Genomic DNA, 55,228 nt, shown 5'->3' with positions numbered 1-55,228 from the left:
AGCTCCGCGACCAGCTGCTGCACCCCGGACTCGTCGACCCGCCCGTGCAGCACCCCGTCGGCCTCGACGGTGGGACCGAGAGCGCAGTTGCCGAAGCAGAACACCTGGTGCAGCTCGACGTCGGGGCCGACCGCCTGCACCGCCTGCTGCGCGGCGGCATACACCTGCTCCGCCCCGACGGACTGGCAGGCCTCCGCCCTGCAGACGCGGACCGTGTGCGCCGGCGGCGAGGTGCGCCGGAAGTCGTGGTAGAAGCTGACCACCCCATGCACCTCGGCGACCGAGAGGTTGAGCTCGTCGGCCAGCACCCGGACGTCGGCCTCGTCGATCCAGCCGAGGGCGTCCTGCACGTCGTGCAGCACCTCGAGGAGCGGGCCGCGCTCACCCGCCCGTCGCCGGGCCAGATCCCTCGCCGCGTCGGCCCGCGCGCCCTCGGGCACCCGGGCGGGAACGCCGTCCCGGGGCACGTCGCGCCGCCGCCTGCGTCGGCCGTCGGCCTCGTCCACGTCCGCAACCTCCTCGTCGCCGTGTCCTGCCCACTCTAGGTCGCGGGACCGACGTTCTGCGAGGGGTCGACGTCCGCGAGGACACATCCGTGTGTGAGGTGAGCCACTTCGCGGCGTCCGCCCTTGACGGCTCGTCCGGATGCAGGAGTACGTTCGAGAACGAGCACAACCTGTCCTGGCAAGGGAGCCTCATGGAAGGTCGGATCGTTCGTCGGCTCGCGGCGGAGCTCATGGGCACCGCGCTGCTGGTCCTGTTCGGGCCGGGCGCGGTGATCGCCGCCCTGACCATGGGGGACGGCGCACTCACGTTCGCCGACCTGGGCTTCGTCGCGCTGGCCTTCGCCGTGGTGGTCGCGCTGGTCATCTACGCCTTCGGCCCGGTCTCGGGCGCCCACATCAACCCGGCGGTCACGATCGCGCTGGCCGTGGCCAAGCGGTTCCCCTGGGTCGAGGTCGCGCCCTACGTCGCGGCCCAGCTGGTCGGGGCGTTCGTCGGCGGGCTGCTGGTGGTGGCGACCTTCGGGATGAGCGCGGTCGACCTGGGCATGGGAGCCACCGTCCTGGCCGAGGGGGTCCCGGCCTGGCAGGGGATCGTCGCCGAGGCCTTCGGCACCTTCATCCTGCTCCTGGCCATCATGGCTCTGGCCGTGGACCCCCGGGCACCGGCGGGCTGGGCCGGGCTGATGATCGGCCTCGCGGTCGCCCTCGAAATCCTCCTCATCGGCCCGCTCACCGGAGGGTCGGTCAACCCGGCCCGCACCTTCGGCCCCTACCTGACGCTGACGGTGCTCGGCGGGGAGGTGCCATGGGGCCAGTTCTTCGTCTACGTCGTGGGCCCGGTCGCCGGTGCGGTCCTGGCCGTCCTCACCTACGCGTTCGTCTCCCAGGAGCCGGAAGACCGCGTGAGCCGGAGGGGCACGCCCGGTGCCGACGACCTCCCGCAGACCTGACCCCGCCGCACGACGGGCCAGCCCGGCGCCGCCGTGGGGTCGCCCCAGGTTCCACCTAGGAAGGAACACGAAATGACAGGCAACCGAGTCGTGGTCTACAAGAGCCCAGGAGAGGTCGCGGTCGAACCCGTGGACTACCCCCGGCTGGAGCTCCCGGACGACGTCGTCCAGGGACTGGACCTGAAGAAGGAGGCGCCCCACGCGGCGATCCTCAAGCTGGTCACGACCAACATCTGCGGCAGCGACCAGCACATGGTGCGCGGACGCACGACCGCTCCTCCCGGCCAGACGCTCGGCCACGAGATCACGGGCGAGGTCGTCGAGGTCGGCGACGACGTGCTCTTCGTCAAGCCGGGCGACATCTGCTCGGTGCCGTTCAACATCGCCTGCGGGCGCTGCCGGATGTGCAACGAGGGCAAGACGGGCATCTGCCTCAACGTCAACCCCGCCCGCGCCGGCGCCGCCTACGGCTACGTCGACATGGGCGGGTGGATCGGTGGCCAGGCGGAGTACGTCATGGTGCCGTTCGCCGACTTCAACCTGCTGAAGTTCCCGGACCGGGACCAGGCGCTGGAGAAGATCATGGACCTGACCATGCTCTCCGACATCTTCCCGACCGGCTACCACGGCGCCTACACCGCCGGGGTGACGACCGGATCGACGGTGTACGTGGCCGGGGCCGGCCCCGTCGGGCTGGCCGCGGCCTACTCGGCCCAGCTGCTCGGTGCCTCGGTCGTCATCGTCGGGGACATGATCGGCGACCGGCTGCGGCAGGCGGAGAGCTTCGGCTGCGAGACGGTGGACCTCAGCTCCGGCGGCGACCTCGCTGAGATGATCGAGCAGATCACCGGCGAGCCGGAGGTCGACGCCGCGGTCGACGCGGTCGGTTTCGAGGCCCGCGGTCACGGTGAGGGCGCGGAGGAGGCCCCCGCCACGGTGCTCAACGACATGATGACCGTCGCGCGTGCCGGTGCCGGCCTGGGCATCCCGGGCCTCTACGTCACCGGCGACCCCGGCGGCGTCGACGAGAACGCCAAGGTCGGCCAGATCGGGGTCCGCCTCGGGCTGGGCTGGGCCAAGTCGCACTCGTTCACGACGGGCCAGTGCCCGGTCAAGAAGTACAACCGCCAGCTGATGAACCTCATCCTGGCCGACCGGGCGCACATCGCCAAGGCCGTCAACGCGACCCGCATCAGCCTCGACGAGGCGCCCCAGGCGTACCGGGAGTTCGACCAGGGCGCGGCCAAGAAGTACGTCATCGACCCGCACGGCATGGTCCCTGCGTAGTCCACGACACCGGTGCGGCCCGGCCTCCGGGCCGGGCCGCACCCGTGTCCTCGGACCGGCCCTCCTGGCACCCGTCGGGAGGGCCGGTCCACGACGGCACCCCGCCCCCCGCGAGGATCGTCACCTCACTAGAGTGGGAGGACGAACACACAGGAGGATGAGATGTCCGAGCAGAGGTCGACGCCGATCCTGTCCGAGGACGAGTGCTGGGAGCGGCTGCGCCGCACGGAGTTCGGCCGGATGGCCTTCCACCTGGCGGACGAGGTCCACATCACCCCCCTCAACTACGCCGTCGACGGCGACCGGATCGTCTTCCGCACCGCCGAGGGCTCCAAGCTGCTCGGCGTCGCGATGAACGAGGACGTCGCCTTCGAGGTCGACGAGATCCTCGAGGACGAGGAGCGGGCCTGGAGCGTCATCGCCCGCGGCAAGGCCCGCATCCTGGAGGGGGACGACGCCAGGGACGCCGACAACCTGCGGCTGCGTCCCTGGGTCAGTTCGGCCAAGTTCAACGTCGTGGGCATCAGCGTCGAGGAGGTCAGCGGTCGCGACTTCCACCTCGCGCGGCCGTGGCGGCACATGCTGCCGGAGGACTGATCACCGGCACCGGGCCCTGGAGCGAGCGGGTGCTCCCCCGGGTCGTCGACCTCGTCCTGTCCGAGCGGGTCAGCCGGCGGTGGCGCGAGCGCGTGTGCGCCGAGGCCACCGGCACGGTCCTGGAGATCGGCTTCGGCAGCGGGCTGAACCTGCCGCACTACCGCGCCGGCGTCGAGCGCGTCCTGGCGGCGGAGCCCTCCGACCGGGCCTGGGAGATCGCCGGTCCGCGCATCGAGGACTTCGCACGTCCCGTCGAGCGGGTGAGCACCGACGCGGCCAGCATCCCCCTGCCCGACGGCAGCGTCGACACGGTGGTGTCGACCTGGTCGCTGTGCACCGTCCCCGACGTGCGGGCTGCGCTGGCCGAGGCGCGTCGGGTGCTTCGCCCCGGCGGGACGCTGCGGTTCGTCGAGCACTCCCGGGCGCCGGAGAAGGGCGTGCGGCGGGTGCAGGACGCCATCCAGCCGGTCTGGGGGCCTGTGGCCGGGGGCTGCCACGTCACCCGGGACGTGCCGGGCCTGGTGCGCGCCGCGGGCTTCGAGCTGGTCACGGACGAGGCATACCTGACGCGGTTCCCGCCCGCGCGCCCCTGGGCCTGGTTCGTCGTGGGGACCGGCCGCCCGACCGGCTGACGAAGCCGGCCGGGCGAGCTGGCGGGTCAGTCGCCCTTGTTGAGCCCCGCCGAGATGGCGTTCATCACCGAGGAGTCGGCCAGCGTGGTCACGTCGCCGACCTCCCGGTGCTCCGCGACGTCCTTGAGGAGACGGCGCATGATCTTGCCCGAGCGGGTCTTGGGCAGCTCGGGGACGATCATGATCTGTCGCGGCTTGGCGATCGGGCCGATCTCCTTGGCCACGTGGTTGCGCAGCTCGGCCACCAGGTCCGAGCCCTCGCCCTGCTCGTCGGCCTCCTGGACCGCCTCCTCACGGAGGATGACGAAGGCGCAGATCGCCTGGCCGGTCGTCTCGTCGGCCGCACCGACCACGGCCGCCTCGGCGACCTTGGGGTGGGACACCAGCGCCGACTCGATCTCGGCGGTCGACATCCGGTGGCCGGAGACGTTCATCACGTCGTCGACCCGGCCGAGCACCCAGATGTTGCCGTCCTCGTCCAGCTTGGCGCCGTCACCGGCGAAGTAGACGTTCTCGAACCGGCTCCAGTAGGTCTCCTTGTAGCGCTCCGGGTCGCCCCAGATGCCGCGCAGCATCGCGGGCCAGGGCTCGGTGAGGACGAGGTAGCCGCCGCCGCCCTTCTCGACCTCCTGCCCCATGTCGTCGACCACCTTGGCGACGATGCCCGGGATGGCGTGCTGGGCCGAGCCGGGACGGGTGGGGGTGACGCCCGGCAGCGGGCTGATCATGATCGCGCCGGTCTCGGTCTGCCACCAGGTGTCCACGATCGGGCACCGGTCGCCGCCGATGACTTCGCGGTACCACATCCACGCCTCGGGGTTGATCGGCTCACCGACCGACCCCAGCAGCCGCAGCGAGGACAGGTCGAACTTCGCCGGGATCTCCTTGCCCCACTTCATGAAGGTCCGGATCGCGGTGGGCGCGGTGTAGAGGACGCTGACCTTCTTGTCCTGGACGATCTCCCAGAACCGGCCCTGGTGCGGGGTGTCGGGCGTGCCCTCGTACATCACCTGGGTCGCGCCCAGGGTCATCGGCCCGTAGACGATGTAGGAGTGCCCGGTGACCCAGCCGATGTCGGCGGTGCACCAGTAGACGTCGGACTCGGGGTGGATGTCGTGCACCACCGAGCTCGTGTAGGCCGTCTGCACGACATACCCGCCGGTGGCGTGGAAGATCCCCTTGGGCTTCCCGGTGGTCCCCGAGGTGTAGAGGATGAACAGCGGGTGCTCGGCGTCGAAGGCCTGCGCCTCGTGGGTGTCGGCCGCCTGCTCCAGCTGCTCGTGCCACCACAGGTCACGGTCGTCGTTCCACTCCACCTCCTGCTCGGTGCGCCGCACGACGAGGACCTTCTCGACCGGGGACTCCCCGACCGCCAGCGCCGCGTCCACGGCCGGCTTGAGCGCGCCGGGCTTGCCGCGGCGCCACCCGCCGTCGGCGGTGATGACGACCTTGGCGCCGGCGTCGTCGATCCGGCTGTGCAGGGCCTCGGCGGAGAAGCCGCCGAAGACGACCGAGTGCGGCGCCCCCAGGCGCGCGCAGGCCAGCATCGCCACGACCGCCTCGGGGATCATCGGCAGGTAGATCGCGACCGTGTCGCCCTTGCCGATCCCCAGGTCGGCGAGCGCGTTGGCGGCCTTCTGCACCTGCTGGTGCAGGTCGGCGTAGGTGATGTCGCGGGTGTCCCCCGGCTCCCCGACGAAGTGGATGGCCACGCGGTCCCCGTTGCCGGCCTCGACGTGCCGGTCCACCGCGTTGACGCAGGCGTTGAGCGTGCCCCCGACGAACCACTTGGCGAACGGTGCCTGCGACCAGTCGAGCACCTGGTCGAAGTCCTGCTCCCAGGTGACGTACTTCCGCGCCTGCTCGGCCCAGAAGCCCTCCCGGTCGGCGGACGCCTGCTCGTAGAGCTCGCTCCTGCCGTTGGCGGCGGCCGCGAACTCCTCGCTCGGCGGGAAGGTGCGCTCCTCGTGCAACAGGTTGGACAGTCCTTCTTCGGACATAGGTGCCTCCTTGCTCTGGGCTGCGTGCTCCCGAGTATGCCGTTCCTGCGCCGGTGGCGCGGGCCGGGGCCGTCCCGGGGCGACGAGCGGGCGGTGCCGTGCGACGAGCGGCGTCCGGTCGGCGCCGCCGCGTCCCGCGCCGGGGCGTCCCACCAGCCGGGTGGCACCCTGCCCGTCAGCGGCGGCCCGGGCCGCCCGGCATCCCGGTGGGGATCGACTCCGGGGTGTGCAGCCGCACGAGGGTGCGCCGCGCGCCCCGCGGGATCCGGTGCGGGGTGGCCAGGGAGACGCCGACCGCGGTGAGCAGGGCGACCGGCACCGTCCAGGCCGCCGGCTGGGCGAGCAGCGCCCCGCTCCAGCCCGGCCGGTCGCCGACGAGCACGGTGACCCCGATCGCCCCGGTCGCCAGCACCGCCCCCACGACGAGCCCGGCCGCCGCGCCCGGCACCGACAGCCGGGGCCACCACACGCCCAGCGCCAGGAGCGGGAAGAAGGTCGACGCGGCCACGACGAACGCCAGGGTGACGAAGGCCGCCAGCCCCACCTCGGGGAAGAACCGGCTCAGCCCGTAGGGCACGAGGACCGCCACCACCGCCGAGAGCCGGAACCCGGTGACCTCCGAGTGGTCCCCGCCCGTCACCCGGGCCAGCAGCGGTCGCACCAGGTCCTGGTTGAGCACCCCGGTGACCGCCACCGCCAGCCCCGAGCTCGTCGACAGGAAGGCCGCGAACGCCCCGCCCGCCAGGGCCGCCACCAGCACCTCTGCCCCCACGCCCCCGAGCACCTGCGCGGGCAGGCGCAGCACGACGGTGTCCGCGCGCCCCTCCCCCGGCGTGGCCAGGTAGGCCCGGCCCAGCACCCCGTAGACGACCGTCACCACGTAGAACATGCCGAGCAGCCACAGCACCCGCACGGTCGTGCGTCGCGCCTGGGCGCCGTCGGGGTTGGTGTAGTAGCGCACGACCACGTGCGGCAGCCCGGTGGTGCCCAGGGCCAGCGCCACGAGCAGCGAGAAGGTGCGGTAGAGGTGGTGCCGGTCGGGGTCCCCGCCCGTCAGCGGCAGCAGCCAGGAGTCGTCCACCTGCGGCACCGGGCCGCGGGTGGCCCACCAGACCGCGACGATGACCCCGGCGGGGACGGCGAGCGCGGTGAGCTTGACCCAGTACTGCACCGCCTGGACCAGCGTGATCGAGCGCATCCCGCCGGCAGCCACCGACAGCACGACGACGACGAGGACCACCGTCGCCCCCAGCCGCTCGGGAGCCCCCGTGACCAGCCGCAGCGTGAACCCGGCCCCCTGGAACTGCGGCACCAGGTAGAGCCAGCCGATGAAGACGACGAGCAGCGTGCACAGGTGGCGCACCGCCCGCGACTCCAGCCGGGCCTCGGCGAAGTCCGGCAGGGTGTAGGCGCCCGAGCGCCGCAGCGGCGCCGCGACGAGGACCAGCAGCACGACATACCCCGCGGTGTAGCCGATCGGGTACCACAGCGCGTCGACCCCGGTGTCGTAGACCAGCCCCGCGACGCCCAGGAAGCTGGCGGCCGAGAGGTACTCCCCGCCGATGGCGGCCGCGTTGCGCCCGGGCGTGACCGTGCGGCCGGCGACGTAGAAGTCGCTGGTGCGCCGGGACAGCCGCAGCCCGAAGACGCCGAGCACGAGCGTGAGCACGCAGACGGCCAGGACCGCCAGGCCGGGCAGCACCCCGGACACTAGTGGTCCCGTCCGACGACGTCGCTGAACCGGGTCTCCAGCCGCCCCGCCTGCCGGGCGTACCAGGCGGCCAGGGCGACCATCACCGGGTAGACGAGGACCCCGAGCAGCACCCACACGAGCGGCACGCCGCCCAGGCTCACCGCGCCGCTGGCGGGGACGACGGTCACGAGCAGCGGCACGCCCAGCAGCGCGACCGCGAAGACGCCCAGGACGGTCAGCGCCAGCCGCAGCTGGGCCCGCAGCAGGCCCTCGAGGTAGAGCTCGCCCACCCCCGTCTGCTCGACGAGGTCCGCGGCGGGGGTGCGCTGCCGGACAGGCGGGGCGCCGCGGCGGGACGAGGTCACCCGGACCCGCGAGGTATGCCGTCGCGCCGCCGCGACGTCATGCCTCCCGCCCGCCGCGTCCGGGGTAGGGGGCGGCGGCGTGGACATGGTGGGCAGGCTACGCCCCGGCTGCCGGCCGGGCGTTCGCCCCGGCCACCGCGGCGGGACTCTCGCCCGGTCGCCTGGGCCCCCCGAGCGGGACTCGTCGCGCGGTCGTCGCGGTCCGGTCAGCGTGGCCGCGAGCCCCGGGCCAGGATGTGCTCGCGGACCTCACGGGTGTGCCGCCGCGCCACCTGCAGCTCGGTCCCGTCCGGGACGAGCACGAGGGAGACCCTTCCCTGGCTCTGCCGGACCTCCGACACGTGCGCGAGGGAGACCAGCGTCGAGCGGTGGATCCGCACGAACCCCGCGCCGGCCCAGCGCTCCTCCAGCGTGCTCAGCGGGACCCGGAGCAGGTGCGAGCCGGTCGCGGTGAACAGCCGGGCGTAGTCGCCCTGGGCCTGCACGTAGCGGATGCTCGAACGCAGCAGGAAGCGGGTCACGCCGCCCAGCTCGACCGCGATGCGCTCGTCGGCCGGGACGCCGGCCGACGGAGAGCCGCCCTCCTGTCGGGCGGCCGGCCCGACGGCCGGGTCGGTCGGCTCGCCCGCCGTGACACCCTCGGCGGACGCGGAAGCACCTGCGGCGGGCGCGGACGCCATACCCTCCAGGACCCGGTCCACCGCGCGGGCGAGGCGGGACGGGGAGACCGGCTTCATGACGTAGTCCGTGGCCTGCACGGCGAAGGCGTCGACGGCGTGCTCCTCGTGGGCGGTGACGAAGACGACCTGGGGACGACGGGCGAAGCGGGCGACGATGCGGGCCAGCTCCATGCCGTCGAGCCCGGGCATGGAGATGTCGGAGAAGACGACGTCGACGTCGCCGGCGTCCAGGGCCCGGAGCGCGTCGGTGCCCGAGGACGCGGGCACCACGTCGTCGAACCGTCCGTCCTGCTCCAGGAGGTAGGTCAGCTCGGAGAGGGCGGGCGGTTCGTCGTCGACGACGAGGGCGCGCATGACCTCATCGTAGGAGGGGGCGGCGAGGGGGTGGCGACGGGGCGCGGGCGGGGCGCGGGCGGGGCGAGGCCGGGGCGCGGCCGGGGCGCGGCCGGGGCGCGGCCGGGACGGCGGCGGGCCGCGACGCCGGCTCAGCAACCGCGCAGGACCTGCGTCTTGACCCAGGCGGCCGACTGGTAGAGCCCGGCGCGGACCCGGCCCCGCAGGCTGCGGTCGGTCGCGGCGTCGGTCGTCCAGAGAAGCACCTCGGCGTCGGTGCAGCGCTCCATGAGCAGACGGGTGCGCCCGGCGTGCGGCGTGCTGGTCATCACCGCGACCCGCGACCAGCCGTGCCCGGCCGCGCGGTCGCCGAGGATCCGGGCCTCACCGCGCGTGGAGTACGGGTCGGGCAGGACGCACTCGACCCGGTAGGTCGCGGTGCGCAGGCCGCAGTGGTCGGTCGCGTAGGGCTCCCCGGTGCCGGCGTGGACCGAGGTGGTGGCCAGCAGCACGGGGGCGACGCCCCTGTCCATCACCGCCAGCGCCTCCTCGATGCGGGTCTCGACCGGACCGATGACGTAGACCGCGTCGACCGGTCCGACCTCGTCCACGGCCGGGGAGCCCACGACATCGACGGCCACCGAGACCCCGGTGACGAGCGCCGCGACCAGGGTCGCGGCGGAGGCGGTGAGCCAGGGCCTCATCCGGCCGCGTGGACACCGGGGGCGTACTTGGGCACCCGGAAGACGACCTTCGTGCCCAGCCCCGGCGCGGTCTCGACGACGAGGCCGTGGTCGTCGCCGTAGACCTGCCGCAGCCGGGCGTCGACGTTGCCCAGCCCGACGCTGTCGGTGTCCTTGCCGTCCGCGGCGGTGTCCCCGTCGAGCGCTCGCTGCACCAGGTCGGGGTCGGAGCCGACCCCGTCGTCCTCGATGGTGATCTCCGCCAGGTCGCCCAGGTCGGTGGCCGTGATCGTCACCGTCCCCACCCCCTCCTTGTGCGCCAGCCCGTGGCGGACCGCGTTCTCCACGAGCGGCTGGACGGCCAGGAAGGGGACGGCCACGGTCAGCACCTCGGGCGCCACGAGCAGGTGGACCTGCAGCCGCTCGCCGAAGCGCGCCTGCTCCAGCACGAGGTAGCGCTCGATGTTGCGTAGCTCGTCGGCCAGGGTCGTGAACGCGCCGCCGCGCCGCAGCGCGTAGCGGGTGAAGTCGGCGAACTCCAGCAGCAGCTCGCGGGCCCGGTCGGGGTCGGTGCGCACGAAGGAGGCGATGGCGCCGAGGGAGTTGTAGATGAAGTGCGGGCTGATCTGGGCCCGCAGGCTGCGCAGCTCGGCCTCCATGGCCCGGGTGCGCTCGCGGTCGAGCTCGCCGAGCTCGAGCTGTCCGCTGACCCAGGTCGCCAGCTGCTCGGTCGCCCGGGCCAGCCCGGCCGAGGGACGCGCGGCGTAGGCGGCGATGGTGCCGATGACCCGGTCCTCCACGACGAGGGGGGCCACCACCCCCGCCCGGACGTCGCACTCGGGGTCGCGGCAGGGCAGGTCGTCCCGGTCGAGCACGACGACGTCCCCGCTGGTCAGCACCCGACGCGAGTGGTCGGGCGCCTGCGGGGAGTGGTGCTCACCGTGGCCGGACCAGGTGAGCAGCTGCTGCCCGTCGCTGATCGCCAGCGCCGACGCCCCGAGCATGAGCCGCAGGTGGCGGGCCGCGCGTCCCGCGTGCTCGGTCGTCAGGCCCGAGCGCAGGTGCCGACCCGCCTGGGACCCGGTGCGCAGCGTCTCGTAGGTGATCCGGTCCGCCTCGGAGAGGAACCCCCGTGCCTCCCGCCGGCGCCGCAGCCACAGCGCGGCCTGCAGGACCAGGAAGGCTCCGGCCACCACGATCGCGGTGGGGAGGTGGAAGTCCTGCATGCAGCGAGGGTATGCCGTGCCGCCCGTCCGTCCGCCCCCGGCCCGCCCCCCGCCCGGGCGTGCCAGGCTGGGGAGCGCGGCCGTCGATCTTGGCGTCCACCGGCTCCCCGAGATACCCTCGGGGGTATCAGTTCCACCCGTTCAGTCAGGAGTCCCATGTCCCACGGTGCCCACGTCCTCGACAGCCTCAAGGCCCCCTCCCGCGAGCTGCGCTCCCGCATCCCGGACGTCTACGCCGGCTTCGCCGCCACCCACAAGGCCGCCCTCGCCGACGGCGAGCTGAGCACCGCCACCAAGGAGCTGATCGCCCTCGGCATCTCCGTGGCCACCCAGTGCGACGGCTGCATCGCCAGCCACGCCCGTGGCGCCGCCCGCGCCGGCGCCACCGCCGAGCAGGTCGCCGAGACCATCGGCGTCGCGATCCTCATGGCGGGCGGCCCGGCCACCGTCTACGGCCCGCGCGCGATGGACGCCTTCTTGGAGTTCTCCGGCGCCAAGGAGGCCTGAGCCTCCCGGTCGGGCCCAGCAGACAAGGATGTGCACCGCAGGCAAGGTCGACGACCTTGTCCCTGGTGCACAACCTTGTCCGTCCCGGACCAGATCCCGGCCGGGCCGTCCGAGCAGAACCCGGCCGAGGCCTACCCCCGCCCGGACGTGCCAGCCGGCTCCACCGGCCGGCCCAGGTCGACGAGCAGTGCGGTCGACAGCTCGGCGGCCGCCTGCCGCACCTTGTCCAGGTCGACGGCCGCGTGCCGCTCCTCCACGCTCGGCTCGATGCTCGAGAGCACCTCGTCCCGGTTCCGCGCGGCCGCCGCGGCCTGCACGGCCAGCTCCTGGCGCAGCTCCGGGCTGAGCAGCCCGCCCTCCCGGTCCGCCCGACGGGCCAGCTCCACGGCGAAGCGCTCGCCGGCCGCCACCTCCTCGCGGTCGTCGCTGGTGAGCATCCTCGCCGCCCGTTCGAGCAGGCACCGGCCACGCTCCACGTCGCCCTCGCCGACCTCGGCCACGGCCCGGGTCAGCAGCGGCCGGTCCTCCAGGAGCACCTGCCGCGCGAGCATGGCCAGCTGCAGCCCCAGCACCCGTTCACGGGTCCGGGCGCCGACGTCGCCCTCCCGCAGGCTGGGGACGTACCCCCGGGACGGCGCACTCTGGGCCATCGTGTCGAGGTACTCCCGCTGCGCCTCCTCCGGCGTGTCGACGGTCTCGCGCAAGGGGATCGGCCGGATGGCCAGCGTCGCGAAGAAGACGACGACCACGATGGGCAGCCCCAGCACGAAGACGTCGTGCAGCTGGTCGGCCAGGCCGGCGCGCACCGCCGCGAGGACCTCGGGCGGCAGCCCCTGGGTCGCGGCCGGGTCGAGCGCGACGCCCGCGTCGATCTGTCCGAGCTCGGCCGCCCGCGCAGCGACCTCCGCGGGCAGGTAGCCGGCGATCGCGGACGTCATCCCCGCCGTCATCACCGAGCCGAAGACCGCGATCCCCACGGTGTTGCCGACGTTGCGGAAGAACTGCAGCGTCGCGGTCCCCACGCCCAGGTCGGCCCGGGACACCGCGTTCTGGACGACGAGGGTGTACTGCTGCATCGCCATCCCCAGCCCGGTGCCCATGACCGCGATCGCCGCGGTCATCGCCCACTCCGAGGAGTCCACGGTGAGCCGGGTGAGCATCCACAGCCCCACCCCGGTGACGACCGTGCCCAGCAGCATCAGCTCCTTGTAGCGCCCGGTCCTGGTGATGAGCAGACCGGCCAGGATCCCGACGACGATCATCCCCAGCATCATCGGCATCAGGATCAGGCCCGACTCGGTCGCCCCGGCCCCGAGCACCCCCTGGGCGTAGACCGGGACGTAGATGAGCGCCCCGAACATCACCATCGCCAGCCCGAAGGCGGCGATGTTGGCCCAGGTGAAGATGCTGTTGCGGAACAGTCCCAGCGGCAGCAGCGGGTTGTCGGCCCGCAGCTCGACCAGGACGAAGGCCGCCAGCAGCACCGTGCCCGCGGCGAAGAGGCCCAGCACCGGCGCCGAGCCCCACGGGTAGGTGGTGCCGCCCCACGAGGTCGCCAGCAGGATCGCCACCAGCGCCGGGGTCAGCGTGACGATGCCCAGCACGTCGATGCTGCCCCGGGTCGGCTCGTGGTCCAGGTGCAGGAAGCGGGCGATGATGAAGACAGCGACGATCCCCACGGGGAGGATCGCGAAGAACAACCAGCGCCAGCCCAGCGCGTCGGTGATCACTCCGCCGGCGAGCGGCCCGGCCACCGAGGTCACCCCGAAGACGGCGCCCATGAGGCCCTGGTACTTGCCCCGCTGCCGCGCCGGGATGATGTCGCCGATGATCGTCTGCGACAACGGCATCAGCGTGCCCATGCCCAGGCCCTGCACCGCTCGGCCGAGGACGAGCGTCCAGAAGTTGGGCGCCAGCCCCGAGATCACCGAGCCGAGCATGAACACGACCAGCCCGCCGAGGTAGAAGCCGCGCCGGCCGAAGATGTCGGAGAGCTTGCCGACGATCGGCACGACGATGGCCGAGACCAGCATGGCCGCGGTCGCCACCCAGCTGTAGTGCTCCATACCCCCGAGCTCGGCGACGATCCGCGGGATGGCGGGGCCGACGATCGTCTGACTGATCGAGGCGACGAACATGCCGAGCATCAGCCCGACGAAGACCCGCCGGTGGGCCGGGGTCATCCGGTAGGCGACGGGCTCGGGCGTGGGGTCGGGGGCGTCGGCGGGCGCGGCTGCGGGCGTGGTCACGCGGACCGCCCGGGTATGCGGTGGTGCCGGCGGGTGCGCTCGTCGCGGCGGGTCTCGAGGCTGTCGGTGAGCTGGGACAGCAGGCGGGCGAGGTCGGCCCGGTCCGCGTCGTCCCATCCCTCGAGGGCGTCCGTGACGAGCGCGACCCGCCGGGCCCGCTCCTGACGGACGGCCTCCCGGCCGTACTCCGTCAGCCGCAGCAGGTGGGCCCTGCCGTCCGCCGGGTCGGGCTCGCGCGCCACCAGCCCCCGCTCGGCCAGCGAGGCCAGCCGGCGGCTCATGGTGGAGGGGTCGAGCCCCTCGGAACGGGCGAGGTCGCGGGAGCGGACCGCCTCCCCGACGTCGTCCTGGTGGGTGAGGTGGACGAGGACGGAGAAGTCGGGACGCGACAGCTCCCCCTGGAACTCGATGAGGAGGCGACCCATCGAGGCGAAGGCACGCGCCAGCTGCTCAGATACATGCATGATGCAACCATCATACGCCGTGCGGAGTGCCGATGCGTCCGTCGTACGCGCCGGACCCCGACCCGCCGAGCGGCCACCGGTGGACGAGATGGCAGCGGCCAGACTCCCACCAGGCCAGGTCGAGGGTCTCCGCCCGGGCTTCGAGGGGCAGCAGGCCCTCGAGCCGTGCGCGCGTGGACTCCTCGGTGACATCGCCGTGGACGAGGTCGAGGGTCAGGTGCGGGTCGGGCGCGAACTGCCCGCCGTAGGGCCGATGGTCGGGGAACTCCCCGACGAGCAGGGCCGTGAGCCGGGCGAACGGCTCGGCGGGTTCGGGCACGAGATGCACGATCCCGTTGGGGAAGGTGGCCACCCGGGCGAGACGGTAGCTGAACGGCTCCACCTGGGCCGCGACGTCGGCGACCCGGCCGGCCACCGCCTCGTCCAGGACGTCGACGAACGGACCCAGCGCCGTGACGTGGGCGTGCCCGAAGCGCGGGTCGTTCGAGACAAAGGCGGGATCGTGCTCCGCGGTCCGGGCGCGCACCCACCCCTCCAGGGCCGGCACCGACACCTGGAGCACGCTGTGGCCTATCCACCGCTCGTCCTGCGTCTCGGCCGGGTCCACCGGGGCACCGTAGCCCGGGCGGCCCGACCAGCTCGTGGAGCGGGAAGAACACCCCACCGATGAGTTCGGTCACCGGGACTGGTCGGACCCAGCAGCGGCACCGGACGGCGCCGCCGCGGCGACCGTCGCAGACCAGGGACGACCGTCGCCGACCAGGACGACCCAGGAGGAACGACATGCCACAGCACCAGGCGATCTTCGTCAACCTGCCCGTGGAGGACCTCGACCGGAGCCGGGCCTTCTTCTCCGGGCTCGGCTACACCTTCGACGAGAACTTCTGCGACGACAACGCGCTCTGCCTCGAGCTCGGCCCCGCCCTCTACGCGATGCTGCTGCGGCGGGACTTCTTCGACGGCTTCCACGACCGCCGGACCGCCGACACCGGCACCGTGGAGACGCTCCTGGCACTGTCGGTGGAGTCCCGCGCGGAGGTGGACGGTCTCGCCGACCGGGCCGCGGAGCTGGGTGGCACCGCGGTCCGCAGCGAGGACATGGGCCTGATGTACGGCCGCTCCTGGAGCGACCCGGACGGCCACGTGTGGGAGGTCATGTGGATGGACCCGGCCTTCACCGGGGATGGACCGGAGGTGCCCGACGGTGGGACGGTGGAGATCGACGGCGCGCCGGTCGCTGCCGGCCGTCGCGCATGACCGGGCCGGTCCAGGAGGGGTTGGTCCGTGAGGGGCCGGTCCGCGAGGGGCTGGTCCGCGACGGGCTGGTCCGCGACGGGCTGGTCCGCGACGGGCCGGCTCAGGACAGGCGGGTCCAGGACGGGTGGGCGAGGAGCGAGGCATGACGACGACCACGGGGACGCAGACGTTCGAGGAGCTGACCGCTCCGCTGCGCGGCGAGCTGCTCGCGCACTGCTACCGCATGCTCGGTTCGGCCGGTGAGGCCGAGGACCTGGTGCAGGAGACCTACCTGCGCGCGTGGCGGGCGTTCCACTCCTTCGAGGGACGTTCCTCGGTCCGGACCTGGATGTACCGGATCGCCACCAACACCTGCCTGACGGCCCTGAAGCAGCAGGGCCGCCGGCCCCTGCCCAGCGGCCTCGGGCAACCTCCCGGCGACCCGCACGTGCCGGTGGTCGAGGACCGCTCCCGCGACTGGCTGGAGCCTCTTCCGGACCGGATGGTCTGGGGCGAGGCCCGGCCGGACCCGGCCGACGCCGCGGTGGCGCACGAGGGTGTCCAGCTGGCGGTGGTCGCCGCCCTCCAGGACCTGCCGCCGCGGCAGCGTGCCGCTCTCGTGCTGCGCGACGTGCTGCAGATGTCGGCCGCCGAGACGGCCGAGGCGCTGGGGTGCTCGGTGGCCGCCGCCAACTCCGCCCTCCAGCGCGCCCGGGCCACCGTCGGGGACGGCATGCGGCAGGCCGGGCGCCGGGTGCACGAGCTCACCGCCGAGGAGCGCGAGATCTTCACCCGCTTCTGCGAGGCGTTCGAACGCTACGACGTGCCCGCCGTGGTGGAGGTCATGACCGAGCAGGCCACCTGGCAGATGCCTCCGTTCGACCGCTACTACGTCGGCCAGGAGGCCATCGCCGCCCTCATCGGGACTCAGTGCCCCGCCTCCGGGCCGCTCGACCTGCGCATGGTGCCGACGGTCTCCAACGGCCAGCCCGCCGCCGGGATGTACCTGCGCGGCGAGGACGGCGTCCACCGTCCCTTCCAGCTCGTGGTCGTCGACGTCGTCGACGGGGCGGTCACCGCCGTCGTGGGTTTCTTCGACGAGGCCGCCTTCGCGCGGGCCGGTCTTCCGGCCAAGCTGGCCGACTGACCGACTGGGCTGTCCCCGGCCGCCCGGTGACCCCGCCGGACGCCTCACCGGTCACCCCGCCGGACGCCTCCCCGGTCGCCCCGCCCGGTCGACCGGTCGCCCCGCGGATCGGCCGCCCGGTGGCCCCGCCGGAAGGCTGACCCGCCGCTCTGGGGGCCGTCGTACGCAGGACGGTGCGCCACTCATGGACGAACCACGCGCCTCCGAGAACCAGGATGATCAGCCCGTGCCACCAGGCGATGACGCCGGCGACGGCGGGCGCGACACCGGCGGCGATGACGACGGCCGGCGCCGCCAGGGCCCACCAGGCCGAGCGTCGGCTCATGGCCCGATCATCCACACGCCCGACTGTTCCGCAGGGCACCGGTCGCCCGCAAGACGAAGCTCCCCGTGCCGACGGCGGGCGATCCGGCCCCGGCCGAGACGGTCCGCGACAAGCAGGGCAGCCAACCGACCACCCCGCTGCGGCGTGTCGCGTGCTGCACCATCCGTGTTCTGGCACATGACACGCAACAACGGCCGGGCACAGTGCGCGACACGCCGGGGGGCCGGCCCCTGACTCACCGCCTGCCGTGCCGCGGCTCAGACGTCGCGCTCCCAGCGGCGCATCGCCCCGCAGGCGGTGAAGAAGTCCTCCGGCGTCGTCGTCGACAGGTCCAGGCAGGCCTGGTCCAGGCGCTCGGCGATCGCGCCGGCCTCCAGCAGCGGGCGGGCGCCGGGCACGTAGCCGATGAACTTGTAGTGCGAGAACGCGTCGGCCACGAAGTCCCGGGTGGCCGGGTGGCCGGCCAGCTCCTCCGCACCGGCGCCCTCACCGAGGAGGGCGACCGCGTCGAAGAGGACCGAGGGGCCACCGTCGATCTTGTGGTCGACCGGGCGGCGCTCGCCGCCGGCCAGGGTGACTCCTCCGATCTTGAGGGCGATCGTCTCCACCATCGCGCCGCCGTCCTCGAAGGCCTTCGTCAGCGCGTCCAGCACGGCTGCGTCGGTCCCGTCGGTGACGACGATGCCCAGCTTGCGCCCGGCGAAGCTCTCCGGCGCCCTCGCCTCCATGCTCAGCGCCGGCGACTCAGGCAGGTCGTGGTTCGGCTGCACGTGCGGGGTCGTGGCCTCGGGCAGGTCCATCCCGAGCCCGTCGGCCACCCCGGCCGCCAGCTCCTCGTCGACGTTGCGCAGGTTGGCCACGATCCGCTCCCGGACCACCGGGATCTCGCACTTGGACAGCTCGAAGACGAACGCCATCCGGATGTGGTCCTGCTCGACCGGGCTCTGGCTGCGCCAGAACTGTCCGGCCTGGGAGTAGTGGTCGGCGAAGCTCTCGGCGCGCACGCGCCGCGTGTCGCCGCTCTCCGGGCGCTCCACCGTGCGGAAGCCCGCCTCCCGGTCGGCCCGTGGGCCGGCGGCGGCCCCGGTGAAGGAGTTGGGCTCGTAGGTGGCCCGACCGGCCTGGCGGCCCATCTGCATGTGGCCGTCCCGCTGGAAGTGCATGACGGGGCAGCGTGGGGCGTTGACCGGCAGCTGGCTGAAGTTGGTCGAACCGAGGCGCTTGAGCTGGGTGTCCAGATACGAGAAGTTGCGACCCTGCAGCAGCGGGTCGTTGGTGAAGTCGATGCCGGGCACGACGTTCTGGGTCATGAACGCCACCTGCTCGGTCTCGCTGAACACGTTGTCGACCACCCGGTCCAGCCGCATCGTGCCGATCACCCGCAGCGGCACCTGCTCCTCGGGGATGATCTTGGAGGAGTCGAGCACGTCGAACTCGAAGGAGTCGGCGAACTCGTCGTCGAAGGCCTGGACGCACAGGTCCCACTCGGGGAAGTCGCCGTTGTTGATCGCCATCCACAGGTCACGACGGTGGAAGTCGGGGTCGGCGCCGTTGATCTTGACGGCCTCGTTCCACACCACCGACTGCAGCCCCTGCTTCGGCACCCAGTGGAACTTCACGAACGTGCTCTTCCCCTCGGCGTCGACGAACCGGAAGGTGTGCACACCGAAGCCCTGCATGAAGCGGAACGACCTCGGGATCGTGCGGTCCGACATCTGCCACAGCAGGGTGTGGGTCGACTCGGGCATCAGGCCGACGAAGTCCCAGAAGGTGTCGTGCGCCGACTGCGCCTGCGGCCAGCCCCGGTCCTGCTCCTCCTTGACCGAGTGCACGAGGTCGGGGAACTTGATCGCGTCCTGGATGAAGAACACCGGGACGTTGTTGCCGACCAGGTCCCAGTTCCCCTCGTCGGTGTAGAACTTCGTCGCGAACCCACGGATGTCGCGGGCCAGGTCGAAGGACCCCATGTTGCCCGCGACCGTGGAGAACCGGACGAACACCGGCGTCTCCTTGCCGGCCTGCGCGAACAGCGAGGCCCGGGTCAGGTCGGACAGGTCCTCGGCGGCGGTGAAGGTGCCGTGCGCGCCATACCCCCGCGCGTGCACCACCCGCTCAGGGATCCGCTCGTGGTCGAAGTGGAAGATCTTGTCGCGGAGGGCGAAGTCCTCCAGCAGGGTGGGCCCGCGGTCACCGACCTTCAGGGAGTTCTGGTCGTCCGAGAGGACCTGCCCCTGCGAGGTCGTCATCGCAGGTATGCCGTCGCCCGGCAGCTGGTGCAGCTCGCCACCGGTCCCGGGCTCGGTCGCGTCGGTGTAGAGCGGGTTGTCCGCAGCGGCACCCGCGTGGCGGGGCGTCGGCGGCTGCGGAGGGACCGGGTCCTGGGGGTAGTCCGGGAGCCGGGGGCCGCCGTCCTCCACCGCCGGCACGGACGGGTCGCTCGGCCGACCGCCCTTGCGGCCGTCCCCTCCCCGGGACGTCGGAGCGGTCTTGGCTGACTTCTTCGTGGCCATCTGGGGTCCTCCCGCGTCGTTCGCTCGCCGTCGGTGGCGACGCCTCCCACGCTAGGACGGTCGTGCCGCCCCGTCCTGCCGAAGCCGGACGGGGCCGGTCAGGGAGCTCGAGGGGCGGCCGGCCGGTCGCGGGCCTAGCGTGGGCACGGTGATCTCCTCCGCGCTCCGCCGCTACCGCGCCACCGGTGCCGACCTGCCGGGGGGCGACCCGCGCCGGGCCCACCCGGGCGTGGCGATGGAGGGCTACTTCTGGCGTCTGACGGACGTGGCCACCGGCCGGGTGCTCATCGCGCTCGTGGGAGTCAACCAGGGACCCGACGGCCCGTGGGCGACCGTCGGGCTGGCCTCCTCGGACGGCTTCCTGCGCACGGCCGCGGTGGCCGGCGCCACGGCCGACCCCTCCGGGCTGGGGGCCACGGCGGGCGCAGCGGCGGCGGGCCGGGACGGGTCACCGAGCTTCAGCGGGAGCGCGACCCACCTGCACGTGCAGCTGGACGACGCGATGGTCGACGTCTGCCTCGAGCCGCTGGCCCCCTGGCCCCGGCGGGCCCTGGGCGGGTCCAGCATCTTCCAGGCGGTGCCCCGGCTGAACCAGTACTGGCACCCCTGGCTGCTCGGCGGACGCGCCACGGGCACGGTCCGCCTCGGCGACGCCCGCTGGGAGCTGGACGGTGCGCAGGTCTACGGGGAGAAGAACTGGGGCGCCGAGGGGTTCCCCGACTCCTGGTGGTGGGGTCAGGCCCACGGCTTCGCCGAGCCGGGGGCAGCCGTCGCCTTCGCCGGGGGCCAGGTCCATGCCCGACCCCTGGGGCTGCCGCTGCGCACCGAGGTGACCGGGCTGGTCGTCCGCCTCCCGCAGGGGCGGGTGCTGCGGCTGGGCGACCCCGGGCTCAGCCCCGTCCGCGCCACCGTCCACGACGACCGGTGGCTCCTGGCGGGGACCCACCGGGCCGGAGGCTGGCGGGTCGAGGTGGAGGCCTCGGCCCCGGTGGGCGACGCCCACGTCCTCCCCGTCCCGCTGCCGTCCCAGGGTCGCAACACCCCGGGGGCGCTGGAGCACCTCACCGGCACCATGGAGGTGCGGGTGACCCGCGGCGGGCGGCCCGTGTGGAGCGGCGTCTCCTCCCTCGCCGGCCTCGAGCACGGCGGTCTGCGGCGGGCGGAGGCCGAGCTCGCCCGCCGGGGCGGTGACCCGACGCCGACGACGGCTCGCTGAGGCCCGGCGTCAGGACCCCGGCGAGAGGCGCTCGGCCGCGTCAGGACCGCTTCGGCTGGGCCCAGCGCCACCCGCGGGGCAGCTTCTCGCCGGCCGCGACCGACCGGACGCGCACGTCGCCGAAGACCGACCAGCCGGTGACCACGAGCCGGCCGCCGGAGGGCGGGGTCGTCCCGGTCGCCGCCGCACCCACCTCGGCCCGGGCGTCACCCAGCAGCGTCATCCCCTGGATCTGCACGTCCGTGCCCTCGGGCACGAGGATCTTCGCGCTGCCGAACAGGCTGTAGAGCTCGACCTCCAACGTCTCGCCGGGGCGCAGCACCTGGCGCAGGTCCAGCTTGCTGTCGCCGAACACCTGGTAGGCCACCGTCTTCCTCGCGGCGTCCCACGACCCGGTCCGCACGAGGTCGCCAAACGCCGACACCATCGGCTGGTCACGGTCCCGGCGGGCGGGCAGGTTCCCCGGACCGGAGGGGTATGCCGCACCGCCTCCCTGCCAGGAGCCCGGCGCCCCGGGGACGACCTCGGGCATCCCGGCGCCCGGCGTCTGCGGGCCGGGCAGCGGCGGGGGCCGCAGCGCGGGGTCGATCCCCGGCCCCGGCAGGGCAGGGTCTGCACCGGGCGGCGCCGCCAGCTCCTCGCCCTCCCGAGGACCCTGCCCACGCTGCTCGTCCTGCCACCCCGACCCGTACGTCATACCCCCACCGTAGCCGCGGCCACCGACGGTGGAGGACGCCCGCCGCAGACGTCGACCCCGCGGGGACGTCGACACCCGCCGGGTCCACCTCGACCCCTCGGGGGGTGGACACCCACGGCGCGGAGCACGCCTCTCCGTCCGTAGGCTGGGGGGATGGAATTCAGGTACCTCGGCAACAGCGGGCTCAAGATCAGCGAGATCACCTACGGCAACTGGTTGACCCACGGGTCCCAGGTGGAGAACGAGGTGGCCCACCAGTGCGTGCGCGCCGCGCTCGACGAGGGCATCACCACCTTCGACACCGCCGACGTCTACGCCAACACCAAGGCGGAGAGCGTCCTCGGCGAGGCCCTCAAGGGCGAGCGCCGGGAGAGCCTGGAGATCTTCACCAAGGTCTACTGGCCCACCGGCCCGGGCGGCCCGAACGACACCGGCCTGTCCCGCAAGCACGTGATGGAGTCGATCGACGGCTCGCTGAAGCGCCTGCAGACCGACTACGTCGACCTCTACCAGGCGCACCGGTTCGACACCGAGACGCCGCTGGAGGAGACGATGCAGGCCTTCGCCGACATCGTCCGCCAGGGCAAGGCGCTCTACATCGGCGTCAGCGAGTGGACCGCCGACCAGATCCGCGAGGGCCACCGGCTGAGCAAGGAGCTGGGCTTCTCGCTCATCTCCTCCCAGCCGCAGTACTCCATGCTCTGGCGGGTCATCGAGCCCGAGGTCGTCCCGGCCTGCGAGGAGCTGGGCATCTCCCAGATCGTCTGGAGCCCGATGGCCCAGGGCGTGCTGAGCGGCAAGTACCTCCCCGGCGAGCAGCCCACCGAGGGTCGGGCGGCCGACGAGAAGATGGGCAAGGGGATGAAGGGCTTCATGTCGGACGAGACCCTCACGGCGGTGCAGAACCTGAAGCCGTTGGCGCAGGAGGCCGGCCTGACGATGCCGCAGCTCGCGGTCGCCTGGGTGCTGCAGAACCCGAACGTGGCCGCCGCCCTCGTCGGCGCCTCCCGCCCCGAGCAGGTCAAGGACAACGTCAAAGCGGCCGGCGTGAGGCTCGAGGCCGACCTCATGGGCAGGATCGACGACGTGCTCGACGGGGTCGTCGAGCGCGACCCGGGCAAGACGGCCGAGAACGCGCCGCAGACCCGGGTGGCCTGAGGGGACTGCGCGACGCCGGCCGCCGGCCGGAGGGGTGGCAGCCTTTCCGGCCGGTGCGCTGGTGCGCCGTTCACTCCCGGATCGTGGTCACGACCTCGGTCAGCGTCGGCCGTCGCGGTGTCGAGGAGAACCCGAACCGGGCCGGCGGGTCGACCGCGGTCAGCGTGCCCAGGTCGACGCCGTCGAGCCGGGCGGTCACGGCGGTGACGGCCCGCAGGTCGGTCGCGCCGTAGTACTCGCGTCGCCCCTGTCCCGCGCTGCCGCGGGTGCGCACCCCCCGCAGGACGACCCGGGCCACCGGGTCGGTCACCGTCGACAGGAGCGGGCTGGCCGCGACCCTGCGGGGTATGCCGCGCAGCAGCCACCCGAGCGCCGTGCGCCGGCCGAGGTGGGCGGCGAGGGCCAGGGAGGGCATGCTGACGCGGACCGTTGCGCCCGGTCCGCCTCCCCCCTCCACCGGTGCGGCACGGGAGACGTCGACGAGGTCGACCTCGACCGGTTCGATCCGGGTCTCGTCAAAGGTGTAGGTGCCGGTCACGAAGTCGGCCACCTCCTGGGTCGGGGCCAGCAGGAGCCGGTGGCCGTCGGCCCGCTCGACCATGACGTCGGCGAAGGAACCCAGCGGCGAGTCGTCCCAGACCCCGACGACGAGCCGCACCCCGCTGGTGGTGCCGACCCCGAGGATCCGGCCGGTGAAGGTCCAGGTGCGCGACGCCATACCCCCATCCTGTCGCTCCTGGTTGGGCCTGGCAGGCTGGGGTGATGGGAGCACCGTTCGACCTGACCCTGGAGGAGATGCGGGAGCACCGCAGCGCGAAGTGGAGCCGGGTGGCCCCAGACGTGTTGCCTGCCTGGACCGCGGAGATGGACGTGCGCACGGCACCGGCGGTCGCGCAGGCGCTGCACGCCGCGGTCGACCTGTCCGACTTCGGCTACGCCGGGCACCCGCGACCCGTGGTGGAGGCCTTCGCCGGGTTCGCGCGGGACGCCTGGGGGTGGGACCCGGTGGCCGACGGCGGGAGCGTGCGGGTGATGGCCGACGTCGGGGTGGGGGTCCAGGAGGTCCTGCGCGCGGTCACCTCGCCGGGCGACCGGGTCGTGCTGAACCCGCCGGTCTACCTCAGCTTCTACCCGTGGCTGGCGGGGCTGGGCCTGGTCGCCGAGGACGTGCCGATGCTCGACCAGGACCGCGGGGGACGGCTGGACCTGGAGGGGATCGAGCGGTCGTTGGCCGGGGGGACGAGAGTCGTCCTGCTGTGCTCGCCGCACAACCCGCTCGGCATGGTGACCCCCCGGGAGGACCTGGCCGCGCTGGCCGGGCTGGCGAAGGCCCACGGGGCGCTGGTGGTCTCCGACGAGATCCACGCCCCGCTCGTGCATCCGGGCAGCGAGCGACCGTTCGTGCCCTTCCTCACCGTCTCCGACGCCGCGCGCGAGGTCGGCGTCGCGCTCCACTCCCCCTCGAAGGCGTGGAACCTCGCCGGGCTCAAGCTCGCCGTGGGGGTGGTGGCCGACCGCGCGCGCTGGCCGGAGTCGATGCCCGGCGGGCTGGACTGGGGCGCGGGGATCCTCGGGCAGTACGCCGCGGTGGCGGCCTGGACGGACGGGCGCGACTGGCTGGAGGTCGTGCGTCGGGAGATCGAGGAGCGCGTGGGCGAGCTGGAGCCGTTGCTGGCCGAGCACCTGCCCGGGGTGCGCTACCACCGGCCGTCGGCGAGCTACCTCGCGTGGCTGGACTGCCGCGGGCTCGGCCTCGGTGACGACCCGGCGGCGGCGTTCCTGGAGCGGGGACGGGTGCTGCTGTCCTCGGGACCGGCGTTCGGGCCCGGCGGGGCGGGCTTCGCCCGGCTCAACATCGGGACCTCGCCGGAGCTGATGGCCGAGGCGGTCCGACGGATGGCGCTGGCGGTCTGAACCTGGGCGCGTCGCCGTGAGGTCGACCGTCGTGGCGTCGGCCGCCCGGCCGCGTGGCGCATGGCGGCAGGCCGTCCGGTGGGTCAGCCCTCCACCAGGCGCTTGAGCCGGTCCAGGTCGTCCTCGACCATGCGGACGTCCCGCTCGAACTCCTCGTCGCTCAGGTCGAGCTGCCGCAGGGTGAAGAGCACCTCGGCCCCCTCCGGGTGCGGCAGGACCCTCATCGGGTTGTGGACGGTGGCCCCGGACGGGAGCGTCACGTCGTGGTCGAGCACCCCGAGCTCGTTGCGGGCGGCGAACCGGACCCTGACCCGACCCATCGGGGAGTGCACCACCAGGGCGTCCCCCTCGCGCTCGGCCTGCCCCCCGGCCAGACCGGCGGCCCACCGGGGCAGGGTGTCAGGGTCAGCGGCGACGTCGTAGACGTCCTGCGGGGCCCGGTGCACGATCCGGCTCAGGTGACGGCTGCGCATGGGGCCAGCATGGCCGGGTCCCCTCGCTCCCGGCAAGAGGGGGCCGGATCAGGGGCAGGGGATGGCGCCCAGGCGGGCCAGCCCGGCCAGGTCCCCCGGGCCGAGGTCGGTCTGGCCGGTGTTGACCGCGTTCATCAGCTCCCCGGGGGCCTCGACGTGGCCCAGGCCGAGCACGTGGGCCAGCTCGTGGTCGAGCACCGCCGCGTGGGCCTCCGGTGTGGGGAGGTCGTCGGCGTCGAGGACCACCTGTCCGGAGGCGTTCCACGACAGGCCGTCCGGGAAGGTGACGACGGTGGGGCCGCCGAAGCCGGCGCTGGTGCCCGCGAGCGCCGGGACCTCGTCGGACGTGGCCCAGGCGACCAGGACCGGCTCCCCACGGCCGCGGACGTCGTCGGACCAGGTGCGGTCGGTCTCCCCGACCAGCTCCAGCTGCAGGCCGCTCGCGTCCGTGAGCCGCTCCAGGGAGGCGCGGACCAACGCGTCGTAGCCCTCCGGCGCACCCGAGGGGTTGACCGCCACCTCGACCGGCCCGCACGGGGAGAACCCGACCGGGTCGTCGGTCCCGGGCTGGGTCGTGAGGAACGCGTGGTCCCCGCCGGGTCCCGGCTGCACCGCCGGCAGCAGACGCTCGCCTCGCGGTGGTTCCCAGCCTCCGGCGAAGCGACCAGCACGCCACACGACGTCGGGCGGGAGGTCGTCCCGCCCGCCCGGAGCAGGGACCGGCGGAGCGTCCCCCTGCCCGTCGGGGTCCGGCATGCCGAGGACCTCACGCCCCGTCCCCTCCGCCCAGGTCCACACCGTCGAGGCCCGGTCCGGGTAGGCGTAGGCGAGAGCCACGCCGCCCAGACCGAGGACCAGCAGAAGCTTCGGCCAGGACCGTCGTCGGCGGCGCACCGGGCGGCGCGTCGGCACCGGGTCGAGCACCGAGACCGGAGGGGCGCCGTCGGGTGAGTGGTAGCGCCACGCGGTGGTGTCACGGGCGAGGGAGTGGCCCGGCGGGGTCCCGCCCAGGCCGAACCTCCGGTCCCACTCGTCGAGCTCGGCGAGCCGCCGCCGCAGCTCCGCCGCCCTCCGACGACGGGCGGCGGCCTCGAACATCCCCATGGCAGGACATGGTGCCCCATGCTCCTGAACCCCCGCCGGTCGGCGGCCCCGCCGACCCCGGCCGACCGACACCGGAGCGCAAGTTGGGGACCGCCGGTCCCACTCCATACCCTTGCCTCCATGACCCGTCCCCACCTGTGGATCCGCGCCGAGTCCCGCCCGACCGAGCAGCGCGTCCCCATCGTCCCCGCCGACGCCGCCCGGCTCATCGCCGACGGCTTCACCGTCACGGTCGAGGAGTCGCCGACCCGGATCGTGCCGATCGAGGAGTACGTCGAGGTGGGCTGCTCCGTCGCGCCCTTCGGGTCCTGGGTGGACGCCCCGGAGGGGGCCGTGGTGGTGGGGATCAAGGAACTGCCGGAGGACCCCTCCGACCTGCAGCACACGCACGTGTTCTTCGCGCACGCCTACAAGGGGCAGGAGGGTGCCGAGGAGGTGCTCGACCGCTTCCGCCGCGGCGGCGGTGAGCTGCTCGACGTCGAGTACCTCACCGTCGACGGCAAGCGGGTCGTGGCATTCGGCTTCTGGGCCGGCTACGTCGGGGCCGCGCTGGCCGTGCTGCGCCACCGCGGGCTGCTCCAGGGTGGCGTCGGCCCGATGACCCGCGCGGACCTGGACGAGCGGCTTCGCAGCAGCACCCCCGAGGAGCCGGAGCGCGCGATGGTCATTGGCTCCCGCGGACGGTCCGGCACCGGGGCCGTCGAGGCGCTGGCCGTGGCCGGCTGCGCCTTGACCCGGTGGGACCGGGCCGACACCCTGGTCCTGAACAAGCCGGCGCTGCTCGACCAGGACATTCTCGTCAACTGCGTGGTCAGCGTCGGCAAGGGGGACGCCTTCGTCACCGCCGAGGACGTGACCACCCCGGAGCGTCGCCTGCGGGTCGTCGGGGACGTGACCTGCGACGTCACGTCCGAGGCGAACAAGCTCCCGGTCAACACCGAGATCACCACCTGGGACGAGCCGGTGCGCCGGTTCGGCGGCGACGACCACCCGCTCGACGTCATCGCGATCGACAACCTGCCCTCGCTGCTGCCCCGGGAGTCCTCGGAGACCTTCAGCGCCGAGCTGACCCCGCTGCTGCCGGACCTGGCCGACCGGTCCGGCCCGTGGGCGGCCAGCCTGGACTGGTTCCGCAGGCACGTGCACGACGCGTCCTGAGCTCCCCCCGCCTACCCGGTCAGGGCGGCGTGACGGTCTGAGGACGGTCCCAGTCGGGCCTTCCGTCAGAGCAGTCGGACGCGGACGCCCACGGCCTCGTACGCGGGCAGGGCACGACGGTCGAGCGTGAGGAGCGTGCGGTCGTGCTCCCTGGCGGTCATGCCCACGAGACCGTCGTAGACCGCACCCCCCGTGATCCCCGCTGCGGCCAGGGCGACCACGGTCTCGAGGTGCCCGTCGCCGGGGAGCGTCAACGTCGATCCCGTGACCCGCTGCAGGGCTGCCAGCACCGCGGCCGGCGCCATCCGGTGCGGAGCCGGCAGGCGGGTGAGGACGCTGTAGGTCTCCAGCAGCACGTGGGCGGGGAGGTCGAGCTCGGCACCGCCCAGACCTCGCAGAGCCTGCCGATGCCGCTCGTGGAACGGCAGGAACGCGGGCACCAGGACGCTGGTGTCGCACGACGGCCTCACCGGCGGGTGGCCTCGAGCACGTCGCGCACCGTCTCGGTGGTCAGCGGGGGGAGCTCGTGGTCGGGCACCAGCACCGGAAACCCGTCCTCCTCCTGCAGCGTGACGGGGGTGGAGGCCACCTCGATCTCGAGCCGTCCGTCCGTGAGGACAATGTCCACGTGCTGACCGGGCCTCAGGTGCATGGCGTCCCGCAGCGCCTTCGGCACCACGATGCGGCCAGCGGCGTCGATGGTCGTCCTCATGGCAGAAAAATACCATCAGGCCTGCCACGGCAGGTCTACGTGAAGGCGCTCAGCCCCGTCACCGCCCGGCCGACCAGCAACGACTGCACCGTCCGGCTGCCCTCGTAGGTGTAGACGGCCTCCAGGTCGGCGAAGTGCCGTCCGACGTGGTGGTCGAGCAGGATCCCGTTGCCGCCCAGCAGGTCCCGGGCGGTGGCGACGACCTCCCGGGCCGCCGTGGTGGTGTGCAGCTTGGCCATCGCCGCCTGTTCGAGGGTGCACCGGCCCTGCTCCTCCAGCTGCAACATCCGGGTGCACATCAGCTGCATCGAGGTGATGAGCGTGACCATCCGCGCCAGGGCATCCTGGACCAGCTGGTTGGCAGCCAGCGGGCGACCGAACTGCTCGCGGCGCAGCGCATAGGTCAGGGCTCCCTCGTACGCCCCCACCGCGTGGCCCAGCGCCTCCCAGGCCACCGTCTGCCGCGACCGCGCCAGCACCCGGTTGGTGTCCTCGAACGTCCGCGCCTGCGCCAACCGGTTCTCCACCGGCACGCGCACGCCGTCGAGGCGGATGTGCGCCTGCCAGACCCCCCGGTTGCTGATCTTGCCCTCGATGACCCGGGCGTCCCAGCCGTCGGCCTGCTGGGGCGCCTCGACGACGAACCCTCCGACGTTCCCGTCGTCATCCCTCGCCCACACCACCGCGAGGTCGCACACCGACCCGTTGCCGATCCACCGCTTGGCCCCGTCGAGCACCCAGTCGTTCCCGTCCCGCCGGGCGGTCGTCTCCAGGCTGACCACGTCCGACCCGTGGGTGGGCTCCGTGAGGGCGACGGCACCGAGCAGCTCGACCCGGGCCATCGCCGGCAGCCAGCGCTCCCTCTGCTCCTGCGACCCCAGCAGGTGCACCGACGTCATCGCCAGGCCGGAGTGCACCGCGTTGAGCGTGGCGACCGACCCGTCCCCGCGGGCCAGCTCTGCGCACATCATCCCCTCGGCCAGCGGGGAGACCCCCGCGCACCCGTACCCCTCGATCGAGGACCCCGCCACGTGCGTGGCGGCATACCCCGGGAGCAGCTCGCGCGGGAAGCGCGCCGCCTCCCAGAACTCCGCGGCCCGCGGAACGACCTCCTCGTCGCACCAGCGGCGCACCCCGTCGCGCAGCTCCCGCTCCCGGTGGGTCAGCAGCTCGTCCAGGCCGTAGAAGTCGGTACCCAGGGCCCGGCCGAGGTCGCTCCCGTCGGGCAGCTCGCGCGCGGACTCCGGCATCGGGGCGGGGGGCTCGTCCATCCTGCGAGGGTATGCAGCCGCGCCGGCCCCCGCGACCGGGCGTCGGGGGGCGGGGTGGGGGGGCGGCGACGAGGCGGTGGGCTCGAACCGCGGCTCAGCCGTCGAGCAGCGGGTGCCCGTCGACGACGCCGGCGGGGCGGCCCTCCTCGATGTACCACTCGTCGCCGAAGACCATCGCGAACTGCTCCTCCGGCATGCCCAGCATCCAGCCGACGTCCTCCTGGGAGGCGTGCGCGGCGAGGGCGGTGCGCTTGGCCGCCATCACCGGCCGCACGTCGACGTGCCAGTGCAGGTCCGACTCCGGCGAACCGATGGGGTTGCCGTCGTCGGCCGGCAGGTCCGGGTCCCAGTCCTGCCCCTCCTCCCCGGCCAGCCCCGCCTCCTTCGCCGCGAGGTAGAGACGCCGCATCGCGTCGCGGTTCATGGTGGCCTGCAGGAGGCGGGGGCGACGGGCGGCGAGGTCGGCCGCCCGGTGCACCACGTGGTGGACCTTGACGTGGTCCGGATGGCCGTAGCCACCGTGCCAGTCGTAGCCGACGACCACGTCGGCGTCCTCCTCGTCGAGGATGGCGGCCAGCCGACCGGCGGCCTCGTCGGTGTCCGCCGCGTGGAAGGCGCGCTCCCCGACGTTCTGCTCCCAGCCGGTCATGCCCGAGTCGGCGTAGCCCAGCCAGGCGACCCGGGCGGTGCCCAGCACCTCGGCGGACGCGGCGGCCTCGGCCCGGCGCCGGTCGACGACGGTCTCGCCCTCGACCAGGTCGGCGGGCACCGTCCCGTGGTCTCCGTCGGTGGCGTAGACGCACACGACCCGGTGGCCGGCGTCGGCCGCCAGCCGCATCGTGCCCGCGGTCTGCGAGGCCTCGTCGTCGGGATGGGCGTGGAGGAGGACGATGGTGGTCACGAGCGACCATTGTGCCCGGCGCCGGGCCGGCGGGCCGCCCGGTGACGGACAGACGGCTCGCCGGTGACGGGCAGAGGGCCGGCCCGGCGCCGGGCAGGCGCCTCGCCCGGGCGCGCGCCGGGGCCGGCGCGCGCCGGCGGGCGGCCTCTGCGGTTCAGCCCCTCAGCTCGGGGAAGTCGCTGTCGCGGAACTCGTGCTCGAGGCCCACGTGGCCGGTCGGCCCGACCGCCGAGGCGCCGGCGGCCAGCTCGTTCTCCCGCGCCCGCAGCTCGACCCGCCGGATCTTGCCGGAGATCGTCTTGGGCAGCTCGTAGAACTCGATCCGTCGCACCCGCTGCCACGGGGCCAGGTGCTCGCGGGCGTGCCGCAGGATCGACAGGGCGGTCTCCCGCGTCGGCTCGTGGCCGTCGACGAGCGCGACGTAGGCCTTGGGCACCGCCAGGCGCACCTCGTCCGGCGCCGGCACGACCGCCGCCTCGGCCACCGCCGGGTGCTCGATGAGGACCGACTCCAGCTCGAAGGGGCTGATCTTGTAGTCGCTGGCCTTGAACACGTCGTCGGTGCGGCCGACGTAGGTGACCATGCCGTTCGCGTCCCGCTCGGCGACGTCGCCGGTGTGGTAGAAACCGCCGGCCATCGCCTCGGCGTTGCGGGCGTCGTCGCCCTGGTAGCCGGTCATCAGCGCGACCGGCGCGGCCGCCAGGTCGAGGCAGATCTCCCCCTCGCCCGGCCCCTGCACCACCTCGCCCGTGTCCGGGGAGACGAGCACGGAGGGGACGCCCGGGAGCGGCATACCCATCGATCCGGGCTTGACCCGCTCCCCGGGGCAGTTGCCGATCTGGGCGGTGGTCTCGGTCTGCCCGTAGCCGTCGCGCAGGGTCAGCCCCCACTGCCGCTGCACCTGGGCGATGACCTCGGGGTTGAGCGGCTCCCCCGCGCCGATGACCTCCCGCAGCGCACCCGGACCGCCGGAGAGGTCGGCGTTGATGAGCATCCGCCACACGGTCGGCGGCGCGCAGAACGTCGTGACCCGGTGCGCCCGGAGGACCTTCAGCAGCGCCGCGGCGTCGAACCGCGCGTAGTTGAAGACCAGGATGGTCGCCTCGGCGATCCACGGGGCGAAGAAGCAGCTCCAGGCGTGCTTGGCCCAGCCGGGGCTGGAGATGTTCAGGTGCACGTCGCCGGGGCGCACGCCGAGCCAGTACATCGTCGACAGGTGGCCCACGGGGTAGCTGACCTGCGTGTGCTCCACGAGCTTGGGCCGGTTGGTCGTGCCGGAGGTGAAGTAGAGCAGCAGGCGGTCGTCCGCCCGGGTGCCCGGGTGCTCGGCCGGCGGGACCGAGGTCCGGTATGCCGTGCGCAGGTCGGTCCACCCGTCCACCTCCCCGATGCTGAGGCGCACGTAGTCGCCCGGGACCTCCTCGAACTTGGGGGTGTCGGCGGGGTTGGCGACGACCGCCCGTGCCTGGCCGCGCTCGACCCGGTCGCGCAGGTCGGCCGGTCCGACCGCGGTGGTGGTCGGCATGACGACGGCGCCGAGCTTCATCACCCCGAGCATCGTGTCCCACAGCTCGACCTGGTTGCCGAGCATGACCATGACGCTGTCTCCCCTCGAGACGCCCTGCGCCGCAAGAAGGGCGGCGACCTGGTCGGAGCGGGTGGCGACCTCGTCGAAGGTCAGCGTCAGCTCGGACAGGTCCTCCTCGACGATCGTCAGGGCCGGCCGGTCGTTGCCGCGGGCGACCGCGTCGAACCAGTCGACCGCCCAGCTGAAGGTCTGTCCCACGTCCGGGTAGCGGAACTGCGCCCGGGCCCGCTCCGGCTGGCCGTGCAGGGAGAGCAGGAGGTCGCGGGCCTCGCGGTAGCGGTCGGTGCTGGTGGGGGACGTCGTCGTCATGCCTCCATGCCTACCACCCGGGACCGCCCCGGCGCGGAGGTCAGGCCCAGCGGGAGAAGACGCGCTGCAGCTCGCCGGCGTGGCGGGCCGGCACGTAGGCCACCGTCATCGAGCGTCCGTGGCGCACGTAGGCGGGGCGATGGCCGGCCCCGGCCACGGCCGCGAACAGCTCGGGCATCACGACCGGGTCGGCCCGGTCGTGGTCCCGCCGCGGGTGGATCTCCCGCGTGACCTCGTCGAAGGTGAAGCGGACCACCCAACGGCCCCGCTCCTCGTCGACACCGCCCTCCACCTCGTCGAGCAGGTGGGTCGTGCCGGCCGCGTCCGCGAGCTTGCGCACGAGGTCGGGGTAGGACTCCGGGCCCACGAGGTGGTCCAGGTCGATCGTCGTCACGTGCGGGTGCCTGGTCAGCGACCCGTCCTGGTCGCGGGCCATCACCTGCAGGACGGCCACGTAGGGGTGCAGCTTGATCCACCCCACCGCGTCCGGGTCGTCGGCGATGTCCTGGGTGCTGACGCCGTCCTGCGCCTCCAGCCCCAGCCGGGCCAGCGTCCCGAGCTGCTCACCTACCGAGGGCCGGACCGGCGGCGGCACGGGCGTGGGGGGCTCCTCGCTGCTGTCGTTGCCACGGGTGAACATCTCGAAGGCGCCCATACCCTCAGCCTGCCACGGGTCGGGGTCGGCGGCAACGGATCCGCGCGGCCTGTGACGTGCACGACAGCGCAGGTCACCGCACGTCCAGGGGTTCGCCGTGCCCCATGGACCGGGGTATGCCGTGTCCCCGTCACGGAGCGGCGCCGTGCAGTCGTCCGTGGCCCTGATGGGGGCCACGGACGACTGCACGAGACGGCAGGTCAGGAGCAGGCGGCCTCGCGCAGGGCCGCCAGCCCGGCGAGATCGCCCTCCCCCAGCTCGACCTGCCCCTCGTTGCGTGCGGCCATCAGCTGGGTCGGGTCCTCGCTGTGCCCCAGCCCCAGCACGTGCACCAGCTCGTGGACCAGGACCGCCTCGGGCTCGGTGCGGGAGAACCACCCACCGTTCTCCTCGGTGTCGACGACCACCATCCCGCCGACGGCCCGGCCGCCACCGCCCGGCCCGGCGAGGTAGCTGGACCCGCCGATCCCCGCCACCGGGCCGGCGAGCGCCGACACCTCCTCCTCGTCGGCCCAGCCCACGAGCACCGGGCCGTAGCCACGGTCCTCGAAGTTTCTGTCGTCGGTCTCGCCGACCACCTCGAGCGTGAACCCGCTGGCGGTCGAGAGCCGGTCGACCGCGGAGGCGACGAGGTCGGCATACCCCTCCGGGGCCCCCTCGGGGTTGACGACGATCTCGACGGGCTCGTCGCAGGGCCACGTCAGGGGGGCTCCGCTGCCGGTCGTCTGCAGGAAGGTGTACCCCTCCCCGCCGGAGCCCGGCTCGCCGTGGAGCGGGTCGACGGCGGCGTCGCGCAGGTCGCTCAGCTGCAGGGCGGGGGAAGCCACGACGGTCCCGACGATCACCGCGCCCACGACGACGAGGGTGCCCAGCACCCCGCCGCAGGAGCTCCCGCGGCCCCGTTCCGTCCTCGAGGTCACGGACCCAGTGTGCGGGACGGGTCTGTCAGCGACCTGGGACACGAGCCCGTGGGGACCGCGACCCGTCGTCGCGGGCGGTCAGATGCTGGCGTCGCGTTCGAGGCAGCGAAAACCTGTGCGATCGGGGGTTATTTCCCTCGATCGCACGGCTTTGCGCTGCATCGTCGGGTGCCGGGGGCCGGGCCGTAGACCGGGCCGTCCAACGGACCGGACCGTGCCAGTGGCCGAGCCGCGCGTGAGGGCCGGGCCGTCCCAGGGGCCCGGGCCGGCCGGGTCGCCGCCGCGCCCTCTCCCCTCGCCTACTGCCCCAGGCCGCCGAGGATCGTCTCGAAGTCGGTCACGTCCTGGTCGACGGTGGTGCCGGAGCGTCGGCGGCGGGGCGCGGCCAGGTCGTCCTCCCGGGGGACGAAGCCGGCCACCGACCCGCTCTCGGCGACGACCAGCGCGGCCAGCTCCGAGGCCGCACGGGCGATCCGCCGGCCCAGCTCGTCGCCCTCGCCACCGCCGAAGTCCTCGGTGGCGGCGAACACACCGGTGGGGACGACGACCGCCCGCAGGTAGGTGAACAGCGGCCGCAGCGCGTGGTCCAGGACGAGCTGGTGGCGCGAGGTGCCCGCGGTGGCGGCGACGATCACGGGGACGCCGTTGAGGGCGTCGGTGCCGAGGACGTCGACGAACATCTTGAACAGCCCGGAGTAGCTGGCGGTGAACACCGGCGTCACGGCGACGACCCCGTCCGCGGCGGCCACGAGGTCACGGGCCTGGGAGACCCGGCCCACCGGCATGCCCCCGGTGGTCATGGTGGTGGCCAGGTCCTGGGCGAGCTCGCGCAGCTCGACGACGTCCACGTGCGCGCTCTCACCCCGGGCGGTGATCTGCGTGGTGACCGCGTCGGCGATGCGGTCGGCGAGCAGCCGGGTGGAGGAGGGGGTGGACAGTCCGGCGGTGACGACGACGATGCGACGGGTCATGGCACTCCTCGGGGGTATGGCGTGGGGCAGGTCCCGGGACCGCCGGCGGTCGGCGGTCCCGGCGGGTCAGCTGGCCCGGGCGGCGGCGCGGTCCGCGGCGGACCGGGCCGGGGCGACCAGGTGGTGCGGCGCCTGCGGCCCGTCGGCGACGAGCGAGGCGTGCGTGGGCGGGTCGCTGGGGACGTGCGCCGGGCGACGGGCCTCGAACTCGCGCCGCAGGACCGGGACGACCTCACGGCCCAGGATCTCGACCTGCTCGAGGACGACCTCGAGCGGCAGGCCGGCGTGGTCCATGAGGAAGAGCTGGCGCTGGTAGTCCCCGACGGCGTCGGCGAAGCCGAGGGTGCGCTCGACCACCATCTCCGGCGTGCCGACCGTCAGCGGCGTGGCCCGGGTGAACTCCTCCAGGCTCGGGCCGTGGCCGTAGACGGGCGCGTTGTCGAAGTAGGGCCGGAAGGCGCGCTTGGCCTCCGCCTCGGTCCCGGCCATGAACGCCTGGCCGCCGAGACCCACGACCGCCTGGTCGGCCGAGCCGTGGCCGTAGTGCTCGAACCGACGACGGTAGAGGCCCACCATCTGGGCGGTGTGCTCGATGTTCCAGAAGATGTTGTTGTGGAAGAACCCGTCGCCGTAGTAGGCGGCCTGCTCGGCGATCTCGGTCGAGCGGATCGACCCGTGCCACACGAACGGCGGGGTGCCGTCGAGCGGGCGCGGGGTGGAGGTGAAGCCCTGCAGCGGCGTGCGGAACTTGCCCTGCCAGTCCACGACCTCCTCGCGCCACAGCCGACGCAGCAGGTGGTAGTTCTCCACGGCCAGCGCCAGGCCCTGGCGGATTTCCTTGCCGAACCACGGGTAGACCGGGCCGGTGTTGCCGCGGCCCATCATCAGGTCGACCCGGCCGCCCGAGAGGTGCTGCAGGAAGGCGTAGTCCTCGGCGATGCGCACCGGGTCGGTGGTGGTGATCAGGGTGGTCGCGGTGGAGAGCAGGAGCCGATCGGTCTGCGCGGCGATGTAGGCCAGGTGCGTGGTGGGCGCGGACGGCACGAACGGCGGGTTGTGGTGCTGCCCGGTCGCGAAGACGTCGAGACCGACCTCCTCGGCCTTGAGCGCGATCGCGGTCATCGCCTGGATGCGCTCGTGCTCGCTCGGCGTGCGGCCGGTGGTGGGGTCGGGCGTGACGTCCCCGACGCTGAACAGACCGAACTGCATGGCTCACCTCTCGTTGCTTGATGTGTCAATCATTCTAACGCGAGGCGCGCCGCGCTCATTCCCCCTGGCCGCGCTCACCTCATACCCCTGGCCGGCGCGACGGCATACCCCCGCCTCCTGCCCTGGCACGATGGGGAGGTGACCTCCCGCGCCCCCGCCCGACCCGGCTCGCCCACCTGGGGACGGCGGCTGCTGCCCGTGCTCCTCCTCGTGGCGCTCATGTGGACCGTCGAGGTCGTGGACCTGGTGCTCCCGCTGCCGCTGGACCAGTTCGGGATCCGTCCGCGCGACACCGGGCACGTGGCGGGGATCGTGCTCAGCCCGTTCCTGCACCTGGGCTTCGGGCACCTGATGACCAACACGGTCTCGCTGCTCCTGCTCGGCGGCCTGCTTGCCCTGACCACCCGGCACCTGTGGCTGGTGACCGCCGGCGTCGTGCTGGTCGGCGGCCTGGGGGTGTGGCTGCTGGGCGGTCCGGGCACGGTGCACATCGGGGCGAGCGGGGTGGTCTACGGGTATGCCGCGTTCCTGGCGGTCTACGGGTTCGTCTCCCGCCACCTGTGGCGGGGGCTCGTCGGCGTGCTCGTGGTCGTGCTCTACGGGTCGATGCTGTGGGGCGTGCTGCCGCTGCGCGAGGGGGTCTCCTGGCAGGCGCACCTCTTCGGCGCGCTGGCGGGGGTGGCGCTGGCGGTGTGGCTGGGCCGGCAGGACCGGGCGGCCCTCCGGCGGCGCTGAGCGGACGGGGCTGCGCGACCGGCGGCTCGCAGGACCGGAGCACGCGCGTGCGGACGAGGTCCTCGCCCTACGCCTCCGGCCAGGAGTCGGGCGTGTGCTCGCCCCCGGGCACGACGCGCTCCTCCTCGCCGGCCACCGCGTGCCAGCTGTCCTGCGGGCGGTAGCCCAGCTCCAGCATCGCGTCGGTGAGGTCCCACCGACGGTTGTGGTTGTCGGAGACGGCGTAGTAGATCCCGAACCGGGTCGGCGCCTCGACCGCACGCTGCAGCGCCTGGGCCGCGTCCCCGGGGCTGAGCCACATGGCCCGCACGATGTCCTGGTCGGCCGCCCCGTAGTCGCCGCTGACCCAGCCGATCCGCAGCGCGATCACGTCCAGCCCGTGCTCCTCGTGGTAGAACCGCCCGAGCACCTCGCCGACGACCTTGGACACGCCGTAGAGCGAGTCCGGCCGTGGCGGCTGAGAGTTGTAGACGGGCCACTGCTCGTCCCGGTCGTACATCCCCATCGCGTGGTTGGACGAGGCGAGCACGACCCGGCGCACCCCGGCCAGGCGGGCCGCCTCCAGGACCGTCCTCGTGCCGACGACGTTGAGGTCCAGGACGATCTCCCACGGTGAGTCCGGGGCGGCCGCACCGGCCAGGTGGACGACCGTATCCACCCCGTCGAAGGCCCGCCCGCACGCCTCGAGGTCGCGGACGTCCAGCTCCTGCACGGGCGGGGCGGCGTCGGGGTCCGCGTCGGCGTCGGTGAGCACGAGCTCCCACTCGCCGCGGGTGCGCTCGAGCAGGATCGGCAGGGAGTCGCCGGCGAGGGTGCCGCCGGCGCCGGTGACGAGGACACGGCGAGGGCTCGGAGTCATGGGACCACGGTAGGGGGGTGGCATGCGCTCGTCCGGGACGGGCGGGCGCGGCCCGCCGTGGGACGCCGCTGTCGTGTCACATCGGTCACCGGGACGACCGATGTGACACGACAGCCGGGTACATCTGTGCGGAGCGGCCTCTCCTACCTCAGGTGGCTGGCCCCGTTGAAGTCCAGCACCGCCCCGGAGGCCCAGCGGGACCACGGGTCGGCGAGCGCGACGACCGCGTCGGCGACCTCCTCGGGGGTGGCGACCCGGTCGAACGGGCTCTGGGCCCTGATCGCCGCGCCCTGCTCCCCGGCAAGGGCGTACCCGGCCATCTCGGTCGCGATGAACCCGGGCGCGATCCCGAGCACGGCGATCCCGTGCGGTGCCAGCCGGACCGCCATCGACTGCCCCAGGCTGTGCAGCCCGGCCTTGCTGGCGCCGTAGGCGGGGATGTCCGGCTCGCCCCGGTACGCGCCCCGGCTGCCCACGTCCACGATCCGCCCGGTCGGCAGCCCCTCGCCCGGCGGCACGTCGATCATGTGCCGCGCCACCTGCCAGATCAGGTGGGCCGGCCCGAGCAGGTTCGTCGCCAGGGTGCGCTCCCAGACCGCGACCCAGTCGGGGTATGACGTCTCCTCGAGCGGGTGCGTCCCGCGCCGTCCGCGTCCCTCCTCGGGAGCGACGATCATCGCCGCGTTGTTGACGAGGACGTCGATCCGTCCGAGCAGGCCGACGGCCTCGGTGGCCAGCCGCTCGACGGCGGCCGGGTCGCCCAGGTCGGCCCGCACCAGGCCGTGACCCTCGCCGGGCAGCGAGGCCAGCACCTCCCGGGCCAGGTCCTCGCTGCCGTGGTAGTGGACGACGACCCGGTCGCCGCGGGCGGCGAAGGCCCGGGCGGTGGCCGCGCCCACGCCGCGGGAGGACCCGGTGACCAGCACGCCCCGCGGCGGCGGCCTGTCTCTCTCCACGGAACGGTCCCGGGGAGGCGCGCTCACGGCATACCTCCGCGGTCCAGGAGGTCGGAGCGGCCGAACAGCTTCGCGGTCTCGCTGGCGGTCGGCGTCCCCGTGTCCGGGTCGGCCCCCGCGGCCAGGAGCACGCCGACGACCTCGTCCTCCCCCTTGAACACCGCTCCGGCCAGGGGAGACTGCCCGCGGTCGTTGAGCCGGCCGACGTCGGCCCCCCGCTCGGCCAGCTGCCGCACGAGGTCCGGGTGGCCGTGGTAGGCGGCGAGCATGAGCAGCGTGTTGCCGTCCGGGTCGGTGAGGTCGACCGGGGCGCCGGCGTCGACGTACGCGGTCAGCTGCTCGGTGCGCCCGTTCCGGGCCAGGTCGAACAGGGCGTGCGCGAGGTCGACGGCCTCCGGGGAGGGACCCGAGGACGCGCCTTCCCCCGCCGCTTCCTCCCCCGGCGGACCGTCCCCCGGCGGACCGTCCGGGCCTGGGGGCTGCGCGCTGGGGTCCGTGGGCATGGCTCGCTCCTCGTCGCGGGTCGCCGCAGCCCGTCGGGCAGCGGCCGGCACACCCCAGCGTATCCACCGCCGGGTAGCCTGCCGCGGGTGGACGACCGGACCCAGGACCTGCGGGAGGCGCTGCGCGCGGCGCTGCACGAGGACCCGAGCGTGCGGCAGGAGGCCGCGATCCGGCTGGGCACCCTCGCCGGTCCCGCGACCGCCGGGGAGCTCGTCGCCCTGCTGGTCTCCGAGCCGGACTTCTTCGTGCGGGAGAGCCTGACCTGGGCGGTGGTGCGCCAGTCCGAGGCCGCCCTGCCGCACCTGCTCCGCGCCCTGGAGGGCGGGGCACCCTCCCGGGTCCAGGTGCTGCACGCGCTCAGCAAGATCCAGGACCCCTCGGCGGTCGAGCGGATCCTGCCTCTGGCCGACGACCCGGACCCGGCCGTGGCCGCCAAGGCCTGGTGGGCCCTGGGCCGCACGGGGACGTCCGAGGCCGTGCCCGCTCTCATGGCCCACCTCGGTGACCCGGACGAGGCCCGCCGGCACGAGCTGACCCGGGCCCTGGAGCAGCTGGGCGCGCCGGCCGTGCCCGAGCTGGCGGCCCGCCTGCGCGCCGGCGACCCCGTCCAACGGCGGCACGCGGCCGAGGTGCTCATGGTGGTCGGCGACCCCGACGCCCGGCCCGCGGTGGACGCCCTCGTCCACGCCGTCGAGCACGACGACAAGGAGGTCGCCCTGGTGGCCGTGGAGGCGCTGGCCCGGCTCGAGGTGCCCGAGGTCGACGAGGCCCTCCGGCGGCTGCGCGGCTCCGCGGACCGCTGGCTGGCGATCATCGCCGACTGGTTGCTCTCCGACCGGGCCGAGAGGCGGCAGGGCGGGCCGGGCTGAGGAACGCCGGCCCGACCCACTCACCACCTGATCGACCCGTACCGTTCATCCCGACGTCACCCCGGGGCCGCCCACCCTTCCTAGCGTCCTCGACATGACCACTTCCACCCGCACCCGCGCCCTGCCCGCCACCGTCCGCTCGGCGGTCGTCCTCTCCCTCGCCGGCGGCCTCGCTGCCGCCCCGGCCGTCGCCGGGGTGGTGCCCGAGCCCGTCCGCCACTCGGCACCGGACTCCGCCTTCACCCTCGATCCGGTCGGCAGCTTCGAGACCGGCGTCTTCGACGGGTCCGCCGCCGAGATCGTCGCCTGGTACGCCGCCGGCCAGCGCACCCTGGTCGTCAACGCACAGACCGGCACCGTCGACGTCCTCGACGCCGCCGACCCCACCAGCCCCGTCAAGGTCGCCGAGATCTCCGCCGTCGGTGTCGTCGCCGCCGACGAATCGAGCATCCCGGGGGGCACCGTCGCCAACTCCGTCGCGGTGCGCCCCGACGGGCTCGCGGTCGTGGCCCTGGAGGCACCGCAGAAGACCGACGACGGCTGGCTGCTCGTCGTGGACGTGCGGCGGGAGGAGCCGGTGGTCCTCGGTGCCTACCGCGTGGGTGCGCTGCCCGACATGGTCGCGCTGACCCCCCGCGGGGACCGGGCGCTCGTCGCGAACGAGGGCGAGCCGACGGGCGACTACAGCCTCGACCCCGAGGGCTCGGTGTCGGTGGTCAGGCTGCCGAAGCAGCTGACCGACCGCGGCCGCTCCGCCCAGCACGGGACGGCCGCGATCACGCAGGGTGACGTGGCCACCGCCGACTTCCACGCCTTCGAGGGCGACGCGCTTCCCGCAGGTGTCCGTGTCTTCGGTGGCCGGGAGGACGCCGGCACCGGCACCCCGGCGTCCCCCGTCTCGGAGAACCTGGAGCCGGAGTACGTCACCGTCTCCGACGACGGCCGCACCGCGTGGGTGTCCCTGCAGGAGGCCAACGCCCTGGCCGTCCTCGACGTCCGCGCCGCCACGGTCACCGACCTGCTGCCGCTGGGGACGGTGGACCGGCGGGAGGTCGCCTTCGACCCTTCCGACCGCGACGGCGGGACCAACCTCGACACCTGGCCGGTGCAGGGCCTCCGCCTGCCGGATGCGATCGACTCCTACCGGGTGCGCGGCACCGACTACGTCGTCACCGCGAACGAGGGGGACGCCCGCGACTACGACGCCTACTCCGAGGAGGCGCGCGTCAAGGACCTGGGCCGGGACGGCATACCCCCCGTCTGCGACGCCGTCGCCGAGGAGGCGGGCATGACGGTGGCGGAGCTGCAGGCCGACGAGAACCTCGGTCGCCTCAACATCACCCTCGCCCAGGGCCTCGACGTCGAGGCCGGTTGCTACGCCGAGCTGTTCACCTACGGCACGCGCAGCTTCTCGATCTTCGACGGCGCCGGAACCCTGGTCTTCGACTCCGGCTCCCAGCTCGAGGAGATCGTCGCCGAGGCGGTCCCGGACTTCTTCAACTCCAACCACTCCGAGACCAACCTCGAGGGCCGCTCCGACGACAAGGGACCCGAGCCCGAGGGCGTCGTCCTCGGCGAGGTCGCCGGACGGACCTACGCGTTCATCGGCCTGGAGAGGACCGGCGGCGTCATGGTCTACGACGTCACCGAACCCGCAGAGGCGTCCTTCGTCACCTACGTGAACAACCGGGACTTCTCGGTGTCCGTCGAGGACGCCGACAACGTCGACGTGGCACTGGCCGCCGCCGGTGACCTCGGGGCCGAGGGCCTGGCCTTCGTCCCGGCCTCGGAGTCCCCCACCGGCGCACCTCTGGTCGTCGTGGGCAACGAGGTGTCCGGCACGACCACCTTCTTCGAGGTCACCGACCTGCGCTGAGGTCGGGACCGGGTCGAGCCCGGCGAACGACTGCACGGGTCGTTCGACCCGAGCGCCCGGTCCGGCCGCATGACCCGTCCACTCGTTCGTCCGCCTGTCGGACCCGGCTCGTAGCGTGGGGTCCGTGTACAGCACCGTGGCGATCGGCGGCTACCGCTCCCTGCGCGACGTCCGCCTGCCGTTGGGCCGGCTGACCGTCGTCACGGGGGCCAACGGCTCGGGCAAGTCCAGCGTCTACCGGGCGCTGCGCCTGCTGGCCGACTGCGGCGGCGGGCAGGTCGTCGGGTCGCTGGCCCGCGAGGGCGGGCTCGGCTCGGCCCTGTGGGCCGGTCCGGAGACCCTCGGCGGCGCCCGACGGGGGTATGCCGTGGAGGGCACCGTGCGCAAGGGCCGGATCTCCCTCCTGCTGGGGGTCGGTGGCGACGAGCTGTCCTACCTCGTGGACCTCGGCATCCCGGTGCAGGGCGGGTCGGCCTTCGACCGCGATCCGGAGGTCAAGCGGGAGGCGGTGTGGACCGGGCCGGTGATGCGACCCTCCACCCTGCTGGCCCGCCGCAGGCACCACCGGGTCGAGGTCCGCGACGACGCTGGCAGCTGGGTCCAGGCCCCGGTGAGCGTGCAGGCCTGGTCGAGCATGCTCACCGAGGTCGTCGACCCGGTGGCCGCACCCGAGCTGTGGGCGGTGCGCGAGCAGCTGCGCTCCTGGCGCTTCTACGACGGGTTCCGGGTCGACCTGGGCAGCCCCGCCCGCCAGCCCCAGGTCGGCACCCGCACCTGGGCCCTGGCCGACGACGGCGCCGACCTGGCCGCGGCGCTGCAGACGATCGCCGAGGACGGAAGGTCGGGCCTGGACGAGGCGGTCGCGGACGCCTTCGACGGAGCCCGGCTCGAGGTCGCCGTCCAGGACGGGCTGTTCGACGTCCGGCTGCACCAGCCGGGGATGCTGCGCCCGTTGCGCACGGCCGAGCTGTCGGACGGAACCCTGCGCTACCTGCTGTGGCTCGCGGCCCTGCTCACCCCGGTCCCGCCCCGCCTGATGGCGCTCAACGAGCCGGAGACCAGCCTGCACCCCTCCCTGCTGCCCGCCCTGGCCCGGCTCGTCGCCACCGCGTCCGGGCGCACCCAGGTGGTCGTGGTCACCCACTCCGAGGTCCTCGTCGAGGAGCTGGCCCGGGCCCTGACCGTGGACGGGCAGGACCCGCGCGACCTGGAGCCGGAGCCCGGCGAGGTGCCGCCCCTGCGGCTCGTCGAGCTGGCCAAGGACCTCGGCGAGACGCGGGTGGAGGGACAGGGGGTGCTCACCACGCCACCCTGGGAGTGGGGCAGCCGGTAGGGGAGCCGAGGCTGCCAGGGGAGCCCGGTCTCACCAGGGGCCCCCTCCGCGACCAGGCCCCGGTCGCTACCGGGCAGGCCCGTCGGCCAGGTCCACCGGCCGCAGCTCCGGACGTTTGCCCGTGCGGCCGTCGCCGGAGCTGCGACCGCGCAGCCGACGCCCGACCCAGGGGCCCAGGTGCCCGGAGGCCCACTCCCGGTGCTCCCGGATGGTCTCGACCCGTCCGCGCGGCGGGAGCGGGACGGGCGGGTCGGTCCACCCCTCCTCCTCGACGGGCAGCCCCAGCGTCCAGAGCACCTGGGCCGCGACCCGCTCGTGACCCTGCGAGCTGAGGTGGATGCGGTCCTGCGCGTACATCGCAGGGTCTCGCAGCGCCCGAAGCGTGTAGATGTCCACGACGAACGCCCCGGTCCGCTGACCGATGGCCCACAGCTCGGCGTTGTGCTCGACCAGCCGGGGCGTGATCCGGCTGACGACCGGTATCCAGGACACGTTGGCCGAGGTGAAGAGCAGCACGTCGGCCCCGGTGGACCGCAGCTCCTGCACCGCCCCCTCGAGCCTGGCCATGACCGACGGGATCGAGACCCGCGGGCGCAGCACGTCGTTGCCGCCCGCCGACAGGCTCACCAGGTCCGGCCGCAGCTCCAGCGCCGCCGGCAGCTGCTCGGCCAGCACGGCGTCGATGCGTCGCCCCCGGACCGCCAGGTTGGCGTACCGCAGGTCGACCCCCTCGCGCGCGTTGCGGGCCGCCAGCGTCACGGCCACCCGGTCGGCCCAGCCCACGTGCTCCCCCGGCCGGGTCGGGTCCTCGTCGGCCAGCCCCTCGGTGAAGGAGTCGCCCACGGCGACGAACCTGCGCCAGAAGCGCGGCTGGGGCGGATCGGGACGGACGGGCACGGCGCCAGGGTATGCCGCGCCTCCCCCGCGGAGCGCGACAGCACCCCACCGCGCGCCGCCCGGCCCCCGGTCCCCGGTGACCGCGCGTCTCGGCATACCCCTCGGCGCGCGACCGCACACCCCCTGGGCGCGCGACGGCACACCTCCTCGGCGCGCGACGGCACACCGCTTCGGCTGGGGCCCCGGATCCGCCGATCCTGCGCGGAAGCGCCCCGGGATGCCAGAGTGGGCGGATGAGGATCGCCGTGCCGACAGAGGTCAAGAACAACGAGTACCGCGTGGCCATCACCCCGGTGGGGGTGCACGAGCTGGTGCGCCGGGGTCACGAGGTGCTGGTGCAACGGGGGGCCGGGGAGGGGTCCTCGATCCCCGACGAGGACTACGTCGCCCAGGGGGCCAAGCTGGTCGACGGCGCCGAGGACACCTGGGCCGCCGGGGAGATGGTGCTCAAGGTCAAGGAGCCGGTCGAGCAGGAGTACGACTTCCTGCGCGAGGACCTGACCCTGTTCACCTACCTGCACCTGGCGGCCGACGAGCCGCTGACCCGGCGTCTCCTGGAGGCCCGGACGACCGCGGTCGCCTACGAGACCGTCCAGCTGCCGGACCGCTCGCTGCCGCTGCTCTACCCGATGTCCGAGGTCGCCGGATGCCTGGCACCCCAGGTCGGCGCGCACACCATGATGAAGGTCAACGGCGGGCGCGGGGTGCTCATGGGGGGCATCGGCGGCGTGGCCAACGCCAAGGTCCTGGTGCTCGGCGGTGGCGTCGCCGGGCAGAACGCGGCCAACATCGCGCTCGGCATGGGCGCCGACGTCACCATCCTCGACACCGACCTGGCCAAGCTGCGCACCCTGTTCTGGCGGTTCGACAACCAGGTGCGCCAGCTGGCGTCCAACACGCTGACCATCTCCGAGCTGGTGCCGGACGCCGACATGATCATCGGCACCGTCCTCGTGCCCGGTGCCCGCGCCCCCAAGCTGGTCACCGACGAGATGGTCGCCTCGATGAAGCCCGGCTCGGTCCTGGTCGACGTCGCGATCGACCAGGGCGGCTGCTTCGAGGGGTCCCGGGCCACGACGCACGCGGACCCGACCTTCCCAGTGCACGAGTCGATCTACTACTGCGTGGCCAACATGCCCGGTTCGGTGCCGCACACCTCGACGTGGGCGCTGACGAACGCCACCCTCCCGTATGCCGTGCAGCTGGCCGAGAAGGGGTGGGAGCAGGCGATGCGGGACGACGACGCGCTCGCGCACGGTCTGAACACCCACGCCGGGCAGCTCACGTACCCGGCCGTCGGGGAGGCTTTCGGGATCGACGCGGCGACCACGGCGGAGGTGCTGGCCGGCTGAGCAGGTGGTGGGCCGGCCTGGCAGGCCGTCGGCGGGGCGGGCTCAGCGGTCGGGAGCGTGCCGGCTGCGCGAGCGATCGCCGGTCGAGCCGTCGGCGTCCGGTCCAGCCGTCGGTGTGGCCGGTCGAGCCGGTGGGGCGGGCCGGCTGGGCGAGCGATCGCGGGTCGAGCCGGTGGAGGCGGCCGGTCGAGCGGTCTGGCGGGCCCGCCCGTCGAACTGTCGGCCGGTTCTTGTCGGCGGGCGTTCCCGCGACCTGCGGTTTTACCCATGTCGCGGTTGAGAACCGGCTGATAGTCGGCCCGGGCACGGTTGGCCGCCGTGCGGCGGCAGAGGTCTCGTCCAGTTTGCACGGACCCACGCGACCGCGACCTGCGGAAACGTGGATGCGGTCTGGGCAAACCCGATGACACCCTTGTCGCCCGATGCCGCCGGCGGGCGGACGCACCACCACACCTGCCTGCGATCACGCGGTGGCCTCGAGGTAGCGGCGTGCCACGAGTGCGGCCAGGGCGTCGTGGGTGCCCAGCGGTGCGGTGGCCACGGTGCCGGCGGTGGCCGCCACCCGGTGGGCCCGGTCCAGGAAGTGGCCGGGTGAGAGCAGGTGGGCGGCGACGACGACGTGTCCCGGCTCCGAGCCGTCGTCGGCCAGCCGGGACAGCTCTTCGTCCGGCCGGGGTCCGGGGCCGCTGAGGAAGGCCGTGCCCGTGGCGACGCCGAGCCGTGCGCCCAGAAGACCTGAGACCTGGGCGACCTCCGCCCGGGCCGCGTCGACGCTGGAGCCGGCGCCGACGACGAGGACGGCCCGCAGCCTCGTGGCCGCCGCCCCGGCGCTCTCCCCCGCCCGGGGACTGGCCTCCAGCACGCGGTCCGCCAGGGCCTGGAGCACCTCCTCGGCAGCGCCGAGCGCCGGAGTGACCGACGCCCCGGGCATCGTCACGACGGCCGCGGGGACGTCGTGGCGCACGTGGTAGCCGGACGCCAGGAAGAACGGCACGACGACCGGGTCGGTCAACCCGGTGAGGACCTCCTGCAGGGTCGGCCCGCAGACGTCGACGAACCCGACGGGGGGCGGGGAGGGGAGCCCCAGGAGCGCGCCGGCCCGGGCGGCGCAGTCGCGGACCACGCGTTGGCCCTCCTCGCTGGCCGTGCCGTGCGCCGCCACCACCAGGGGGCGGCGGCCCTCCCCACCGGTGGCGTGCGCGGTTCCCACCAGGGTGCGGCGGCCCTCCCCGCCCGTGGCGTGGCGGGCCGGGACCACGGGTTGCCGGCCCGTCATGGTGCCGCTCCGACGCTGACGCGCTCCTCGCCCGTCGGCGCAGGCCGGGGCGTGCGGGCACGACGGACACCCAGGGTGGCGCGCACGAGCAGCGACACCCACACCGCGGCGACGACGGCCACGACCGCGGGGACGCTGAGCCCCGCCCGCGCCACCCCCAGCCCGGACAGCACCGGGGCGAGGTTGAGCAGCACGATGAGCCCTCCGACCGCCACGCCGAGGACGGCCTGCGGCAGCCTCCCGGCGAGCAGGGCCGCGAAGGGCGCGGCGACCACGCCCCCGACCATAAGGGCGCCCACCGTCCACCAGTCCAGGTCCCGCAGACCCAGACCGACCAGGAACCCCGCGCTGGCCGCGACCGTGACGACGAACTCCGAGGTCGCCACCGACCCGATGACCCGGCGCGGCTCGACGTCCGCGGTGGCCAGCAGGGTGGAGGTGACCACGGGCCCCCAGCCACCGCCCCCGGTCGCGTTGACGAAACCTCCCCCGGCGCCGAGCGGCCCGAGGAACCGGCGCCGCGCCGTCCACCGGGAGAACCGTCCCCGCCGTGGCGACGGCCGCAGCACGAAACGCACGGTGACGACGACCCCGAGCAAGAGCAGCAGCCAGGCCATCACGGGTCTCGCCACGGCGGTGTCCAGACCGGAGAGCACGGTCGCCCCGGCGAACCCGCCGACGGCGCCGGGACCGGCCAGCCGGCGCACGATCCGCCAGTCGACGTTGCCGACCCGCCAGTGGCTGATCCCCGACGAGAGCGTCGTCCCCAGCTGGGCGACGTTCACCGACGCGCTGGCCAGGGCCGGCGCGATGCCGGTCGAGAGCAGCAGCGACGCGGACGTCACGCCGTATCCCATGCCGAGCGACCCGTCCACGAGCTGGGCCGCGACCCCGACGAGCAGGACCAGGACCAGGGTGGTCACGCCACCGCACCGACGGGCAGGGGGCGAGGCACGCCGAGGGCCACCTCGCCCCCCACGTCGACCACGCCGGCCGGCGTGGTCCCGGCAGCCGCCCACGCGTGGGCCAGACGGACCACGTCCCCGACGACCACGACGGCCGGCGACGCGACGCCCACCGCCTCGGCCCGGTCCGCGACGTCGGCGAGGGTGCCCAGGGTCACCCGCTGCTGCGGGGTGCAGCCGCTCTCGACGACCGCGACCGGCATGGCCGGAGAACGGCCGTGCTCCACGAGCAGGGCCGCCGTGCGCCGCAGCGTGGCCACGCCCATGAGGACGACGAGGGTGTGGTCGCCACCGGTGGGCAGCGCAGGCAGCTCGTCGTGGCCGGTGACCACCGTGTAGCCGCGGGCCAGGCCCCGGTGGGTGACCGGGATGCCCGCGGCGGCAGGCACGGCGACCGCCGAGCTGATCCCGGGGACGACCTCGACCTCGACGCCGGCCGCCTCGCAGGCCAGCCGCTCCTCCCCGCCCCGGCCCAGCACGTAGGGGTCCCCACCCTTGAGCCGGACGACCGCTCGACCGGCCCGGGCCTCCCGCACGAGGATCCGGTTGATCTCCTGCTGCGGGACGGGGTGGCTGCCGCTGGTCTTGCCCACGTCGACCACGCGCACGCCCCCGGGGAGGCGCTCGAGCAGACGGCGCGGGACCAGCCGGTCGGTGACCACGACGTCCGCCTGGGCCAGCAGGGCCGCGGCGCGGGTCGTGACGAGCTGCTCGTCACCGGGACCGGCCCCGACGAGGGCCACCCAGCCGGTGCGGCGCGGCCGGCGGGCGCGCAGGTCGACCGACCCGGAGCCCAGGTGCGCCAGGACCGCGTCCCGGGCGGTGACCGAGCGGCGCGGGTCGCCGCCGGCGTGCACGGCGACCTGCAGCGGTCCGTCCTTCGTCGCGACCGTGCCGCGTGCGGGCACCCGGGCGGTGCCCCGCTCCGGGGCCCCGGCGCGGATGCAGAAGATGCGTGCGCCCTCCGCGTCGTGCGCCACCCGGTCGTCGACCCGATCCTGGCCGGTGGCCGTGTGCACCAACCAGGCCCCGGCCAGGTCGCCGGGACCGGCGTAGGGACGGGGCACCCAGCCGACCTGCCGCCGGGCCACCGCCGCGGCCAGGTCGGGGCAGAGCTCGGGCGCGACGACCGTGACCTGGGCCCCGTCCTCGGCCAGGTCGAGCGCCCGGCGCGCCGAGACCGGCCCGCCCCCGACGGCGACGACCCGTCGACCCCTCAGGTCCAGCCCGAGCAGGGTCAGACCGGCGCTCACGGGAGCGACCCCGTGCCGACGATCCCGGCGGCGAGGGTGGTCCCGTCGTGCTCGTCGACGACGAGGAAGGATCCACCCTCGCGGGACACGTCGTAGGGCTCCAGCGGCAGGGCCTCGGCGAGCCGCAGCTCGACCCGCACGAGGTCGTTGAGGCCGGCCCGTTCCACGGGGCCGTGGTCCAGGGTGGCCACGTCGAGGCGGGAGACCAGCCGGGCGACCCGGGCCCGCACGGTGCGGGTGCCGTGCTTGACCAGCACCCGCGCACCGGGCACGAGGGGCGTCTCCGCGAGCCAGCACAGCACGGCGTCCGCGTCCTGCGTCGTTCCCGGGGCCGCGTCGGCGGCGCTGAGGAGGTCGCCGCGCGCGACGTCCAGGGCGTCGGCGAGCCGGAGCGTCACCGACAGGGGTGCTGCCGCCTCGGGCACGCCGCGTCCGCCGACGTCGATCCCCACGACCGTGGTCCGCCGGCCGGACGCGGACACCACGACCTCGTCCCCGACCCGCACCGTGCCCGAGCCCACGTGCCCGGCATACCCCCGGTAGTCCACGAGGGCGGGGTCCACCGCGCCGTGCTGGGGTCGCAGGACCAGCTGCACGGGCATCCGGAACGGCTCCTGCGCCAGGTCCAGAGGCGGCAGGGTCTCCAGGAGCTCGAGGAGGGTGGGGCCGGTGTACCAGCCCGTGCGGGGGGAGCGTTCGACGACGTTGTCCCCCAGCAGCGCCGAGACCGGCACGACGAGCGCGTCGGCGAGGCCGAGCCGGGCGGACAGCTCGGCCACCTCGGCGCAGACCCTGCGGTGCACCGCCTCAGCGTCGTCGACGAGGTCGATCTTGTTCAGCGCCACGACGACGTGCGGGACGCGCAGCAGCCCGACGACCGCCAGGTGGCGGCGGGTCTGCTCGACCACGCCGTGCCGGGCGTCGACGAGCACGACCACCACGTCGGCGGTGCTGGCGCCGGTGACCGTGTTGCGGGTGTACTGCACGTGCCCGGGGCAGTCGGCCAGGATGAACGACCGGGTCGCCGTGGCGAAGTAGCGGTAGGCCACGTCGATGGTGATCCCCTGCTCACGCTCCGCGCGCAGGCCGTCGGTGAGCAGCGCCAGGTCGGCCAGCTCGCCCGTCCACCCGCGGCGCCGGCTGACGGCCTCGACCGCGGCGAGCTGGTCGGCGAGGACGGACCGGGTGTCGTGCAGCAGGCGCCCTACGAGCGTGGACTTGCCGTCGTCCACCGAGCCGGCGGTGGCCAGCCGCAGCAGGGTCGGGGTGGCCGACCGCGCGGCACCGTCCTGGTTCCACGCCGGGTCCGGGACGGGGCCGGAGCCCCGGGTGGAGCCTAGGTTCCGGGTGAGGGTCGACGGCGCGGGCGCGGTCGAGGTCGAGGTCGAGATCCAGGTGCTCATCAGAAGTACCCCTCCTTCTTGCGGTCCTCCATGGCGGCCTCGGAGAGCCGGTCGTCGGCCCGGGTGGCGCCGCGCTCGGTGACGGTGCTGGCGGCCACCTCGGCGAGCACCTCCTGCACGTCCACGGCCTCGGAGAGGACCGCTCCGGTGCACGACATGTCGCCGACGGTGCGGTAGCGCACCCGGCGGCCGGTCGTGACCTCCCCCGGCCGGGGCCGGCTCCACGGCCCGGGCGTGAGCAGCATCCCGTCCCGCTCGAAGACCTCGCGCTCGTGGGCGTAGTAGAGGCTGGGCAGCTCGATCCCCTCCCGCGCCACGTAGCGCCAGACGTCCAGCTCGGTCCAGTTGCTGAGGGGGAAGACGCGCACGTGCTCACCGGGGCGGTGCCGGGTGTTGTAGAGCCGCCACAGCTCGGGGCGCTGGTTGCGCGGGTCCCACTGGCCGAAGTCGTCGCGCAGGCTGACGATCCGCTCCTTGGCGCGGGCCTTGTCCTCGTCGCGACGGCCGCCCCCGAAGACGCCGTCGAAGCGGTGGGCCGCGATCGCCTCCAGCAGCGGGACCGTCTGCAGGGGGTTGCGGGTGCCGTCGGCCCGCTCCCGCAGCCGGCCGTCGTCGAGGTAGTCCTGGACCCGGGCGACCACCAGCTCGACGCCGTACCGCTCCACCGCCCGGTCCCGGAACGCCAGCACCTCGGGGAAGTTGTGTCCGGTGTCCACGTGCAGCACCGGGAAGGGCACCCGGGCCGGCCACAGGGCCTTGGCCGCCAGGTGGAGCATCACCACGGAGTCCTTGCCGCCCGAGAAGAGCAGCACGGGCCGCTCCAGCTCGGCGACCGTCTCCCGGATGATGTGGACCGCCTCGCTCTCCAGGGCGTCCAGCAGGGCGTGCTCGCCCCCGCGCGCCGGCAGCTGGGCCACCGGCGGCAGGGACGCGGGTCGCAGGTCGGGGGTCAGGGTGGTCATGGCGCCTCCCGGGGGGTCGGGGTGGTCGGAGCAGGGGGTATGGCGTGCGCGCCGGCGGGCGCGGTGCCGCGGTCACCGGCGGGAGCGCCGGGATGAAGGCCGCACTCGGTCTTGGCGAAGCCGGCCCAGCGACCGGCCCGAGGATCCTCGCCGGGAGCGACCGGGCGGGTGCACGGCGCGCAGCCGATCGAGGGGTAGCCCTGGGCGAGCAGGGGGTTGGCCGGCAGCAGCTCCCGCTCGGCGTGGTCGAGCACCTGCTCGAGGGTCCACGTCGCCAGGGGGTTGATCTTGACCAGGCCGAAGGCCTCGTCCCAGGTGACGAGGGGGGTGTCCGCCCGCGTGGGGCCCTCCTCCCGGCGCACGCCGGTGATCCAGGCGTCGTAACCCGCCAGGGTGCGCCGCAGCGGACCCACCTTGCGCAGGGCGCAGCACCGGGCGGGGTCGCGGTCGTGCAGGCGCGGACCGAGGTCGGCGTCCTGCTCGGCCACGGTCCGCCCGGGGAGCACGTCGACGACGGTGACGTCGAGCTGGGCGGCGACCCGGTCGCGGGTGGCCAGGGTCTGGGGGAAGTGGTAGCCGGTGTCGAGGAAGAGGACGTCGACCCCGGGCCGGTGCTCGGCGACCAGGTGCGGGAGCACGGCGTCGGCCATCGAGCACGCCACGGCGAGCCGGTCGAACTCCTCGGCCGCCCACTCCAGGACCAGGTCGGCCAGGGCTCGCGGACCCAGGTCGGCCTCCACGGCGGCGAACCGCCGGCCGGCCTCCTCGGCGGTCGCACGCAGGTGCTCGGCCCTGGCGGGGTCGGACTGCGTCGGGTCCGGCGCACCCGGCCGCGCCGCTCCCGTGACCGCTCGCGGCGCGGGCGCGAGGCCCAGGTCGGTGCGGTTCACCGCAGCTCCTCGTCGTCCACGCGGTGCGCCCAGCGGGCGAAGGTCTCCCCCGGGGTGCGCGTCGCGGCATACCTGCGCACGACCCGTTCCACGTAGTCCGGCAGCTCCTCGGCCGAGACCTTCAGCCCGCGGACGGTCCGGCCCAGGCCCGGCTCCTCGAGGTCGACGGAGGCCAGTCCCCCGCCGAGGTGGACCTGGAAGCCCGGCGTCTGCACCCCGGCGCCGGTGGTGATGATCTGGCCCTTCAGCCCGATGTCGGCCGTCTGGATGCGGGCGCAGGAGTTGGGGCAGCCGTTGACGTGCAGGCTGATCGGGCTGTCCAGGAGCGGTTCGACGTCGGCCAGGCGCCGTTCGAGCTCGGCGACGGCGGTGGCGGCCGTCGCCTTGGTCTCCACGATGGCCAGCTTGCAGAACTCGATGCCGGTGCAGGCGATCGTGGAGCGGCGGAACACCGAGGGGGTGGCGGTCAGACCGAGGCGGGCCGCGCCCTCGAGGAGCTCGTCGACCCGGTCGGGGGGGACGTCCAGCACGATGAGCTTCTGGTGCGGGGTCAGCCGGACGCGCCCGGACCCCACGGCCTCGACCAGGTCGGCCAGCCGCTGCAGGGCGCTGCCCGGGAGGCGGCCGACGGTGGGGGCGAGCCCGACGTAGCGCAGCCCGTCCTTCTGGGGGTGCACCCCGACGTGGTCGCCGGGTCCGCTCGGCGCGGCGGGCGCCGGACCGTCGGGCAGCGGGTGGCCGAGGTAGTCCGTCTCCAGGACCTGCCGGAACTTCTCCGGACCCCACTCGGCGAGCAGGAACTTCAGGCGCGCCTTGGTGCGCAGGCGCCGGTAGCCGTGGTCGCGGAAGATCCGGACCACGCCGTGCCAGACCTCGGCGGCCTGGTCGGCCGGGACGAAGGCCCCGAGCCGCTCGGCCAGCCGCGGCGCCGTGGACAGCGCGCCACCGACCCACAGGTCGTAGCCGGGACCGAGCTCGGGGTGGACGACGCCGACGAGGGAGATGTCGTTGATCTCGTGGACGACGTCAAGGCTCGGGTGACCGGTGATGGCGGACTTGAACTTGCGGGGGAGGTTGGCCAGCTCGGGGTCTCCGACGAAACGGGTGACGATCTCGTCGATGACCGGGGTGGGGTCGATGATCTCGTCGGCGGCCACCCCGGCGACCGGGGAGCCGAGGATCACCCGGGGGGTGTCGCCGCACGCCTCGGTCGTGGACAGCCCGACCGCCTCCAGCCGCGCCCAGATCTGCGGCACGTCCTCGACCCGCACCCAGTGCAGCTGGATGTTCTGCCGGTCGGTGATGTCGGCGGTGTCCCGGGCCAGCTCGGTGGACAGCTCGCCGATCACCCGCAGCTGGGCGGTGCTCAGCGCTCCGCCGTCGATGCGGACGCGGAGCATGAAGTAGCGGTCCTCCAGCTCGTGCGGCTCCAGCTGGGCGGTGCGCCCGCCGTCGATGCCGGGGCGCCGCTGGGTGTACAGCCCCCACCAGCGGAACCGGCCGTGCAGGTCGTCGGTCGGGATCGAGTCGAAGCCCTCGTGGGCGTAGATCGTCTCGATGCGCTCGTGGACGTTGAGCCCGTTGTCGGCGGCCTTGAAGACCTCGTTGGCGTTCAGCGGCTCGCGCCCGTCCACCGCCCACTGACCCTGAGGCTGACCCGGGCGCGAGGGACGGACCCGGGCGCCGGTCGGAGGTGAGCCGGCACGGGCGGCGGCGGAAGGAGGTACGACGGGAGGGACGGTGGGGGTGGAGGTGGTCATGGGGCAGCCTTTGCGGTGCGGTCGGGCAGGGGGCGGTCTCGGCCGGAGGAACGGAGGGATCTGGGTCGGAACGGGCCGGAGCGGCGCGGGTCCGACGAGGGCGGAGGACGGGAGCGTCGGGGGGCAGCAGCCAGCAGCCAGCAGCCGGTACCCGGGCGACCCGGGTGAGGTGCAGGCGGCGTCGGTGCGTGCGGCGTCGGTGCGTGCGGCGCGGGACGGCCTTGCCTGACCGAGGAGGTCGGGCGGCCGGCGGGTCAGACGCGCGTCGGCGGGGCGGGGGTCAGCGACACGTGCACATCAGCATGCTGCTGACGCGCAGAAGGTCCAGCTCGGCGCACCGGGTCAGGTGCCAGCCCGTCGACGTCATGCGGACCATCATGCATGGTTATCGATCTGGTGACAAGTGGTTAGGGCAGGCGTGTCACGATGCGGGCATGGACCACGACGCGACAGGCGGTCGCCCCCGGCCGGTACCTCCCGACACCAAGGACTGGACCGTCGTTCTCACCGACGGGTGCGCGGAGTGCGGCTTCGACCCCGACGTCGACGTCCGCACGGTCGGGGAACGCCTGCGTGCGAGCGTGCCGACCTGGCGGTCGCGGCTCGCCGAGGACGACGTGCGCGAGCGCCCCGCCCCCACGGTGTGGTCCCCGCTGGAGTATGCCGCGCACGTGCGCGACGTCCTCGTCGTCATGCGGGAGCGACTGGCCCTGATGCTGGCCGAGGACGGGGCGCAGTTCGCGGGCTGGGACCAGGACCTGGCGGCGGTCGAGGGTCGCTACGCCGAGGAGGATCCGGACGAGGTCGCCCGGCAGCTGGCGGCCGAGGCCGGCTCCACCGCCGAGGCCTTCGACGCCGTTCCGGACGACGCCTGGGGGCGGCGGGGCTACCGGGCGGGGACGGCGTTCACGGTGGCGACGCTGGCGGTGTACCTCCTGCACGACGTGGAGCACCACGTCCACGACGTGGAGAGCTCCGGGCGCGGCGTCACCGGGTGAGGCACGGCCGCTGCGAGGCGGAGCTGCTGAGGGGGCGGCGGGGCCACTGCGGCTGCGAGGCGGAGCTGCTGAGGGCGGCGCGGCTGCTCCGGCGGGAAACGCGCGACGCCCGGCCCCTCGTGGGGACCGGGCGTCGCGACGCGTCTGGGACGGATCAGTCGTTGACGCGGTCCTTCAGCTTCGAGCCCTGCTTGAAGCCGACGGACTTGCTCGCGGCGATCTGGATCTCCGCGCCCGTCTGGGGGTTGCGGCCGGTGCGGGCCGCGCGCTCGCGGACCTCGAAGGTGCCGAAGCCGGGGAACGCGACCTTCTCGCCCTTGGCGAGCTCGGCCGAGACGGCCTCGAGGACGGAGCTGACGACCTTGTCGGCAGCGGCCTGGGTCATGCCCGCCTCACGGGCGACGGCCTCGACGATGACCTTCTTGCTCATGGGTACAGCCTTTCATCGCATGGATGGGTCGCCTCACGGTAGGCAGATCGCGGCCCGGATTGCCAAGCAACACGCCCAGATCCGCGTCGTGGAACGGAAAACGGCCTCTCCGGGACCCTTTCCGGGCCGTCCGGGGCGCCGGCCGGCGCTCGTCGGCCGGGTTCCCGGCGCGGCCCCTGCGCACCCGGGGGTACAGTGACGACGTCGTGCAGACGAAGTCCGGTGAGAACCCGGCACTGTCCCGCAACGGTGGAGCCCCCGACC

Annotated in this window: 54 protein-coding genes (1 of these 54 only partly in view); 18 read left to right on the top strand and 36 right to left on the bottom strand. The window is 74.0% G+C overall.

Going from position 1 to position 55,228, the window contains the following annotated elements:
- Nucleotides 1-506, bottom strand: the 5' portion of a protein-coding gene (locus ACWHYA_RS05670) for an NAD(P)H-dependent oxidoreductase subunit E (RefSeq protein WP_425942463.1). 64 nt of this gene lie to the left of the window's left edge; only the first 506 of its 570 coding nucleotides appear in the window; the start codon lies at nt 504-506; its stop codon lies off the left edge, out of view.
- A gap of 191 nt (nt 507-697) precedes the next feature.
- On the opposite strand from ACWHYA_RS05670, the gene ACWHYA_RS05665 reads away from it, so the two are divergent.
- The 4 genes from ACWHYA_RS05665 (at nt 698) to ACWHYA_RS05650 (ending at nt 3,972) form a co-directional block, all read left to right on the top strand.
- On the top strand, nt 698-1,456 hold the full coding sequence (locus tag ACWHYA_RS05665; RefSeq protein ID WP_425942465.1) for an MIP/aquaporin family protein: 759 nt from the start codon (nt 698-700) through the stop codon (nt 1,454-1,456).
- A gap of 72 nt (nt 1,457-1,528) precedes the next feature.
- The gene (gene fdhA, locus ACWHYA_RS05660; protein WP_425942467.1) at nt 1,529-2,743 is read left to right on the top strand and encodes a formaldehyde dehydrogenase, glutathione-independent; all 1,215 of its coding nucleotides are present in this window, start codon (nt 1,529-1,531) and stop codon (nt 2,741-2,743) included.
- 162 nt (nt 2,744-2,905) lie between these two features.
- A complete protein-coding gene (locus ACWHYA_RS05655) occupies nt 2,906-3,340 on the top strand; it encodes a pyridoxamine 5'-phosphate oxidase family protein (RefSeq protein ID WP_425942469.1) in 435 nt (144 codons plus the stop codon).
- The gene (locus ACWHYA_RS05650; RefSeq protein WP_425942471.1) at nt 3,313-3,972 is read left to right on the top strand and encodes a class I SAM-dependent methyltransferase; all 660 of its coding nucleotides are present in this window, start codon (nt 3,313-3,315) and stop codon (nt 3,970-3,972) included. The genes ACWHYA_RS05655 and ACWHYA_RS05650 overlap by 28 nt, the downstream gene beginning before the upstream one ends.
- A 26-nt stretch (nt 3,973-3,998) precedes the next feature.
- On the opposite strand, the gene acs is transcribed toward ACWHYA_RS05650, so the two are convergent.
- From acs to ACWHYA_RS05620, 6 genes are all read right to left on the bottom strand, one after another.
- Nucleotides 3,999-5,972 carry an acetate--CoA ligase gene (gene acs, locus ACWHYA_RS05645; protein WP_425942473.1) on the bottom strand — a complete coding sequence of 658 codons (1,974 nt, stop codon included), beginning with the start codon at nt 5,970-5,972 and terminating at the stop codon, nt 3,999-4,001.
- 175 nt (nt 5,973-6,147) lie between these two features.
- The gene (locus ACWHYA_RS05640; protein ID WP_425942475.1) at nt 6,148-7,674 is read right to left on the bottom strand and encodes a sodium/solute symporter; all 1,527 of its coding nucleotides are present in this window, start codon (nt 7,672-7,674) and stop codon (nt 6,148-6,150) included.
- An 8-nt stretch (nt 7,675-7,682) separates the two neighbouring features.
- Nucleotides 7,683-8,117, bottom strand: a complete 435-nt coding sequence (locus ACWHYA_RS05635) for a hypothetical protein (protein WP_425942477.1) — start codon at nt 8,115-8,117, stop codon at nt 7,683-7,685.
- Between the two features lie 119 nt (nt 8,118-8,236).
- Nucleotides 8,237-9,064 carry a LytR/AlgR family response regulator transcription factor gene (locus tag ACWHYA_RS05630; RefSeq protein ID WP_425942479.1) on the bottom strand — a complete coding sequence of 276 codons (828 nt, stop codon included), beginning with the start codon at nt 9,062-9,064 and terminating at the stop codon, nt 8,237-8,239.
- A gap of 131 nt (nt 9,065-9,195) precedes the next feature.
- A complete protein-coding gene (locus ACWHYA_RS05625) occupies nt 9,196-9,747 on the bottom strand; it encodes a hypothetical protein (protein ID WP_425942481.1) in 552 nt (183 codons plus the stop codon).
- The gene (locus ACWHYA_RS05620) at nt 9,744-10,952 is read right to left on the bottom strand and encodes a GAF domain-containing sensor histidine kinase (RefSeq protein WP_425942483.1); all 1,209 of its coding nucleotides are present in this window, start codon (nt 10,950-10,952) and stop codon (nt 9,744-9,746) included. The genes ACWHYA_RS05625 and ACWHYA_RS05620 overlap by 4 nt, the downstream gene beginning before the upstream one ends.
- A gap of 156 nt (nt 10,953-11,108) precedes the next feature.
- On the opposite strand from ACWHYA_RS05620, the gene ACWHYA_RS05615 reads away from it, so the two are divergent.
- Complete coding sequence (locus ACWHYA_RS05615; protein WP_425942485.1) at nt 11,109-11,459, top strand: carboxymuconolactone decarboxylase family protein; 351 nt, start codon at nt 11,109-11,111, stop codon at nt 11,457-11,459.
- A 131-nt stretch (nt 11,460-11,590) separates the two neighbouring features.
- Here the strand turns inward: ACWHYA_RS05615 and ACWHYA_RS05610 are convergent, their stop codons facing one another.
- From ACWHYA_RS05610 to ACWHYA_RS05600, 3 genes are all read right to left on the bottom strand, one after another.
- A complete protein-coding gene (locus tag ACWHYA_RS05610; protein WP_448095640.1) occupies nt 11,591-13,642 on the bottom strand; it encodes an MDR family MFS transporter in 2,052 nt (683 codons plus the stop codon).
- Nucleotides 13,643-13,704: 62 nt separating this feature from the next.
- Nucleotides 13,705-14,172, bottom strand: a complete 468-nt coding sequence (locus ACWHYA_RS05605) for a MarR family winged helix-turn-helix transcriptional regulator (protein WP_425942488.1) — start codon at nt 14,170-14,172, stop codon at nt 13,705-13,707.
- Between the two features lie 10 nt (nt 14,173-14,182).
- Entirely contained in the window at nt 14,183-14,779 is a 597-nt protein-coding gene (locus tag ACWHYA_RS05600) for a 2'-5' RNA ligase family protein (RefSeq protein WP_425942489.1), read from the bottom strand.
- Between the two features lie 176 nt (nt 14,780-14,955).
- Between ACWHYA_RS05600 and ACWHYA_RS05595 the strand changes: the two genes are divergently transcribed.
- The 3 genes from ACWHYA_RS05595 to ACWHYA_RS05585 are packed head-to-tail and all read left to right on the top strand — an operon-like array spanning nt 14,956 to nt 16,555.
- Nucleotides 14,956-15,429: a VOC family protein gene (locus ACWHYA_RS05595; protein ID WP_425942490.1), complete on the top strand. Its 474-nt coding sequence runs from the start codon at nt 14,956-14,958 to the stop codon at nt 15,427-15,429.
- Entirely contained in the window at nt 15,426-15,575 is a 150-nt protein-coding gene (locus tag ACWHYA_RS05590; RefSeq protein ID WP_425942491.1) for a hypothetical protein, read from the top strand. Before ACWHYA_RS05595 ends, ACWHYA_RS05590 begins: the two co-directional genes overlap by 4 nt.
- Nucleotides 15,572-16,555 (top strand): sigma-70 family RNA polymerase sigma factor, encoded by a 984-nt coding sequence (locus tag ACWHYA_RS05585; protein ID WP_425942492.1) that lies wholly within the window; start codon nt 15,572-15,574, stop codon nt 16,553-16,555. The genes ACWHYA_RS05590 and ACWHYA_RS05585 overlap by 4 nt, the downstream gene beginning before the upstream one ends.
- A 582-nt stretch (nt 16,556-17,137) precedes the next feature.
- Here the strand turns inward: ACWHYA_RS05585 and ACWHYA_RS05580 are convergent.
- Entirely contained in the window at nt 17,138-19,390 is a 2,253-nt protein-coding gene (locus ACWHYA_RS05580) for a catalase (RefSeq protein ID WP_425942493.1), read from the bottom strand.
- 148 nt (nt 19,391-19,538) lie between these two features.
- Between ACWHYA_RS05580 and ACWHYA_RS05575 the strand changes: the two genes are divergently transcribed.
- Entirely contained in the window at nt 19,539-20,606 is a 1,068-nt protein-coding gene (locus ACWHYA_RS05575) for a tocopherol cyclase family protein (RefSeq protein WP_425942494.1), read from the top strand.
- 40 nt (nt 20,607-20,646) lie between these two features.
- Here the strand turns inward: ACWHYA_RS05575 and ACWHYA_RS05570 are convergent, their stop codons facing one another.
- Nucleotides 20,647-21,303: a LiaF domain-containing protein gene (locus ACWHYA_RS05570; RefSeq protein ID WP_425942495.1), complete on the bottom strand. Its 657-nt coding sequence runs from the start codon at nt 21,301-21,303 to the stop codon at nt 20,647-20,649.
- Between the two features lie 153 nt (nt 21,304-21,456).
- Between ACWHYA_RS05570 and ACWHYA_RS05565 the strand changes: the two genes are divergently transcribed.
- Nucleotides 21,457-22,461: an aldo/keto reductase family protein gene (locus tag ACWHYA_RS05565; RefSeq protein ID WP_425942496.1), complete on the top strand. Its 1,005-nt coding sequence runs from the start codon at nt 21,457-21,459 to the stop codon at nt 22,459-22,461.
- Nucleotides 22,462-22,531: 70 nt separating this feature from the next.
- Here ACWHYA_RS05565 and ACWHYA_RS05560 read toward each other — a convergent pair whose 3' ends face one another.
- Nucleotides 22,532-23,179 (bottom strand): hypothetical protein, encoded by a 648-nt coding sequence (locus tag ACWHYA_RS05560; RefSeq protein WP_425942497.1) that lies wholly within the window; start codon nt 23,177-23,179, stop codon nt 22,532-22,534.
- Between the two features lie 44 nt (nt 23,180-23,223).
- Between ACWHYA_RS05560 and ACWHYA_RS05555 the strand changes: the two genes are divergently transcribed.
- The gene (locus ACWHYA_RS05555; protein WP_425942498.1) at nt 23,224-24,375 is read left to right on the top strand and encodes a MalY/PatB family protein; all 1,152 of its coding nucleotides are present in this window, start codon (nt 23,224-23,226) and stop codon (nt 24,373-24,375) included.
- Between the two features lie 83 nt (nt 24,376-24,458).
- Here the strand turns inward: ACWHYA_RS05555 and ACWHYA_RS05550 are convergent, their stop codons facing one another.
- Nucleotides 24,459-24,848, bottom strand: a complete 390-nt coding sequence (locus tag ACWHYA_RS05550; RefSeq protein ID WP_425942499.1) for an SRPBCC family protein — start codon at nt 24,846-24,848, stop codon at nt 24,459-24,461.
- 48 nt (nt 24,849-24,896) lie between these two features.
- Entirely contained in the window at nt 24,897-25,952 is a 1,056-nt protein-coding gene (locus tag ACWHYA_RS05545; RefSeq protein ID WP_425942500.1) for a hypothetical protein, read from the bottom strand.
- Between the two features lie 120 nt (nt 25,953-26,072).
- Here ACWHYA_RS05545 and ACWHYA_RS05540 point away from each other — a divergent pair, with 120 nt between their 5' ends.
- Nucleotides 26,073-27,110, top strand: a complete 1,038-nt coding sequence (locus tag ACWHYA_RS05540; protein WP_425942501.1) for a saccharopine dehydrogenase — start codon at nt 26,073-26,075, stop codon at nt 27,108-27,110.
- Between the two features lie 65 nt (nt 27,111-27,175).
- Here the strand turns inward: ACWHYA_RS05540 and ACWHYA_RS05535 are convergent, their stop codons facing one another.
- The 9 genes from ACWHYA_RS05535 to ACWHYA_RS05495 all read right to left on the bottom strand — a co-directional run bounded on the left by ACWHYA_RS05535 (nt 27,176) and on the right by ACWHYA_RS05495 (nt 35,646).
- Entirely contained in the window at nt 27,176-27,580 is a 405-nt protein-coding gene (locus ACWHYA_RS05535; protein WP_425942502.1) for a type II toxin-antitoxin system VapC family toxin, read from the bottom strand.
- The gene (locus ACWHYA_RS05530) at nt 27,577-27,822 is read right to left on the bottom strand and encodes an AbrB/MazE/SpoVT family DNA-binding domain-containing protein (RefSeq protein ID WP_425942503.1); all 246 of its coding nucleotides are present in this window, start codon (nt 27,820-27,822) and stop codon (nt 27,577-27,579) included. The genes ACWHYA_RS05535 and ACWHYA_RS05530 overlap by 4 nt, the downstream gene beginning before the upstream one ends.
- Nucleotides 27,823-27,857: 35 nt before the next feature.
- A complete protein-coding gene (locus ACWHYA_RS05525; RefSeq protein WP_425942504.1) occupies nt 27,858-29,093 on the bottom strand; it encodes an acyl-CoA dehydrogenase family protein in 1,236 nt (411 codons plus the stop codon).
- Between the two features lie 94 nt (nt 29,094-29,187).
- Nucleotides 29,188-29,994: a PIG-L family deacetylase gene (locus ACWHYA_RS05520; protein ID WP_425942505.1), complete on the bottom strand. Its 807-nt coding sequence runs from the start codon at nt 29,992-29,994 to the stop codon at nt 29,188-29,190.
- 154 nt (nt 29,995-30,148) lie between these two features.
- Nucleotides 30,149-31,891 carry an AMP-binding protein gene (locus tag ACWHYA_RS05515; protein ID WP_425942506.1) on the bottom strand — a complete coding sequence of 581 codons (1,743 nt, stop codon included), beginning with the start codon at nt 31,889-31,891 and terminating at the stop codon, nt 30,149-30,151.
- Nucleotides 31,892-31,931: 40 nt separating this feature from the next.
- A complete protein-coding gene (locus tag ACWHYA_RS05510) occupies nt 31,932-32,546 on the bottom strand; it encodes a hypothetical protein (protein WP_425942507.1) in 615 nt (204 codons plus the stop codon).
- A 200-nt stretch (nt 32,547-32,746) separates the two neighbouring features.
- Entirely contained in the window at nt 32,747-33,466 is a 720-nt protein-coding gene (locus ACWHYA_RS05505; RefSeq protein WP_425943310.1) for a matrixin family metalloprotease, read from the bottom strand.
- A 299-nt stretch (nt 33,467-33,765) separates the two neighbouring features.
- Complete coding sequence (locus ACWHYA_RS05500) at nt 33,766-34,437, bottom strand: FMN reductase (RefSeq protein ID WP_425943311.1); 672 nt, start codon at nt 34,435-34,437, stop codon at nt 33,766-33,768.
- A 66-nt stretch (nt 34,438-34,503) separates the two neighbouring features.
- On the bottom strand, nt 34,504-35,646 hold the full coding sequence (locus ACWHYA_RS05495; protein ID WP_425943312.1) for an LLM class flavin-dependent oxidoreductase: 1,143 nt from the start codon (nt 35,644-35,646) through the stop codon (nt 34,504-34,506).
- A gap of 138 nt (nt 35,647-35,784) precedes the next feature.
- On the opposite strand from ACWHYA_RS05495, the gene ACWHYA_RS05490 reads away from it, so the two are divergent.
- A complete protein-coding gene (locus ACWHYA_RS05490) occupies nt 35,785-36,381 on the top strand; it encodes a rhomboid family intramembrane serine protease (protein WP_425943313.1) in 597 nt (198 codons plus the stop codon).
- A 67-nt stretch (nt 36,382-36,448) separates the two neighbouring features.
- On the opposite strand, the gene ACWHYA_RS05485 is transcribed toward ACWHYA_RS05490, so the two are convergent.
- The 3 genes from ACWHYA_RS05485 to ACWHYA_RS05475 all read right to left on the bottom strand — a co-directional run bounded on the left by ACWHYA_RS05485 (nt 36,449) and on the right by ACWHYA_RS05475 (nt 38,699).
- The gene (locus ACWHYA_RS05485; protein WP_425943314.1) at nt 36,449-37,240 is read right to left on the bottom strand and encodes an NAD-dependent epimerase/dehydratase family protein; all 792 of its coding nucleotides are present in this window, start codon (nt 37,238-37,240) and stop codon (nt 36,449-36,451) included.
- 143 nt (nt 37,241-37,383) lie between these two features.
- Nucleotides 37,384-38,223 carry an SDR family NAD(P)-dependent oxidoreductase gene (locus tag ACWHYA_RS05480; protein ID WP_425943315.1) on the bottom strand — a complete coding sequence of 280 codons (840 nt, stop codon included), beginning with the start codon at nt 38,221-38,223 and terminating at the stop codon, nt 37,384-37,386.
- On the bottom strand, nt 38,220-38,699 hold the full coding sequence (locus ACWHYA_RS05475) for an ankyrin repeat domain-containing protein (RefSeq protein WP_425943316.1): 480 nt from the start codon (nt 38,697-38,699) through the stop codon (nt 38,220-38,222). Before ACWHYA_RS05475 ends, ACWHYA_RS05480 begins: the two co-directional genes overlap by 4 nt.
- 87 nt (nt 38,700-38,786) lie before the next feature.
- Here ACWHYA_RS05475 and ACWHYA_RS05470 point away from each other — a divergent pair, with 87 nt between their 5' ends.
- From ACWHYA_RS05470 to ACWHYA_RS05460, 3 genes are all read left to right on the top strand, one after another.
- On the top strand, nt 38,787-39,569 hold the full coding sequence (locus tag ACWHYA_RS05470) for a HEAT repeat domain-containing protein (protein ID WP_425943317.1): 783 nt from the start codon (nt 38,787-38,789) through the stop codon (nt 39,567-39,569).
- 94 nt (nt 39,570-39,663) lie between these two features.
- Complete coding sequence (locus ACWHYA_RS05465) at nt 39,664-41,445, top strand: choice-of-anchor I family protein (RefSeq protein WP_425943318.1); 1,782 nt, start codon at nt 39,664-39,666, stop codon at nt 41,443-41,445.
- 124 nt (nt 41,446-41,569) lie between these two features.
- Nucleotides 41,570-42,778, top strand: coding sequence for an AAA family ATPase (locus ACWHYA_RS05460; protein WP_425943319.1), 1,209 nt, complete (start codon nt 41,570-41,572; stop codon nt 42,776-42,778).
- A 66-nt stretch (nt 42,779-42,844) separates the two neighbouring features.
- On the opposite strand, the gene ACWHYA_RS05455 is transcribed toward ACWHYA_RS05460, so the two are convergent.
- Nucleotides 42,845-43,675: an SGNH/GDSL hydrolase family protein gene (locus tag ACWHYA_RS05455; RefSeq protein WP_425943320.1), complete on the bottom strand. Its 831-nt coding sequence runs from the start codon at nt 43,673-43,675 to the stop codon at nt 42,845-42,847.
- A gap of 233 nt (nt 43,676-43,908) precedes the next feature.
- Here ACWHYA_RS05455 and ald point away from each other — a divergent pair, with 233 nt between their 5' ends.
- Nucleotides 43,909-45,027, top strand: coding sequence for an alanine dehydrogenase (gene ald, locus ACWHYA_RS05450; protein WP_425943321.1), 1,119 nt, complete (start codon nt 43,909-43,911; stop codon nt 45,025-45,027).
- A gap of 463 nt (nt 45,028-45,490) precedes the next feature.
- Here the strand turns inward: ald and ACWHYA_RS05445 are convergent, their stop codons facing one another.
- The 7 genes from ACWHYA_RS05445 to ACWHYA_RS05415 form a co-directional block, all read right to left on the bottom strand.
- Nucleotides 45,491-46,303 (bottom strand): sirohydrochlorin chelatase, encoded by an 813-nt coding sequence (locus ACWHYA_RS05445; RefSeq protein ID WP_425943322.1) that lies wholly within the window; start codon nt 46,301-46,303, stop codon nt 45,491-45,493.
- Nucleotides 46,300-47,226 carry a sulfite exporter TauE/SafE family protein gene (locus ACWHYA_RS05440; protein ID WP_425943323.1) on the bottom strand — a complete coding sequence of 309 codons (927 nt, stop codon included), beginning with the start codon at nt 47,224-47,226 and terminating at the stop codon, nt 46,300-46,302. Before ACWHYA_RS05440 ends, ACWHYA_RS05445 begins: the two co-directional genes overlap by 4 nt.
- Complete coding sequence (cobA, locus tag ACWHYA_RS05435) at nt 47,223-48,521, bottom strand: uroporphyrinogen-III C-methyltransferase (RefSeq protein WP_425943324.1); 1,299 nt, start codon at nt 48,519-48,521, stop codon at nt 47,223-47,225. The genes ACWHYA_RS05440 and cobA overlap by 4 nt, the downstream gene beginning before the upstream one ends.
- Nucleotides 48,518-49,924 carry a sulfate adenylyltransferase subunit 1 gene (locus ACWHYA_RS05430; protein ID WP_425943325.1) on the bottom strand — a complete coding sequence of 469 codons (1,407 nt, stop codon included), beginning with the start codon at nt 49,922-49,924 and terminating at the stop codon, nt 48,518-48,520. Before ACWHYA_RS05430 ends, cobA begins: the two co-directional genes overlap by 4 nt.
- On the bottom strand, nt 49,924-50,886 hold the full coding sequence (gene cysD / locus ACWHYA_RS05425) for a sulfate adenylyltransferase subunit CysD (RefSeq protein ID WP_425943326.1): 963 nt from the start codon (nt 50,884-50,886) through the stop codon (nt 49,924-49,926). The genes ACWHYA_RS05430 and cysD overlap by 1 nt, the downstream gene beginning before the upstream one ends.
- Nucleotides 50,883-51,668, bottom strand: coding sequence for a phosphoadenylyl-sulfate reductase (locus tag ACWHYA_RS05420; RefSeq protein ID WP_425943461.1), 786 nt, complete (start codon nt 51,666-51,668; stop codon nt 50,883-50,885). The genes cysD and ACWHYA_RS05420 overlap by 4 nt, the downstream gene beginning before the upstream one ends.
- Nucleotides 51,669-51,772: 104 nt before the next feature.
- Nucleotides 51,773-53,536 (bottom strand): nitrite/sulfite reductase, encoded by a 1,764-nt coding sequence (locus ACWHYA_RS05415; RefSeq protein ID WP_425943327.1) that lies wholly within the window; start codon nt 53,534-53,536, stop codon nt 51,773-51,775.
- Between the two features lie 434 nt (nt 53,537-53,970).
- Here ACWHYA_RS05415 and ACWHYA_RS05410 point away from each other — a divergent pair, with 434 nt between their 5' ends.
- Nucleotides 53,971-54,534 carry a DinB family protein gene (locus ACWHYA_RS05410; protein WP_425943328.1) on the top strand — a complete coding sequence of 188 codons (564 nt, stop codon included), beginning with the start codon at nt 53,971-53,973 and terminating at the stop codon, nt 54,532-54,534.
- Between the two features lie 154 nt (nt 54,535-54,688).
- On the opposite strand, the gene ACWHYA_RS05405 is transcribed toward ACWHYA_RS05410, so the two are convergent.
- Nucleotides 54,689-54,964: an HU family DNA-binding protein gene (locus tag ACWHYA_RS05405; protein WP_425943329.1), complete on the bottom strand. Its 276-nt coding sequence runs from the start codon at nt 54,962-54,964 to the stop codon at nt 54,689-54,691.
- Between the last annotated feature and the right edge of the window lie 264 nt (nt 54,965-55,228).

This window comes from Ornithinimicrobium carbonis (assembly GCF_977012275.1).
The sequence above is the reverse complement of the archived record's forward strand: the minus strand, read 5'-3'. Positions and strand labels throughout refer to the sequence as shown.

Excerpts from the sequence above, each read along its gene's own strand:
- ACWHYA_RS05665 (WP_425942465.1), top strand. The coding sequence starts at position 698 with ATGGAAGGTCGGATCGTTCGTCGGCTCGCGGCGGAGCTCATGGGCACC.
- fdhA (WP_425942467.1), top strand. The coding sequence starts at position 1,529 with ATGACAGGCAACCGAGTCGTGGTCTACAAGAGCCCAGGAGAGGTCGCG.
- ACWHYA_RS05655 (WP_425942469.1), top strand. The coding sequence starts at position 2,906 with ATGTCCGAGCAGAGGTCGACGCCGATCCTGTCCGAGGACGAGTGCTGG.
- acs (WP_425942473.1), bottom strand. The coding sequence starts at position 5,972 with ATGTCCGAAGAAGGACTGTCCAACCTGTTGCACGAGGAGCGCACCTTC.
- ACWHYA_RS05635 (WP_425942477.1), bottom strand. The coding sequence starts at position 8,117 with ATGTCCACGCCGCCGCCCCCTACCCCGGACGCGGCGGGCGGGAGGCAT.
- ACWHYA_RS05630 (WP_425942479.1), bottom strand. The coding sequence starts at position 9,064 with ATGCGCGCCCTCGTCGTCGACGACGAACCGCCCGCCCTCTCCGAGCTG.
- ACWHYA_RS05625 (WP_425942481.1), bottom strand. The coding sequence starts at position 9,747 with ATGAGGCCCTGGCTCACCGCCTCCGCCGCGACCCTGGTCGCGGCGCTC.
- ACWHYA_RS05620 (WP_425942483.1), bottom strand. The coding sequence starts at position 10,952 with ATGCAGGACTTCCACCTCCCCACCGCGATCGTGGTGGCCGGAGCCTTC.
- ACWHYA_RS05615 (WP_425942485.1), top strand. The coding sequence starts at position 11,109 with ATGTCCCACGGTGCCCACGTCCTCGACAGCCTCAAGGCCCCCTCCCGC.
- ACWHYA_RS05610 (WP_448095640.1), bottom strand. The coding sequence starts at position 13,642 with ATGACCCCGGCCCACCGGCGGGTCTTCGTCGGGCTGATGCTCGGCATG.
- ACWHYA_RS05605 (WP_425942488.1), bottom strand. The coding sequence starts at position 14,172 with ATGCATGTATCTGAGCAGCTGGCGCGTGCCTTCGCCTCGATGGGTCGC.
- ACWHYA_RS05595 (WP_425942490.1), top strand. The coding sequence starts at position 14,956 with ATGCCACAGCACCAGGCGATCTTCGTCAACCTGCCCGTGGAGGACCTC.
- ACWHYA_RS05590 (WP_425942491.1), top strand. The coding sequence starts at position 15,426 with ATGACCGGGCCGGTCCAGGAGGGGTTGGTCCGTGAGGGGCCGGTCCGC.
- ACWHYA_RS05585 (WP_425942492.1), top strand. The coding sequence starts at position 15,572 with ATGACGACGACCACGGGGACGCAGACGTTCGAGGAGCTGACCGCTCCG.
- ACWHYA_RS05580 (WP_425942493.1), bottom strand. The coding sequence starts at position 19,390 with ATGGCCACGAAGAAGTCAGCCAAGACCGCTCCGACGTCCCGGGGAGGG.
- ACWHYA_RS05570 (WP_425942495.1), bottom strand. The coding sequence starts at position 21,303 with ATGACGTACGGGTCGGGGTGGCAGGACGAGCAGCGTGGGCAGGGTCCT.
- ACWHYA_RS05565 (WP_425942496.1), top strand. The coding sequence starts at position 21,457 with ATGGAATTCAGGTACCTCGGCAACAGCGGGCTCAAGATCAGCGAGATC.
- ACWHYA_RS05560 (WP_425942497.1), bottom strand. The coding sequence starts at position 23,179 with ATGGCGTCGCGCACCTGGACCTTCACCGGCCGGATCCTCGGGGTCGGC.
- ACWHYA_RS05555 (WP_425942498.1), top strand. The coding sequence starts at position 23,224 with ATGGGAGCACCGTTCGACCTGACCCTGGAGGAGATGCGGGAGCACCGC.
- ACWHYA_RS05550 (WP_425942499.1), bottom strand. The coding sequence starts at position 24,848 with ATGCGCAGCCGTCACCTGAGCCGGATCGTGCACCGGGCCCCGCAGGAC.
- ACWHYA_RS05545 (WP_425942500.1), bottom strand. The coding sequence starts at position 25,952 with ATGGGGATGTTCGAGGCCGCCGCCCGTCGTCGGAGGGCGGCGGAGCTG.
- ACWHYA_RS05540 (WP_425942501.1), top strand. The coding sequence starts at position 26,073 with ATGACCCGTCCCCACCTGTGGATCCGCGCCGAGTCCCGCCCGACCGAG.
- ACWHYA_RS05530 (WP_425942503.1), bottom strand. The coding sequence starts at position 27,822 with ATGAGGACGACCATCGACGCCGCTGGCCGCATCGTGGTGCCGAAGGCG.
- ACWHYA_RS05525 (WP_425942504.1), bottom strand. The coding sequence starts at position 29,093 with ATGGACGAGCCCCCCGCCCCGATGCCGGAGTCCGCGCGCGAGCTGCCC.
- ACWHYA_RS05515 (WP_425942506.1), bottom strand. The coding sequence starts at position 31,891 with ATGACGACGACGTCCCCCACCAGCACCGACCGCTACCGCGAGGCCCGC.
- ACWHYA_RS05510 (WP_425942507.1), bottom strand. The coding sequence starts at position 32,546 with ATGGGCGCCTTCGAGATGTTCACCCGTGGCAACGACAGCAGCGAGGAG.
- ACWHYA_RS05500 (WP_425943311.1), bottom strand. The coding sequence starts at position 34,437 with ATGACCCGTCGCATCGTCGTCGTCACCGCCGGACTGTCCACCCCCTCC.
- ACWHYA_RS05495 (WP_425943312.1), bottom strand. The coding sequence starts at position 35,646 with ATGCAGTTCGGTCTGTTCAGCGTCGGGGACGTCACGCCCGACCCCACC.
- ACWHYA_RS05485 (WP_425943314.1), bottom strand. The coding sequence starts at position 37,240 with ATGACTCCGAGCCCTCGCCGTGTCCTCGTCACCGGCGCCGGCGGCACC.
- ACWHYA_RS05475 (WP_425943316.1), bottom strand. The coding sequence starts at position 38,699 with ATGCCCACGGACCCCAGCGCGCAGCCCCCAGGCCCGGACGGTCCGCCG.
- ACWHYA_RS05465 (WP_425943318.1), top strand. The coding sequence starts at position 39,664 with ATGACCACTTCCACCCGCACCCGCGCCCTGCCCGCCACCGTCCGCTCG.
- ald (WP_425943321.1), top strand. The coding sequence starts at position 43,909 with ATGAGGATCGCCGTGCCGACAGAGGTCAAGAACAACGAGTACCGCGTG.
- ACWHYA_RS05445 (WP_425943322.1), bottom strand. The coding sequence starts at position 46,303 with ATGACGGGCCGGCAACCCGTGGTCCCGGCCCGCCACGCCACGGGCGGG.
- ACWHYA_RS05430 (WP_425943325.1), bottom strand. The coding sequence starts at position 49,924 with ATGAGCACCTGGATCTCGACCTCGACCTCGACCGCGCCCGCGCCGTCG.
- cysD (WP_425943326.1), bottom strand. The coding sequence starts at position 50,886 with ATGACCACCCTGACCCCCGACCTGCGACCCGCGTCCCTGCCGCCGGTG.
- ACWHYA_RS05415 (WP_425943327.1), bottom strand. The coding sequence starts at position 53,536 with ATGACCACCTCCACCCCCACCGTCCCTCCCGTCGTACCTCCTTCCGCC.
- ACWHYA_RS05410 (WP_425943328.1), top strand. The coding sequence starts at position 53,971 with ATGGACCACGACGCGACAGGCGGTCGCCCCCGGCCGGTACCTCCCGAC.
- ACWHYA_RS05405 (WP_425943329.1), bottom strand. The coding sequence starts at position 54,964 with ATGAGCAAGAAGGTCATCGTCGAGGCCGTCGCCCGTGAGGCGGGCATG.